Genomic DNA, 57095 nt, shown 5'->3' with positions numbered 1-57095 from the left:
TCCGGAAGCCGATGCTGAATGCGCGCTTGTTGGTTCTGTCTCCGGTCATCGGAGCTGTTGCAGCCTCCCCTCAGTATTTTCGCACGATCGGCTTCGCTGCGGCTGGCGTAGGCGCAGCCGGCGAGACCGAGAAGGTGACCCAGGTCGACCAGCTCTTGGGGCGGTTCTCGACCTCCAGATCCTTGTATCCCCTGACGTTGAGATAGCCCTGATAGCCGTCGGACATAGGAATCATGAAGCCGATCTGCGGACCAATGCCGACCGCCTGCCCCCTGAAGCCGCCGAGCTTGGCGCCGGGACCGCTGTCGCCGGTAAGCTGCTGGAAAAAATAGCCGGCGATGCCGATATGGACGTTCTTGCTGACGAACTGCGAAGCCGCCCGGTCAACATGGAAGTCGATGCCATTCTGGTACTGAAGCGCGCCGTTTCGTCTTGCAGCGCAGGACGCCGCGCGGTCCGAATTTCTCCAGAGAGCCGGGATCGCGCGGATAGAAGCGTTTCTCGGGGTCTTCCTCGGCGTTCAGGTGGTAGAGATTGCCGCAGAACTCGTCGAAGCCGTGGACGGTCGGCAGATATTCGTTGCGATCACCGAGATGGTTCTTGCCGAACTGGGCCGTGGCGTAGCCGATCGGTTTCAGCAATCCGGCAATGGTAACGTCCCGAGCCTGGAGGCCAACGGCTGAACCGGGGATGCCGACCTTCGATAGTCCCGTGCGCAACGTGCATTGTCCGGTAATGAACGACGATCGCCCGGCCGTACAGCTTTGCTCGGCATAATAGTTGGTGAACATCATGCCTTCCTTGGCGATGCGGTCGATGTTCGGAGTGCGATAGCCCATCACGCCGAAGGAATAGGCGGAGACGTTGGTCTGGCCGATGTCGTCGCCGAAGATCACGAGGATGTTCGGTTTGCGGCCGGACGCCGGCAAAGGCGCCGCACCCGCCGCCTTCTGCGCCTGAGCCAGGGCTTCGGAGGTCAGCGTCGCCGCGGCGACGATGGAGGATGTTGCCAACAGAAGATGTCTGCGATCGATCGATTTGTCAGCCCGCGACTGGTTGTTGTTATTCTCCAATTCGCTGCTCATGCGATACTCCCTATGTTGCAGCAGGTCCCTCTCGTTCGCGTTGAGCGGCAGGGGGCATTCGCACCACGCACCTGAATCCGACATGGCTCGTCGAGGTATCGATCGGCTCGGCGTGCCGCGCCGCGGGGCGGTAGCGGCGGCAATAATTGGGAGCGCACAGATGCGAGCCGCCTTTCAAGACTTTGCGCGGAATGCGTATGGTTGGTTGACATGGATCACAGCTCGCCTCCTCGCGGCCTCCGCGGGGATTGCTCGGAATGCAGCACGCTTTTGCGGCGTCGGCCTGATGCTTTGCCGACCACCAGTCTGACGTCCACTCCCAGACATTGCCGATCATGTCGTGGAGGCCGTAGCCGTTCGGAGGGAACGCCATGACCGGCGAGGTACGCTCGAACCCATCCTCGCCGAGATTCTGGACAGGAAAGTTGCCCTGCCAGATATTGGCCATGTGCTTTCCGCCCGGCATCAGCGCATCGCCCCAGGCGAACTCCTCGGCCTCCAGGCCGCCGCGCGCGGCGAATTCCCATTCGGCTTCCGTCGGCAGATCCTTGCCAGCCCAGCGCGCATAGGCAGCCGCATCGCTGTAGGAGACGTGCACGACCGGATGGTCGTCGAGGCCCTTGATGTTGCTGCCGGGGCCGTAAGGATGACGCCAATTGGCGCCGCGCATGAAGCTCCACCATTGGCCCCAGTCGGTGAGATCGGTGATGCGCGGCAGCGGGGAGAACACCAGTGATCCCGCGTAGAGCATCTCCTTCAGCGCGCCGGGATAGTCCCTGGGGTCCGGAACGATCTGCGCTTCGGTGACATGGCCGGTCGCGTTGACGAATTGCTTGAACTGCCGGTTGGTGACGGAGGTGCGGTCGATCCAGAAGCCATCGACGGAGACGCGATGGCTCGGCGCCTCCTCGGGATAATGGTGGTCAGATCCCATGCGGAAGGTCCCGCCCGGAATGAAGACCATCTCGCCGGTCTTCACATCATCCGGCAGCCACTCGCAATGACCCGAGTCCGCCCGCAGCATGGTGGAAACTCCGATACGCGCATTCGCTACGGCGCGGACTTCAGCGGACTTCGACGACAGCACACTGCCCGGCACGTTGGACGCATTGTCTGGTCCCCCTCTTCTTGGTGCTCAGGGCTGGAGATGAAGATGCAGCGTCGCGTCAACATCTCTTCCCTATTGCGCGCGGGTTTTTCTTCAGCACGCGGCAAAACGCCTGCCGCGTGCGCTCCGCATCCGCAGAGCGCTTTCAACCCGTATCGCTGAGGTTGCAAACGGTATACGAAGATTGGACGGCTGTGATGTGCAGTTTGTGCCAGCACGCCGTGCCGATCGGTGAGACTTAACGACACATGTCGCAAATCCCCCAACCCGCAGCGTTATCCGGCGCATACCTCACATCAAATTCGGCGACGATTTGCCTCAAAACGCGAGGTTGGATCGCCACATCCACCTCGCGTTGTGGTGGTATTTCGTTGCTGACTGCCGCATATTTGTCGCGCTTGAGTAACAAGGTACAGCCATGGGGCAATTCCTTCTGGTTGATTCGCGTAAGCTCGACGGCTTCGAAGGCCTTCATCAGGCCGTTCACGGCTCGCACGTCGACGTCACGCAGCTCGGGCGCGGGCGGTTGCGCGGATCGTTGTCGCATGTCGGCATCGGCGATTTCTCGCTCAGCATCGGCACTTTCAACGTCGGCATGCGCACGCAGCGCGTCTCCAGCGACGACAAGCTGATCATCGGCATGCTGCTCGCGGCCGAGGAGCGCGTCGCCCACTGGTCGTTCGACATGCAGCTCAACGACGTGCTCGTCATTCCGCCGCTGCTCGAGCATGACGGAGTTTTTCACGGCGCGTCCGCTTACGCCGCCATGCGCTTCGACCTCGGCGAGGTCACCTCCCTGTTCGGCGGCGAAGCGAGGCTGAGCGATCCCGACACCTGGCGCAGCCGTGGCCATTACCGGGCGGATCGAGCAACCGGCGCCATCGCGACCCACCGTCTGGTCGGAGTCATGTCACATCTCCGCGCTCATAAGGATGGATTGACGCCATCGACTGCGGAATACTGGAAGCGAGCGATCGTCGAATGCATGGCGATCAACGTCATGTCGTCCTTGCCCCCCGACGACTCCGGCTGGCTTCCTTCGGCGAGACGACTCATCCGCAGGGTTGAGGAGCACCTTGACGAGGCTGACATGCGCCCGGTCCACGTTTCCGAGATCTGCGCCGCGACGGGAGTGTCACGCCGTACTCTTCATCGCGCCTTCCACGAGGTCTTCGGGGTGGGCCCCGTCACCTTTCTGCGGCAAAAGCGCCTGTGTGCTGTGCATTCCATTCTGCGCGCAAGCGCTCCAGGCTTGACGACGATTGCAGCGGTAGCGATGGGGCAAGGCTTCTACGAACTGGGGCGCTTTTCGCAGTATTATTTCGCGATGTTTGGAGAGCACCCGTCGCAGACGCTGGGAGGCGGAACAGGCTTTTGCCAGATTCCGGAACCGTCGGGCCGCGCACCCTCGCGATCGTGAGCCGCCTGAACTCGAAAATGTCGTTCACTTCGTCGCGTCGATCCAGATCCCCGGCTCGGAATGGTCGCGGATGTGGGTGACGAGAAAGTCGGAAAAGACCCTGATCTTGGCGGGCAGCCTGACGCGGTTCTGATAGGCGATGTTCATGGTGAGCAGCGGCAGCTCCCAGCCCATCAGCACCGGCACCAGCCGGCCGGCCGCGATATCATTCTGCACGATGTAAATCGGCTGGATCAGGATGCCGAGCCCTGCGCGCGCTGCGCCGCAGATGATCTGGCCGTCATTGCTGTCGAGCGTCGGCGCGATCCGGACGGTCTGCGTCGTGCTGCCCTGGCTCAGCCGCAGTGAATAGGGATCGTTGGCAAGATTGTAGATCAGCATGTTGTGGCGCGCGAGATCGGCGGGGTGCTCCGGGTGACCATGCTTCTCCAGATATGACGGAGCCGCCGCGAGCACGCGGTGCATCTGGCCGATGCGGCGAACGATGATGTTGGAATCCGGCTCCTGCTCGCGGGTGCGGATCGCAACGTCGATGCCAGCTTCGATGAAGTCCAGATAGCGGTTGGCGCTGATGATCTGCACGCTGAGATCAGGATAGAGCGCACGGAACGCCGGCAGCATCGGCGCGAGATAGATCATCGCGAAGGACAGCGAGCTCGTCACCCGCAGCATGCCCTTCGGCGACAGCGCGCGGTCGGAGACGGCGTCCTCGGCTTCGGCCAGCTCGTTCAGAAGCGTGCTGCAACGCTGCAACAGCTCCTGCCCTGCCTCGGTCAGCCATTGCCGGCGCGTGTTGCGCTCGATCAGCCGGACCGCAAGCCGCTCCTCCAGTGCGCTGAGGTGACGGCTGGCAGCCGCGTTCGACATCCGCAGGATTTCGGCGGCCTTGGACAGACTGCCGAGCTCGGCGGTTTTGGCGAAGACTTCGAGTTGGAGCAGCCGGTCCATTTTTGCATAAATCGGAAAAGAGACTTACAAAGTTTGGCCTTTATTTCCGATTTCTGCAAGGCAAAATAGCCTCAACAAAGCACAATGACAGGCGAGGAAATCAGGAAATGTCGGGCGCGATCAGGCACATCGTGATGTGGCGGCTGCGCGGGGAGACACCCGAGGAGCGGTCCGCTGCCCGGGTCAAGGTCAAAACCCTGTTCGAGGGGCTGCGCGGCCGGATCGACGGCCTAACTCATATCGAAGTCGGCGTCGATGTCAGCGATGTCGACTACGCTTGCGACGTGGTGCTTTTCTCGGAGTTCACCGACCACGCCTCGCTCCAGGCCTACGCCACCCACCCCGAACATTTGCGCGTCCGCGAGGCGCTGGGCGACTTGCGGATCGGGCGCTTCCAGGTCGATTATCCCATCAAAGAGACCGGCACATGATCGGTTCGTTCACCTTTGAAAACCTGCCCTGCCGCGTGGTGTTCGGCAGCGGAACGCTGGCGTCGGCCAAAGCCGAGATCGAGCGACTCGGCGGCAAGCGCGCGCTGGTGCTGACCACGCCGCAGCAAGAGGCGCAGGGCAAGAGCCTCGGTGCAGCGCTTGGCCCGCTCTATGCCGGCATTTTTCCCGGCGCGACCGTGCACACACCGGTCGAGGTCACGGAACGAGCACTCGTGGCGATGAAGGCGTGCGAAGCCGATTGCGTCGTCTCGCTCGGCGGCGGCTCGACCACCGGCCTCGGCAAAGCGCTCGCCTTGCGCACCGGCGTCAACCAGCTCTGCATCCCCACCACCTACGCCGGCTCGGAGATGACGCCAATCGTCGGCCAGACCGAGAACGGATTGAAGACTACGGTGCGCGATGCCGCCGTGCTGCCGGAAACGGTGATCTACGATGTCGACCTCACCTTGACGCTGCCGGCGAGCCTGGCTGCGACATCCGGCATCAACGCGATCGCGCATGCGGTCGAGGCCCTCTACGCGCGCGACACCAATCCCGTGACCTCGCTGATGGCGGAAGAAGGCATCCGCGCATTGGCGCGCGCCCTGCCCGCCATCGCGGCGAAAAGCGACGACCGAGAGGCCCGCACCGAAGCGCTCTACGGTGCCTGGCTCTGCGGCGTCTGCCTCGGTACCGTCGGCATGGCGCTGCATCACAAGCTCTGCCACACGCTCGGCGGCACTTTTGATCTGCCGCATGCCGAGACGCATACCATCGTGCTCCCGCATGCGCTGGCCTACAATTCACCAGCCGTGCCCGATGCGATGGCACGCATCTCGCGTGCAATCGGCGCCGCCGACGCGTCGCAGGGACTTTTCGAACTTGCGAAGCGGCTAGGCGCGAAAACGGCGTTACGCGATGTCGGCATGCCCGAAGGCGGTATCGACAAGGCGGCTGATCTCGCCGTCACCAATGCCTATTGGAATCCGCGCCCCCTGGAGCGCAATGCCATCCGCGATTTGATCGCGCGCGCCTGGGCCGGCGAGCCGCCGGTCGCCATCAAAGCGGCGGCGTAAAGCGATGCGGCGCACGCTGATCAAATCCGCCACGATCATCAGCATGGATGACGCGACCGGCGATCTCGGCAGCGGCGATTTGCTGGTTGAGGGCAATCGCATCGTCGACGTCCGTTCATCGATCGACCTCGGCAGCGGCGCGGCCGAGGTCGTCGAGGGAAAGGGCCGCATCGTCATTCCCGGCCTGATCAACGCGCACATGCACACCTGGCAGACGGGCTTGCGCGGCTATGCGGCGAACTGGACGCTGCTCGAATATTTCCGCCGCATGCATGCCGGCCTCGCCACCGTATTCCGGCCCGACGACATCTACATTGCGACCCTTGTCGGCGCGCTGAACCAGATCAATTGCGGCACCACCACGCTGGTCGACTGGTGCCACAACAATCCGACGCCCGATCATACCGACGCCGCCGTGCGCGGCCTGATCGAGAGCGGCATCCGCGCCGCCTTCTTCCACGGCTCGCCAAAACCCGAGCCGAAGCCCGGCGAGGCGCATTTCTCGGAGATTCCGCATCCTCGCCACGAAATCGAGCGGCTGCTGGCAGGTCCCCTCGCCGACCGCGACGGCCTCGTCACACTCGGGCTTGCGATCTTAGGTCCGCATTATTCGACGCTTGACGTCGCCATGCATGATTTCCGCCTGGCGCGGGAGTTGAACCTGATCGCCTCGATGCACCAGGGCGGCGGCCCGGCCAAAACACCCGGCGGCTGGGAGCAATTGATCGAAGCCGGCCTCGTCGGCGCCGGCATCAACATCGTCCATGGCAACGATCTGCCTGACAATCTGCTCGACCGTCTCGTCGATCTCGGCGTGTCCTTCTCCGTCACGCCCGAGAACGAGATGATCCAGGGCCATGGCTTTCCAATCACGGGACGTCTGCTCAAGCGCGGCGTGCGGCCGACCATCGGCATTGATCTCGAATCCGTACTGGCCGGCGATCTCCTGTCCGTCGCCCGCGTCGCGCTCTCGATGCAGCGGACGCTCGACAATGCGGAGTCGCGTCAAGTGAGCGGCACCATTCCGGCGACGACCACCATCCCCGTGCGCGAGGCGCTGCGCTGGATCACGACGGAAGGCGCCCGCATGCTCGGCCGCGAGCATCAGATCGGCTCGCTGACGCCCGGCAAACTCGCGGACCTCGTCGTCATCAACGCGTCCGACCTCAACCTCGTCCCGGTGCACGATCCCGTCGCGACCGTCGTGATGCAGACGAGCCTCACCAACATCGAGTCCGTCATGATCGGCGGCGTCTGGAAGAAAAGGAACGGCCGGCTGCTTGTCGAGGGGCTGGAGACGAAGAAAGAGCTGCTGGCGCAATCCGGCCGGCGGCTGGTGCAGGACATAGAACGACAGGGACGCGCCGCCTAGGCATCCCAGGGACAACAACAATGACAGACACTCCAAAAAACGTCGCCTTCATCGGGATCGGCAAGATGGGCCTGCCGATGTCGGTGCTCGTCGCCAAGGCCGGCTACGCTGTTACGGCGTTCGACCAAAATGCGGCGCGGATCAGCGAGGCACGCGCACAAGGCATTTCGATTGCCGCTTCACCGGTCGAAGCCGTGAGCGGAAAGGCCGCCGTCGTTACGTCCTTGCCCGATGACACCGCCTTGCGCGGCGCGTTGCTCGGCTCGACCGGCCTAATCGCAGCAATAGCGCCCGAAGCCGTTCTGATCGAAACCAGCACTGTGAGCGTCGAGGCCTCCACCGAAGTCGCGATCGCCGCGCAGGCGCGCGGCATCGCCTATCTGCGTTCGCCGGTCTCCGGCAACGCCAGCATCGTTCACACCGGCGCGCTGACCTGCTTCGTCTCGGGACCGAAGGACGCCTTCGACAATGCAAAACCGCTGTTCGCTGCCTTCACCCGCGCCCAGACCTATCTCGGGCCCGCCGAGGAAGCGCGCTACGCAAAGCTCTCGGTCAATCTGATGATCGCGGTGTCGGCCGCGATGATGGCGGAGAGCCTGGCGCTGGCGCGAAAGGGCGGCATCGCCTGGCAGGACATTCTGAAAGTGCTCGACGACAGTGCGGTGGCTTCCCCGATGGTGAAGTACAAGACCGCGCCGCTGCGAACCCGCGATTTCGAGTCGACTTTCTCCTGCAAGCAGATGGCCAAGGATCTTGACCTCATCCTGGATGCCGGCCACGCCGTCGGCGTGCCGCTTCAGCTCGCCGCCCAAGTCCGCGAAACCTATGGATCGCTGGTCGCGCAAGGCGACGGCGACACCGACTTCATCGCGACCGTCAAGCACCTGGAACGGCTGTCCGGGCTTGGCGAGCCAAAACTCTGATCGGCGGAGGCACGGATGCGTAACTTCAACGAAAATACGATCACGGATGCGGTATTGGAGCGGATCGCGGGCGCGACCGATCCCCGGATCAAAGAGGTCAGTGAAGCGCTGGTGCGCCACCTTCATGCCTTCGTCCGTGAAGTGCGGCCGACCCAGAAGGAATGGGAATTCGGCATCGATTTCCTGACCCGCACCGGGCACATGTGCGACGACAACCGCCAGGAGTTCATCCTGCTGTCCGACACGCTCGGCGTCTCCATGCTGGTCGATGCGATCAACCATCCGGTGCCGGAAGGCGCGACCGAGACCACCGTGCTGGGGCCTTTCTTCGTACAGGCGTCGCCCGAGAAAGAGAACGGCGCAGACATCTCCGGTCCGATGGAGGGCGACCCGATGCTCGTCACCGGCTCGGTCTCCACCGTCGATGGACGTCCGCTCGCGGGTGCGGTCGTCGATGTCTGGCACTCCGACGATGACGGCTATTACGACGTGCAGCAGCTTGACAAGATCGGTGATCTCGCGATGCGCGCGCGCTTCCACACCGACCAGAATGGCCGCTTCAATTTCTGGTCGATCAAGCCGGCCGCATACCCGATCCCACATGACGGCCCGGTCGGCGACATGCTGGAGGTCCAGGGCCGCCACCCCTGGCGCCCGGCGCATGTGCACTTCATGATCTCGGCGCCCGGATTCGAGCAGCTGGTGACCCACGTGTTCGTCGCCGGCGACAAATATCTCGACTCTGACGTGGTGTTCGGCGTCAAGGACAGCCTGATCCGTGAATTCGTCCGGCATCCGGCCGGCCGTGCGCCGGATGGTCGCATGGTGGAGAGCGAGTATTTTCACCTCAATTACGATTTCGGCCTGAAGCAGGTCGCGAGCAACGCAAAGGCCGCCTAAGCTAAAGCGGCGACTGACCAGACAAGAGTCCGCCAACAGGGAGCAGACGGGAGCCGAGGATGGGACCGCGCGTCAACACGAGCATATTGGCCGAACGCCTCACGGGCATGATCGGCCCGCGCGCGAGCGTTGCGCGTGGCGTGCTCGATCAGCATGGGCAGAGCGAGTCCCATTATCGCAATTTGCCGCCTGACATCGTCGTCTTCCCCGAGACGACGCAGGAAGTCGTCGAGATCGTCAAACTGTGCGCGAGCGCGGACATGCCGATCGTTCCGTTCGGCGCCGGCACCTCGCTCGAAGGCAATGCAGCCGCAGTCGCAGGCGGCGTCTGTTTCGACTTCGCGCGCATGAACAAGGTGTTGACGGTGCACGACAGCGACATGGACGTCGTCGTGCAACCCGGCATCACGCGAAAGCAGCTCAACGCCGAGCTGCGCGGGACCGGCCTGTTCTTTCCGATTGATCCCGGCGCAGATGCCTCGATCGGCGGAATGACGTCCACGCGCGCCTCCGGCACCATGGCGGTGCGCTACGGCACCATGAAGGACAATGTCATGGCGCTGGAAGTGGTGCTCGCCGACGGCCGCGTGATCCGCACCGCGAAGCGCGCGCGCAAGTCAGCGGCCGGTTATGACTTGACGCGGATGTTCGTCGGTGCGGAAGGCACGCTCGGACTCATCACCGAGATCACGCTGAAGGTGCATCCGGTGCCGCAAGCCATTTCAGCCGCGGTCTGTAGCTTCGACACCCTGCAGGATGCCGTCGACACCGCGATCTCCGTGATCCAGTCCGCGATCCCGGTGGCGCGCATCGAGCTGCTCGACGACGTCATGATGCGCGGCATCAATGCCTACGCCAAGCTCGGCTACCGCGAAGCGCCCACCCTGTTCTTCGAATTCCACGGCTCGGAGACCTCAGTCGCTGAGCAGGCTGAAGCCGTGCAGGCGATCGCCGCCGACCATGGCGCCCACGGTTTTGCCTGGGCCAAGACACCGGAGGACCGCAGCCGGCTCTGGCACGCCCGCGACAACACGCTTTATGCGGGCCTCGGCCTCCGGCCCGGCGCACGGGCCGTGATCACCGATGTCTGCGTGCCGATCTCGCGGCTGGCGGAATGCCTGACCGAGACGCGGCGCGACGCCGACGAGCACGGCTTTATCGCGCCGATCGTCGGCCATGTCGGCGACGGCAATTTCCACATGCTGATTCTGATCGATCCCGCAAAGCCCGAGGAAGCCGAGGGCGCCAAGGCGCTGCAGGCCCGCATGGTCGCCCGCGCCATTGCCATGGAGGGCACCTGCACCGGCGAGCACGGCATCGGGCTCGGCAAGATCGATTATCTCGCCGACGAGCTCGGCGAGGCCGTTGATGTGATGCGGTCGGTCAAGACCGCCCTCGATCCTAATGGCCTGATGAACCCCGGCAAGATCTTTGCGAGCGGAGCCAAGGTATGAGCGACGCGCTCCCAGTCGAGGTCACCTCCCCCACGCCGCTGCTGGAGCTGCGCGGCATCAGCAAGGAGTTTCCCGGCGTCAAGGCGCTAGATGACGTGTCCTTTGCCATCTATCCCGGCGAAGTCCACATGCTGCTGGGCGAGAACGGCGCAGGCAAGTCGAGCCTGATGAAAGTGTTGTGCGGCGCCTACCGCGCCGATGCCGGCGAGTTCTATTACAAAGGCGAGAAGGTCGCGATCTCTTCGACCGCGGATGCGCAGAAACTCGGCATTGCCGTCATCTTCCAGGAATTCTCGCTGGTCCCCTATCTCGACATCGCCCAGAATATCTTCCTCGGCCGCGAGCCGAAGGGCCGCATTCCCGGCACCATCGCCCGCAGCAAAATCCTGGCCGACGCGAAGCACGTGCTCGATACTATCGGCTTCGACATCGATCCCTCCACCACGGTCGACAAGCTCGGCGTGGCGCAGCAACAGATGGTCGAGATCGCGAAGGCGATCAGCCAGAACGCGCGCATCCTCGTGATGGACGAGCCGACCGCGGCGCTATCCGACCGCGAGACCGAGTTGCTATTCGCGCTGATCGCGCGTCTCAAGGCCGACGGCGTGTCCATCGTCTATATCTCGCACCGCATGGCCGAGGTGTTCGCGCTCGGCGACCGTATCACCGTGCTGCGCGACGGCCGCCGCATCGACGGCGTTCGCCCTGCCGATGTCACGCCGGACCAGCTCGTCCGCATGATGGTCGGCCGCAATGTCGACATGACCTATCCGCGCAATTTTGCCGACAAGCCCGGCGAGCTGCTGCTCGAGGTCAAGGGCCTGACCGCGTCAACGGGTATCTCCGACATCAACATCGAGGTGCGCCGGGGCGAGATCGTTGGCCTCTGCGGCCTGGTCGGCTCGGGCCGCAGCGAGGTCGCGCGCGCCATTTTCGGCGCCGATCCGACGAGCTCCGGCGAGATCATCTTCGACGGCAAGAGCATGTCCGGCGAGCCTGATCTCGCCGCCCGCCGCGGCATCGCACTGATCCCCGAGAGCCGCAAGAGCGAAGGCCTTGCCTTGCTGCGTTCGGTCAGCGACAATCTGGTGGTATCGGCGCTGAAAAAGCTATTCCCGAGCGGCCTGTTCGATCAGCGCGGGGCACAACGCACCTCGGATGCCCTCATTCGGCAGTTGCGCATTGCGACGCCCAGCGCGCGCCAGACCGTCGGCCTGCTCTCGGGCGGCAACCAGCAGAAGGTCGTGATCGGCAAATGGCTGGCCGCGGGCTCGAAGCTCTTCATCTTTGACGAGCCTACGCGCGGCATCGATATCGGCGCCAAGTCCGAGATTTTTGCACTGATCGACCGTCTGGTGGCGGAAGGCGCCGCGGCGCTGATGATCTCGTCCGAGCAGGTCGAGATCTGCCACGTCTGCGACCGCGCCTATGTGATGCGCGAGGGGCGCATCGCCGGGCATTTGACCCGCAACGAACTGACCGAGGAGAACATCGTGCGACTGGGGATGCATCATGCGTGAGGCCGCGGTCGTCTCTCAACCCAATCCGCTGCAACGGATTCCCGGCGTTGCCATCGTGCTGGTGCTGCTGATCGCCCTGTTCAGCGCGATCGCGCCCGGCTTCCTGTCGGTCGCCAACCTCTCCAACGTGCTGGTGCAGTCCACCATCCTGACCATGCTCGCGCTGCCCATGACGCTGATCATCATGACCGAGGGGCTGGATCTCTCGATGGGCGCGGTGCTGACGCTGACCTCGCTCTGCGTCGCCATCGTATCGCTCGCGACCCACTCGATGCTGCTGGGCCTGGGCGCCGGTCTGCTGGTCGGCGCGGCGTTCGGCATCGCCAACGGCTGGCTGGTCGCGATCCTGGGCATCCCGCCCTTCGTCGCGACGCTCGGGACGCTCGGCATGGCGCAAGGCCTGTCGCTGATCGTCAGCGACGGCCAGAGCGTGGTCGGCATCCCCCACAGCGTGCGCGACATCTATTCGTCGACGCTGCTCGGCATTCCCGTGCCGATCGTGATGGCGCTGGTGACCTACGCGGCCTTCCACGGCCTGCTCTATCACACCCGCTTCGGCACCTACATTTTCGCGCTCGGCGGCAATCGCGAGGCGCTGCGCTACGCGGGGCTGTCGCCGAACAAGCTGCTAATCGCGGTTTATGCGCTCGGCGGCGCCATGGCCGGCATCGCTGGCCTCTTGATGACCGCGCGGATGAATTCCGGCCACCCCACCGCAGGCCTTGGACTCGAATTCGATGCTATCGCCGCCGTCGCGGTCGGCGGCACCTCGTTCGAGCGCGGCAATGGCTGGCTGCTTGGCACATTGCTCGGCGTGATCGCGGTCGGCGTACTGCGCAATGGGCTCAACTTGATCTCGATGCCATCGTCGGTGCAGGTCGCAAGCGTCGGAATTCTCGTCATCGTCGCGCTGTTCCTCGACGGCCTGCGGAGCCGCGCATGACCGACATCTCCAAAGACGCCATGATGCCGCCCCGCTCGTTCCTGTCGCAGGACGCGATCCAGATGTTTTATCGCCTGCTCGCAGCGCTGCTGATCTGCGCCGTGCTCGCCGTGCTCAGCGATTCCTTCCTGAGCCTCGGCAACATCCTCAATGTGCTCCGGCAGGCGAGCCTGACCTTCTTCATCGCCTCCGGCCTGACGCTGGTGGTGCTGACCGCCGGCCTCGATCTCTCCGTCGGTGCCAATGTCGCACTGTCCGCCTGTATCGCCGGCACCGTGATCCACAAGACCGGTTCGCCGGCGCTCGGCATCCTCACCGGCCTTGCCTGCGGCGGCATCGTCGGCCTCCTCAACGGCGTGATGGTTACTGCCCTCCGCATTCCCTCCTTCATCGCCACCTATGGCATGCTCTGGGTGCTGAACGGCCTCACCTATTGGTACATGGCGGGCGAGACCCTTCACGGCTTCCCGGCCGGCTTCCGCCAGATCGGCAGCGGCTATCTGTTCGGCCTGCCCATTCCGGTCTATCTGCTGCTGGTGTTCCTCGGCATAGGGACACTGTTCGCGCAGCGGACGATCTGGGGCCAGGAGATCTATGCGATCGGCGCTAATCCGGTCGCGGCTCGCCTCTCCGGCATTCCGGTCGCGCGGCGATTGCTGCTGGTCTACGCGGTGTCAGGCACCATGGCGGGGCTCGCCTCGATCATCTTCCTGTCGCGGCTCAACTCGGCCGAAGCCGACATCGGCGAAAGCCTGACGCTGCCTGCGATTGCGGCGGTGCTGATCGGCGGCACTTCGCTGTTCGGCGGCGTCGGCACCGTGTTCGGCACCTTCATCGGCGCGCTGATCCTGACGCTGGTGCTGAACGGCATGAATTTGCTCTCGGTCAGCGCCAACTGGCAGCCGCTGGTGACAGGCATCATCGTCATTCTCGCGGTCTGGCTCGACATGAAGACCCGCCGCCGCGCGCAATGAGCACTTAGAAGTCCAACAAGCAAAATGAGGGATGGAGGCAACATGAAACAGAAACTGGGTTATTTGGCACTACCGCTATTGGTGGCGGCCGCGTTCACCGAGGCGCGTGCCGACGGCGAGACCATCGCCGTCTTCACCAAGAACCAAACCAATCCGTTCTTCCAGACGGTGCGGGTCGGTGCCGACAACATGGCGAAGACGCTGAACGCGAAGACGCTGCAGTACATCCCGACCAAGCCGGACTCGATCCCCGAGCAGCTCAGCCAGATCGAGGACGTCGTGGTGAAGAAGCCGAGCGCGATCGTCTTCACGCCGGTTGACTACAAGGCGATGGTACCGGGCGTCGAGAAGATCAACGAAGCCAAGATCCCCGTCGTCAACATCACCGACCGTTCCGCCGGTGGAAAGTTCCTCTCCTTCGTCGGCGCGGACGATTACAGCCTTGGACTGGAGACCGCGCGCTTCATGCTCAAGACGCTGGGTGGCAAGGGCAACATCGTCATCATCGAGGGCGTCAAGGGCTCGCTGACCAATGTCGACCGCGTCCGCGGCTTCAACGACGCGCTGAAGGAGAATGCTGGCGCCAAGCTGCTGGCTTCGCAGCCCGGCAACTACCAGCGGCTTCAGGCGCTCCAGGTCATGGAAAACCTGATGCAGTCGAATTCGCAGATCGACGGCGTGCTCGCCGCCAACGACGCCATGGCGGTCGGCGCGATCGAGGCACTCGACGGCGCCAATCGCAAGGCCCAGGTGATCGGCATCAACGGCACCAAGGAGGCCATCGACGCGATCAAGTCCGGCAAGCTGCTCGCGAGCGGCGACTACAACGGATTTGCCCAAGGCTGCCTCGGCACCATGATGGCGATCCGGTCCTTGCGTAACCAGCCTGTCATCAGCGAGATCGTGCTGAAGCCGACCGTCATCACCAAGGACAACTACCAGCCGTTCGACGTGCCGCTGGAACAGCGTACCTGTCCGACCTTCGAGGAGGCCAGCAAGCTCGGCGCCAAGTAAATCAGTCCATCTCGACAAACACGGACGGCCGCCTCGCGGCCGTCCCAAGAACGAAGCCAAGAATACGGAGACCACCATGCTGTTCGCCATTCACGCCCTCGACCGCGCCGGCGCATTGCCGACCCGGCTCGCCAATTATGACGCCCACAAGGCTTTCCTCAGTGACACCTCGCGCTTCGGCGTCAAGATCGTGATGTCGGGCCCGCTCGTCTCCGACGATGGCCAGACCATGATCGGCAGCCTGTTCCTGATCGAGGCACCCGGCCGCAGCGAAGTCGAGGCCTTCAATCATGCAGACCCATTTGCCGAAGCCGGCATCTGGGAAAAGGTCACGATCACGGGCTTCCTGCGACGCCAGGGTTGAGGGTGACCAAACAAAAAATGCGAAACAACCCCATGCACAGTAGAATGGGGTTGTTCTTGCTTGCGAATTTGCGGCGTCGATCGCTTCGACACGTCGGGCAAAACAGGAGCAGAGTGCAACCATCGCTCGATCGTCACACTGCGCCCCGCCGTCTTGCGCCCTTGTAGGAAAGCCGCACGCATGGCTTTCGCGATCTCCCTCCTGGCAGCGGCAATACGTTCGTCTAAAACTGCACGCCGCGCGTCAGGGCACCGTCGACGACGAGGTTGGTGCCCGTGATGAAGCTGGCGGCACGGCTGGCGAGGAAGACGACGGCGTTGGCCATTTCCTGCGGCGTGCCCATCCGCCCGGTCGGATTGAGCGCCAGCGCGGTCTTGTAAAGCTCGGGGTTGTTGTCCTTGATCATGTTCCAGACGCCGCCGTCGAAATAGGTGTTGCCCGGCGACACCGAGTTGGCGCGGATGTTCTTCGCCGCGATCTGGTTGGCGAGCCCCTGTGTGTAATGGATGATCGCCGCCTTGAACGTGCCGTAGGGACCGGCCGCAAAATCGACCTCGCGCCCGGAGACGCTCGATATGGTGACAATCGCGCCGGCGGAACTCTTCTCGAGATAAGGCATGGCCGCGTTCACCAGCCGGACCGTGCCCATCATGTCGGTCGAAAATTCCTTCTCCCAGCTCTCGTCATCCTGCCCGATCGCCAGCGCACTGACATTGGCGACGACGACGTCGATGCCGCCGAGCTTTGCCGCCATGTCGCCGACCCATGCCTTCAGCACGGCTGCGTCAGCGACGTCGACCGCACCGCCATAGGCCGCGACGCCCTTGGCCTTGAGCGCGGCGACCGTGCTCTCGACCTCGGGCAGATTGCGCGCGCAGACGCCGACATCGGCGCCTTCGGCGGCAAATGTCTCGGCGATCGCACGGCCGATGCCCTTGGTGCTTCCTGTGACAAGAACTTTCGCGCCCTTGAGTCCCAGATCCATGGCCGGTTTCCTTTTCTTGGTTCAGTAGTTGCTCGCGGCCGCCTTGATCAATCCACGATAGCTGTGCGGCATGCGCATCGACACCAGATCCTTTCGCCGCACCACGTTGGTCGGATAGACGCTGTCGAGATTGGTGGTGTCGACCAGCGCGGTGGCAAGGCCCGTGCCGCCGGCCACGATCGCCTCCCGCCGCGGAAACTCGAACGTGTCGGGTCCGAATACGCCGCTCAGCCCGGGATAGAAGCGGTCCGGATCGACGACATTGGCGAAGGCGAAAAACAGGTTGTTCTCGCCCGCGCGAACACGAAAATGATGCCAGTGATGCGGATCTGGGCCGGTCGGAATCGGCTTTGGCTGCCCGACTTCGGTGCCCGCATGCGACGAACTGAAGCGCCCTTTGATCGCGGCGGGGCACGCGATGAGATCGCAGCCGTGCAACGCCAGCACCCTTCCCGCTTCAGGAAAAGACGCATCGTGGCCGATCAACAGCCCAATGCGGCCAATCGGCGTATCGACCACGGTCCATTCGTCTCCCGCCGTGGCCCAGCCGCGCTCGTCGGCGGAGAGATGTGTCTTGCGATAGACCGAGATGGCTCCATCGGGCGCGATGAGGCAGGCGCTGTTGTAGACCAGATCGCCGTCGCGCTCGGCGAGACCGCAGACAAGATAGAGGTCGAGCTCCCTTGCCAGCATGCCAAGGCTGTCCGTCGCCCGACCCGGTATCGGTTGGGCGGATGTCGAGGGATCGGAAAGTCCCGTCATCGCCAGCTCCGGAAAGACGACGAGCTCCGCGCCTTCGGCTTTCGCCTTGCCTGCGAGTGCTGCGATCTCTCCGAGATTGCGGCTGATGTCATCGGCCGGCGCAAATTGCGCGACTGAGACCCGCGACGTCTTTCCAGCCGGCCAGGGCTCGTGACCGTAAAGGCCGAAGAAGTCGCGCGGATTCCAGCTGAACGTGTCGGTGAGAAGTTCCGGATAGAGCTCCGGTCGGCGCTGCGCGAACACAGTCTCCCCGAGCACACGGCGCGCACGTGCGGCTTCGAGATCGATCTCCGACATCAGGACGCCGTCGCCCTTGTCGAGCACAGCGATCACCTGCCCGTCCGGTGCGATCACACAGCTGCCGCCGCTGAACTGCACGGTGCGTTCAAGCCCCCAGCGGTTGCTCTCGATGACGTAGCAGCCGTTCTCGAAGGCGCGGCTGATCCAGTATGGCGCCGGCGTGCGCTCCGCCAGCCAGTTCGAGATGTGACAGATGACGTCCGCACCGCCGAGCGCCATCAGCCGCGCGGTCTCCACGAAATGGATGTCCATGCAGATCAGCAGCGCGATCCGCCCGATCGGCGTCTCGAACACCTGGTTGTGCAAATCGCCCGCCGCCGCCCATTTCGGCTCGGAGATGTAGGGATGGGTCTTGCGGTGACGGCCGACGATGCCGTCGGGCCCGATCAGGACGGCCGTGTTGAAATAGATGCCGTCCTCGTCGACCTCCGGCATGCCGACGACGATGTAGCAGTCCTGCCTGCGCGCCAGCGCCGCAAAGCGGTTCGTGGTCGGACCCGGGATCGTCTCGACAAAGGGGGCGACCTCGGCGCGGTCGAACCAGCAATAGCCGGTCGTTCCCATCTCCGGCGTGACGATGAGCCTTGCACCGGCCGCCGCCGCCTGCTCGCAGAGCTCGAGCAGGCGTGCGATGTTGCGCTCCTTCTCGAACATGGTGGGCTCGAACTGGACGGCGGCGACCTTGTGGGTGGTGGACATGATCCGGCCGACCTCAAACCAGATAGGATTTCTTGATGGAGGCGCCGAGCGTATATTTGGGATCGACCATGTTGCCGAGCCGGACACGCCCCGCCTGGGTCAGCAGCATATAGGCATCGATCTCCTCAAAACCGTAGTCGGCTGCCATCCAGCGGCAGAGCTCACGATAGGCGATGCGGGCCGCATCCTCCATCGGCCGCGCCGAGCCGATGGTCATGATGAAATCCCTGGTCTCGAGCCGCGGCCAGGAGATGGTCCAGTTCTTGATGAGGTCGATCTGCACCGTGGTCACGGTCGGATGCTCGATGGCGACGCCACAGAGCTCACCATCCCCCTGCGCAGCGTGGCAGTCGCCGAGATAGAGCAGCGCGCCCTTGGTGTTAACAGGCAAATAGACGACGGCACCGACGCCGACATCGGGCAAATCCATGTTCCCGCCGTAATAGTCGGGGACCAGCGAGGAGATCGCCTCGATCTCCGGCGACGTGCCGATCGTGCCGATAAAGGGCTCATACGGCAACGTGATCTTGTCGTTCCACTTCGTACCGGTCTTAGCGTCGACTACGAGCTTCTTCACACGCTCCGGCAACGCCGGATTGAGCAGCGCGGTCTGGCCGGTCGAGACCAGGCCACCGAAGTCAGGCATGACCACGGTGGTGCCGCACGGCTGCGGCCCGCGCGGCACGATGCTCTCGATATAGACCGCAAGCGTATCGCCTTTCTCCGCGCCATTGACATGGATGGGCCCGTTCTGCGGATTGAGGAACGGGAAGTTGAGGATTTTTGACGGGCTATCGGTCTCATGCTTGATCGCGCCCTCGAACGCGTCGTGCGTCTCGGCCGAGACGACCGCACCGGGATCGACGGTCAGCACCGGCCCCACATAGGGACCGTAGACATAATGGTACTTGCCCTGCTCGCTCTCCGTGATGGTGTACTCCTTGCCACGCTCGCCCTTGGCGACGCCTTTGCGTGCCATGATGGAATCGTTTTGCCAGGCCATTGCTGTTCTCCTTGGTTGGGCGTCGTTTTTTCTAGACTGCCAGATGGCGGCGCATCTCCGCCTCGTCGTCGAGCGCGGAGCGGTCGAGACTTGCGACGATGCGCCCCTTGTCCATGACGTAGCAGCGCTGTGCCATGGCGCGGATCATGTCGAGATTCTGCTCGACGAGGATGATGGTCACGCCGGTCCTGCGGTTGAGCGCGACCATGTTGCGCGCAATGTCCTGAACGATGTTGGGCTGGATGCCCTCCGAGGGCTCGTCGAGCAGGATGAGATTGGGATCGGCAATGAGGACGCGACCGATCGCGAGTTGCTGCTGCTGGCCTCCAGACATGGTGCCGGCGCGCTGGTGCCAGCGTTCTTCGAGGATCGGAAAGGCCTCGACGATCCTGCGGCGGCCTGCCTCGGGAATGCCGCCGCCCTTGATCGCGGCGCCGACCGCGACGTTCTCGCCGACGGTCAGGCGTGGAAACACGTCGCGCCCCTGCGGCACATAGCCCATGCCGAGCCGCGCGCGCTTGTACGCCGGTAGCGAATCCACCGCCTCGCCGCGATAGACGATCGAGCCGCTCATTGCCGGCACCAGCCCGATCAGGCTCTTCATCAGCGTCGACTTGCCGACGCCGTTGCGCCCGATCACGGCGACGATCTCGCCTTCCCGCACCTCGATCTCGAGGCCTTGGAGCACCGGCTTGCCGCCATAGCCGGCGCGCAGGGCCAGCGTTGCGAGGATGACTTCCTTACGCGCCATATCAAGCATGGGCCTGCCCCAGATAGATCGCCGCAACGCGCTCGTCGGCCACGATCTCGTCGATCGAGCCCTGCGCGAAGACCTGGCCGAGATGCAGCACCGTGACGCGCTGGGCGACCTGGCGCACGAACGCCATGTCATGCTCGATCGCCAGCACCGTCATGCCATCGGCATTGAGCCGCTGCACCATCTCGCCGGTCATGTGGGTTTCCTCGGGCGACATGCCGGCGGTCGGCTCGTCCAGCAAGAGAAGGCGCGGCTTCAGGCTGATCGCCATGCCGATCTCCAGCCATTGCTTCTGGCCGTGGCTGAGATTGCCTGCCGTCTGCGCCTGTTCGGATTCCAGTCCGAGGAAGGTGAGCAGCCGGCCAATCTCGGCTTCGAGCTCGGCGCCACGATGCCGGCTTTGCAAGGCGATCTCGAGGTTCTGGCGGACGGACAGGCCCTTGAAGACGCCGGGCACCTGGAATTTGACCGACAAGCCGCGGTGAATCCGCGCAAAGGACTTCAGCGCCGTGATGTTCTCCCCGGCGAAGAGGATATCGCCGCTTCCCGGATGATGCTCGCCGAGGATCAGGCGGAACAGCGTGCTCTTGCCGGCGCCGTTCGGGCCGATCAGGCAATGAATCTCGCCGGGCTCGAGCGTGAGGTTTACGGCGTTGGTGACGTGCAGGCCGCCAAAATGCTTGTTCAGCTCGCGCAGCTCCAGCAGCGACATCAGCCGGCCCTCTGCGTGAAGCGGGCCGCGAGGCGGCCGAGCCAGTGCATCACCCCGAGCACGAGCCCGTTGGGCGCGATCAGGACGGTGAGCACGAGCAGCACGCCCATGAAGACGAGCGCATACTGGCTGCCATAGATCGTCAGCGCCTGGAACGCGGCCAGCACCACCAGCGTGCCGACCACCGTCGAAGTCAGATCGCTGCGGCCGCCGACCGCGACCCAGATCAGCGGTAGCGCCGCCGCCGTCATGCCCATGCTGGACGGCGTGATATACTGCCCCCACGCCGTATAGAGCACGCCGGATATGCCGGCGAGTGCGGCGCCGATGACGAAGGTGATGAGCTGGTACTTGCGAATGTCGTAACCCAGCATCTCCGCCCGCTCAGGGTTTTCTCGGATCGCGACAATGACGTTGCCGAACGACGAGTTCATCAGGATGCGCAAGGCGAGATAGACGACCACCAGAAGCCCGAGGACGAAGTAGTAGAGCCCGACATCGGCGAACAGCACGATCGGCTCGCCCGGCCACGGGATGGTCAAAGGCGGCATCGCGCTCATGCCGTTGAAGCCGTTGAGCCTTGCGCTGCCGATGTGCCACTCCGGCCCCGCGGTCTGTGCCATGAAGCGCTCCAGCATCAAGGTCACGGCGAGCGTGACGATGCCGAGGAAGACGCCGGCGATGCGGCCGAAGAACATGAAATAGCCGAGCAGCACCGCGAACAGCGCTGCGATCCCTACTGCAATCACCAGCGCCACCAGCGTGAAGCCATAGGCCGAGCCGAAATTGAGGGTGAGGACGCCGTAGCCGTAGCCCGCGATCCCGAAGAACGCGGTCTGGCCGAACGACAGCGAGCCGCCATAGCCCCAGATGATGCAGAGGCTGAGCGCGATGAACACCCAGACGAAGAAGTAAACGGTGTTGCCGACCGTGTAGCCGTCACTGAACAGCGGGTATGCGAGTGCCACGGCGAGCACGACGGCGAAAAGGCCCCAGAAGCCCGGACCGCGGCCAACGGTCTGCGGGCCTTCGAGACGGCGGAACAACGAAAGGAAACCGGTCACGACGCCATCACTCCGTCAGGTGCGCTCGCGCAGCACGAAGCCGGAGATGCCTTTCGGCAAAACCCGGACCACGATGATGACGGCGACCAACAGGCCGATCTGGCCGAACAACTGTCCCTGCCACGACGTCATCACCGATTTCACGATCGCGAGCACGCCGCCCGCCGGCGCCGTGCCGAGGAAGACGTCCGCGCCGCCGATCACGACCGTGACGAAGGCCTCCATGATGAAGGTCGCGCCCATGGTCGGCACCAGCGTCATTGTCGGTGCATAGAGGCCGCCGGCAAGTCCGGCGAGCCCGGCGCCGCAGGCGAAGGTGAGGCTGTAGATCAGGCGCGTATCGACGCCGAGGGCGGCCGCCATATGCGGCACCTGGATGGTCGCCCGCGCCAGCACGCCGAAGCGGGTCCAGTTGAACAGCGCATAGAGCGCGGCGAGCACGCCGAGCGCCGAACAGAACAGCACGATGCGGTAGATCGAATAGGAGTAGTCGCCGACCTGGAAGCTGCCGAATGGGGTACCGACGCCCGCCATGGTCGAGCCGACCATGATCAGCGTGCCCTGCGTAGCGATCAGGCTGAGCCCCCAGGTCGCGACGATGGTGTCGAGCGGCCGGTCATAGAGATGGCGGATGACCGCGAGCTCCACCAGCACACCGACCAGTGCCGACACAACGGTGCCCGCCAAAATGCCCAGCGGCAGCGGCAAACCCGCGTGCACGGTCGCGGCGGTGACATAGGCGCCGCACATGATGAACTCGCCATGGGCGAGATTGATCACGCCCATCATGCCGAAGATCACCGCAAGCCCGCAGGCCGAGAGCACCAGGAACGCGAAGGCGTCGCCGAATTGATAGAGCGCCGAAAACACGTGGGTCGCGATGTCCATGAACCAACCAATATGTGGGAAGAAACTACCGTCGCAGGTGTCCGTGATCGTCCCGGCGCGCCGGCAACGCCGGGGGCGTGCCTGGGAGCGCCGGGGCGATCAACCGCCGGTTCAGGGGTTCGGCGGGGGATTCGATGGCGTGTACTGCGCCATCGGATCTTTCTTGGTGAGATCGCAGCCGGCTTCACCCAGCCAGTACGGCTTGATGTCCTCCCAGGTCTTCGGGAACGAGATCGCGTGATCGGCACCGACCTTGGCGAGATAGATCGTGTGTGACATGTGCTGGCTCTTCGGGTCGATGCAGACCTTGCCTTCCGGTGCATCCATGCAGACATCGCCCATCGCGATCACCTTGCGGATGTCCTCGCGCTTGGTCGACTTCGCCCGCTCCACCATCTGCTTGTAGAGATAGACGGCAAGATAGGAGTTTTCCGCCTCCTGGTTGACATAGGGCTCGCTCGGGAATTTCGCCTTGAACTTGGCGTAGAATTCCTTGCTCTTCGGCGAGTCGATCTCCTCAATGTAATTGGTGGTGACGTACATGTCCTTCAGGCTCGGCGGCTTGAAGCGCTTGTGCTCGTAGCCCTGGCCGACGTTGACCGAGGAGGCCATCGGCAGGTTGACGTTGGCGGAGGCCGCCTGCTCGTAGTAGGAGGCCTGTGCGGTGCCGACCAGCAGCGTGACCACGAAGTCGGGCTTGGCTTTCTGGATGTTCTGGATGCTCTGCGAAAACTGCGACACGCCGAGCGGGATGAACTCCTCGCCGGCCATCTTGCCACCGTTCTCCTTGACGATCTTGCGCACCCATTCCGCCGAGATCTGGCCGAAATTGTAGTCGGCGGCGAGCGTGTAGACGTTTTTGCCGTACTTCTCCATCATGTAGGGAATGAGCGTGGAGAACTGCTGCTCCGGCACCGCGCCTGTCACGATCATGTGGCCGTCGCAGACGCCGCCTTCGTACTGGTTGTTGTAGAAGGCAAAGCCGTTGAACTGGTCGACGATCGGACGGTACGCCTCGCGCGAGGCCGAGGAGAAGCCTGCGAACACCACGTCGACCTTGTCACGCTGGAGCACGCGGCGCATGAACTCCTGGTAACGGGTGTTGTCGGACTGCGTGTCGTAAGCAACGAGCTCCAGCGGCCGGCCCATGATGCCGCCAGCTTTGTTAATTTCGTCAGTGGCGAGCTGGATGGCGTGGACCTTGCCGATCGTGGCCGCGGCGAAATCACCGGACTGATCCTCCAGCACGCCGAGCTTGATCGGGTTTTCCGCCGCGAGCGCCTGATGTGATCCGAAGACAAGCGTCCCCGTGAGGGCTGCGGCGCGCAGCCCCCGCAATACAGACTTGGTCATTTGGCTTCTCCTAGATGGCCTGCTTGTTGCCGCCTTGCAGCGTGATGCCGGTCGTGCGGCCGGACGTATCGGGCGGCTTCGCCCGCTTGCTCAGAAACTCCTCGCAATAGAGTTCCATGTTCTGCCGCGCGCGCATGCTTTCGCGACGGAGCTGGGAATAGGCCTCCTCCTCGTCGAGGCCGCCCTGCTGCATCAGCAGGATCACGGCCCGGATCACCGCGCGACGGCCGCGACGGCGCTCCTCGAGGTCCTGCAGGCGCTCGCTCATTTCGGCGCGCAGCATGAACTGGTTGATGCCCATGAAGAGAGATGTGTAGACCGCGCCTCCATGCACCGGCTTGCGCAGGAACGAGGTCGCGCCGAGGTTGACGAGGGCCTTCAGCCGGCTTGGCGCCTCGACGCCGACAAGGCCGATCACCGGCACCGGCGGCAGATGCGAGGCCGGGTTGAGCTCGATCGCGACGGCGCCTTCGAGATCGCCGTCGACGAACAGGATGTCACGGTCGGCCTGGAGGCTCGCCACGTCGATCTGTGCGCGACCATCGATGATCTCAGGATATTCGGTGGAAACGCCGAGCTTGGCGAGCGTCGTTTCGAGCGCGCTCTCCCATCCACCACGCCGGGTGACGACGATGGCGCGGCCGCCCTTGAAGTTCTGTAGCAGTCGAGAGCTCATGATTGCACCACTTTCAACAGCGGAGAGCGCATTGCGCTGGCAAAGCGCGGCGACGACTGGACGAGATAGGGATCCGGCGCGATCGGCTCGCGGGATTCCAGCAGCACTTCGAATTGTCCGTTGGCAGAGGAGCGGCCGATCCGTGGCGTAAGCCAGGCGTGAAAGGTTTGCCGGTCGATACGAACCTCGCCTTGCGGCGCCCGCAGCCGTTGGTCCGCCACGGCGGCGCGCACCGTGCGCGCGTCGTCGGTCCCGGCCTGCGACAAGGCCGCCGCGAGCAGCTTGACGGCGATGTAAGACGACTCTGCGTCGGCCGACGAGACCGGTCCGTCAGGAAATGATTGCATGTAGGCATCGACGAAGGCGGCGTTTTCCGGCGAATTCAAGGACGAGAAATAGACGCTCGAGGACAGATGCCCGTCGACGGCGTCGGGGCCAATCTCCGGCAATTCCGGTTCCGAGAGCGTGCAACTGGCAACGGGAATTTCGGCGGCCTGATCGATGCCACGCGCCCGGCAGGCGGCTCGGAACGCGCGGAAGAACGCGTAGGCGCTGGTACCGATCAGATTGTTGAAGACGAAGTCCGGGCGCTGGTCGATGATGGCCGCAATGACCTGGTCGACCTCGGTATCGCCGACCGAGAGATAGCGCTCGGCGAGCACGGTGCCGCCACGCGCAATCAGCGCCTCGCGGAAGATGCGGTTGTTCTCCCAGGCCCAGATGTAGTTGGAGCCGACGCAGAAGGCGCGCGATCCGACGCGGGATGCCAGGTAATCGACCAGCGGCAGCACGTGCTGGTTTGGCGCAGCGCCAGTGTAGATGACGTTATCGGAGCTCTCGAAGCCTTCGTAATGCGAGGGATACCACAACAGCCCATCGAACTTCTCGAAGCACGGGATCACCTCCTTGCGACTCGACGAGGTGTAGCAGCCGACCACCTGCCGGATGCCGGAGCCGAGCAATTCGAGACTGAGCGAACGATAGCGCGCGAGGTCGCCCGATGGATTGACCACGACCGGCTCCAGCTCGATGTCGGGACTGCCGGCATTGACCTCCTGAAACGCGAGCAGCGCGCCATTGAGGATCGAGCGCGCGACGACGCTGTAGGAGCCCGTCGTCGAGAACATCACACCGATCCGATAATGCTTCCGCGTCATCACTCGATCCAAAAACAAAAAAGCACCCGCCGGCTGTCAAGCCGAGGGCGCTTTCGCCGCCAACCAAACACGCGCTTCCGCGTGGCGTTGGAAATGGTTTGAACTTGTTCGCGTTGACGGGCTGCCTTGCCCGACGCTTGCGTGTTACGGTCGTTGAGATCGAATGCGATGTCAAGCGCGTTGTTGCAGCGGAAATTGCCGCAATTCATATCGGCCTGTAGCAAATATGTGCAGCGCACGCGGCGTGCTCTGTTTCGCATGCGCCCCGGTCACTCAGTCTGCGACCGCGTCCTCGGCCGCCGGGTCTTGCGCGCGGTCCGGCATCGGTCCGTTACCCGCCAATGCACGAATCCAGCGGCGATACTCCACACCGAGAAGATCGCTTCTCAGGTGGATCTCGTCCTTGGGATGAAGCGGCAAAGTCTTCGGGCGTTGCGACTCGACGATCACGCGGTCCTGCTCGTACACCTTGTCCATGCGCGTCACGATCTGCTCGACGGCGATGTCCAGGCCGAAATTGACGGCGGCGGTCAGATGCAGCACGCAGTTTTCGAGATCGACCGGCGTGACGGCCAGGAATGTGCAGAAGCGCTCGACGTCGCCGGTCTTCTTGTTGAAATAGGCCGTCGTGGGGCGGAAGCAGTAATAATGATACCGCGCGGTGATGGGAATGCCGCGATGATCGCCGTGGGGCTGAAACAAGGTGATCTCGCTGGTACGCAGGCCTTCATCCGTCAACACGACATCGTAATCCACGAGCTCGTCGGGATCATCGGGATTGCCATTGAGGTTGGCGTGCACGAACGGAAAGTGCGCGGGGTCGAGAAAATTCTCCACGGCACGAAGGGCGTTTGCGTTGTAGTGGTACGGTCCCGCCTGGACCTTGCGATAGGTCGCATCCTCCCAAACGGGAAACGGAGGAACAGCGGCGACCGGATTGCCCATACAGACCCAGATGTATCCATAGCGCTCGACCGCGTGATGGCGGAATGCCGCGGCCCGGCTCGTCGGCCGGGTCGTCGGATGGGCCGGGTAGCGGCGGCACGCACCATCACTGCCATATTCCCAGCCGTGGTAGGGGCAGACGACGCAACCATCCTTCACCCAGCCGAGCGACAAGCGCGCCCCGCGATGACGGCAATAGTCCTTCCACGCGTGAACCTCGCCATCGTGGCGCCACAGGATGATGTCCTCGCCAAGCAGGCGCGCCGACACGATGGCGTCTTCCGCGACCTCCGCACTCCGGCGGACCACGTGCCATTCGTTGACGATGGCGCGATAATCGGCTCTCTCGGTATCCCAGGTTGACGCGATCACCATGACCTCACCTCACTCGCCATTGGAGCGACCCAGTACAACCTTTGGATGTTTAAACGTCAACCGGATTGTCGGGATTGCGCGACTTCGCGTGAGATTTGGAGGATACGACGTCCGGCGTCGGCACGATGGCCCGGACGTTCGACCTACGCCGGCTGTAGCACGAGCCGGTCGCCTGCCTTCGCGATGACGCTCCAGTCGTACAGCATCGGAACCAGTTTTGCGGCGGCCCATGCAGCATGCTGATCGGCGTAATGCGGGCTCGCGGGGTGTCCCGACGCGCCGTGAAACACGATCCAGGAGCAATTATCCCAGTTGCCGACATCAAAGACGTAGCGTGCGACCGCGCCATAGGCTGCGGTCAAGCCGGACGACGCCCAATAGCACCCGTTGGCCATGACCGTGTCGTTATCGCCGCCGACGGCGCGCCCCCGCGGTTCGAGCTGCGAGACCGCTTGCGGGAACGCCGCCGATAACGGATGCGCCATGCGGACATGATGCAGCTCCGACCATGTCTTGCCGTCGTCGATCTCCGCTGCACGCGCGAGCGCCGTTACCAACGCACGATCCCAATCCCAGCCGCCGAGGAGCGCGGGATCGTCGTTGCGCAGCAATGACGGCAGCACCCACCAGATCTGATTGAGCGGCACCACGCCCGGTGCAACCTGGCTGACCGGATCGCGCGTCACCGCGCTTAAGCCCGACCGTTCGAGAACGATACGCGCCAGCTCGCGGCGCGTCCGTGCGTAGGCCGCAGCCGCCTTTGAGCCGGCCGCCATGCTTGCGTCCCAGCCGGCGATGAGATCACGCAGCGCGGCGGCCGGTCCTTCGATCGCCGGGAGACGGCCCAGGCGAGCGATAAATTCGCGCGCCGTAAAACTGTGCGTGTCGGCATGAATGCTGCCCATGTCCTCGACAGTCGCGGCGGCAAGTCCAGCGAGCCGCTCGGCGATCCGCCGTGCGCGGTACGGCGGATGACAGTCCGTGCAGAGATAGTCCGGGCGGTCATCGGTGGCGACGCGATTGTTCGCGGTGACCAGGATGCCATCAGGCGGATCGAAAGCGCGCGGCATGCCTTCCCAGGGAATCGCGCCCTGCCATTCATAGTCTCCGGTCCAGCCGGGCACCGGCAGCCAGCCGTTCAGTCGCGGGCGGCGTGGCACAACGGCGCGCACGAGATTTCCGATCTTCCCCGCGGTATCGGCTGCGACGAGATTGTGATCGATCAGGCCCCAGCCGCGCGTGGCCTCATAGAGCGTATCGACATTGGTGGCGCGCAGCATCGGCAGCAGGCAATCGAACGACAGATCAAGCTCGGCGAATTGCACCGACCGCAACGTCAACGCCGCTCCCTTGTGCGGATCGCCCGCAATCACCGGCCCGTGGTGGGTGGCGACGACCTCGATGTCGACGTCAGGCCCGCCGCGCACCGCGATGCGTTCATGACGGATGCTCGCCTCGCGCCATTCGTCCCGGAACAGGTAGCGAGAGGCGTCTCCGGGCTTGAATTTCTCGACATAGACATCGTGGATATCGACAAAGGCGTGGGTCACGCAGAACGCGACATGGCCGTTGTGGGCGAAGTGGGGGAAGGCAGGCACGCCGGGCACGGAAAGACCGATGGCGTCGAACGCATCGCAAGCCAGATGGAACTGCGAATACAGGCTCGGCATTTCGAAGGCCCGGTGGGGATCGCCGGCCAGCAGCGGCCGGCCGGTCGCCGTTCGCGACGGTCCGACGGCCCAATTGTTGCTGCCGCCATCGGTGGCTTCCGGCCCGGCGAGCGCGGCCAGCGCCTCGATGGCCGGCGCCAGATCTTCCAGCGCGGCGATCCATCGTTTGCCTTCGGCGCCTGCCGGCGTTGCCAGCAGATCCTGGCCGCCATCGTCGTAACGCAGCTTGGCGACATGGTCCGGCCCGATCGCGCGCAGCGCCGCCGCGCGCCACAGCTTGAACCAGACCGAGCCCATCAGATAACCGCGCTGCCGCATGACGAGGATGCAGTGCCACGGCTCCCAGCGTTCGACCTCGCCGCCGACCAGGCTGTATTCGAACGGCAGCGGCGCCCCCTGCGCCAGGAATGCATTCACTCCGCCGGCATAGGCCTCGAGCATCGCGCGCGCTTCGGTCGACAAGCCCGCGAAGTCACGCTGCGACGCGCCCGCGACGTCGAGCCGTCGCGCCAACGTGTCGGCCGCGATGCCCACACGGCCCTCCCATTCCGCCCAGCGGCCGAGCATGCGCCGGCGCGCGGCATCCATCTGCCAGAGCCGATCCTGGGCGTGGACATAGCCTTGGGCGAAGAAGGCATCCGCCGTTCCGCGCGCGCGGACATGTGGAATGCCCCAGGCATCGCGATGGACGTCGACGTCGGCCTCGAGGCCGCGCAGCGTAGCCACGCCGCTGGTTTGAGGCAGGCGTGATTGATCATCTTCGGCAGCGTTTGGCACGCTCTTCTCCATTGTCAGGTTGATACGCGAGACCTCGTCATCCGATCCGTCTCATACCGACGGCCGGCGATCCGCCCAGGGCTGAACCCGCTCCAGGATGGCGCCGAGACGCAAGACATCGCTGTCCCTCCACCAGCGGCCGACGATCTGCAAGCCGGTCGGCAATCCATCCGCGCCAAAACCGTTCGGCACCGACAGTGCCGGATTGCCGCTCTGGTTGAACGGATAGACGAAAGCGTTCCAGCCGCGGTTGAACAGCGCATCGACGGTCTTGCCGGCCTCTGCGGGAATCGCGGTGGTGGGCAAGGTCGGCGACACCAGGAAGTCGTAGCTTTCCAGCAGCTTCTGCACACCACGATAAAGTCGCGAGCGCGCAACCTGCGCCTTGCGAAACTCGACCATATTGGCGCGGCTGCCGGCCGCGATCCATTCCACCAGCACCGGGTCCATGCGGTCGCGCCATTTCTCCAGATGATGGCCGAAATAGACGTTCAGATTGGCGAGATACATCAGCCGCGCGGGGCCGGCGATCCAGTCCATGCCGGCGCCCGCCTCCTCCACCTCGGCGCCAAACGCTGCGAGGGCTGCTAGCGAAGCCTTGGTATTGGCCGCAACATCCGCGCTGCAGTCGCTCATGGCAGACAGATATCCGATCCGCACGCCGGACAGATCCTCGGAGATCAGGCTCGGCGGCAGCGCTCCGTGAGCGGGCGCACCGAGCGACCACGGATCAAGCGTCGATGGACCGGCAAGGCTATCCATCATCAATGCGGCATCGGCAACGGTGCGTGTCAGCGGACCGGCGGCGGCATAGTTGAAAAACGAGTCGGAGGTCTGCTCATAAGGCACCGCGCCCGTGGTCGGCTTCAATCCGACAACGCCGCAGGCTGCGGCCGGAATGCGGATCGATCCCGCGCCGTCGGTGCCAAGGCCCAGCGGTCCGAGTCCGGCGGCTACCGCGGCGGCGGCACCACCGCTCGATCCACCGGCGGTGCGTTCGAGATTCCAGGGATTACGCGTGACGCCGAAGCTTGGTCCGTCGGTGTGGCCCTTGTGGCCGAACTCAGGCGTCGTGGATTTACCCACCATGATCGCGCCCGCGTGCTTCAGGCGTGTCACCAGGATGTCGTCCTGCGAGGGAATGTTGTCGGCAAGAATGGCCGATCCGTGTGCGGTCCGTACCCCTTTGGTGGAAAAGAGATCCTTGATGTTGATCGGGATGCCGTGCAGCGGCCCGAGTTCTTTGCCTGACATCACAGCCTGCTCGGCGGCACGCGCTTCCGCCCGCGCGGCATCGGCGGTGATCGTCGCGTAGGCGTTGACCGTTGGCTGAGTCTTCTCGATCGAAGCCAACACAGCATCCACATACTCGATCGGAGACAAAGCGCGCTTGCGAATCAGGCGCGCGGCCGCCGTGGCCGGCATGAACAGAAGATCGCGATCAGTCATCCAAAACTCCATCAATTGAGGCGGTGTCAGCCATCAGGCAGGTGTTTCATGAAGGTGGCAGGCGGCGAGATGCCCGGGCGCTATCTCGCGCAGTTTCGGCTTTTCGATCCGACAGCGCTCGAGCGCGAACGGGCAGCGGGGGTGAAACGTGCAGCCGGGCACGGTGTCGATCTGGCTTGGCAGCTCGCCGGTGATGACCGCAGCGCGCGCCCGGTTCGACGTAATTCGGGGGACGGCCGCGAGCAGCGCTTGGGTGTAGGGATGCCGCGGCGAGGTGTAGAGTTCGCGCTTGGGCGCGAGCTCGACGATGCCTCCGGCATACATCACCGCCACGCGCGTCGAAATGCTGCGGACGACCGCGAGGTCATGGGCGATGAAGAGATAGCTGAGGCCGAGACGCTCCTGAAGATCGAGCAGCAGATTGACGATCTGCGCCTGCATCGACACGTCGAGCGACGAGACCGGCTCGTCGCAAATGACGAAATCCGGCTTCAACGCCAGTGCGCGCGCGATACCAATGCGCTGGCGCTGGCCGCCGGAAAACTCGTGGGGAAACCGATCGCCGCACGAGCGCGGCAAGCCGACCATCTCCAGCAGCTCACGGACGCGATCGTCGCGGGCGATGCGCGACCACCCGCCCGTGACGTCGAGCGGCTCGGCGATCGCATCCTGCGCGCGCATGCGCGGATTGAGCGAATTCTGCGGGTCCTGAAACACGAATTGGAGGCGCCGGCGCACCGCGGCTGGCGTCACCCTGCCGCGAACCGACGAAATCTCCTGCCCGAACAGATTGATCGACCCGCTGGTCGCCGCTTCGAGCCCCACCAGGATCCGCCCGGTGGTGGATTTTCCCGAACCGGACTCGCCGACGAGGCCGAGCGTTTCGCCCTGCCTGACATCGAAGCTGACGCCATCGACCGCGCGCAACGCAGCGCCCCGTGCCACAAAGGTCTTCACCAGGTCGCGCACGACGACGATGGGGGCCGCGCTCATGAGATCCCTCCCGCGGCAATGCGCGGCGGACAGCGCGCGAGATGACCGGCACCGGCGTCGACCAGAGACGGTGGCTTCTCCAGGCAGGATTGGACCGCCTCGCGACAGCGCGGACTGAACCGGCATCCCGTGATCGACATCGACGGATCGGGAATGCTGCCGGGAATGGTGGTCAGCCGGTGCACATCTTCATCGAGATTGGGCACGGCCCGGATCAGGCCTTCCGTGTAGGGATGCATCGGCCGCTCGAACAATGCCGGGACGGACGCGGTTTCGACGACACGTCCGGCATACATGACGACCACGCGCTGGGCGAATTCCGCGACCACGCCGAGATCGTGGGTGATCAGAATCACCGACATGCCGATCTCACGCTGCAACTCGCGCAGCAGTTCGAGGATCTGCGATTGGATGGTCACATCAAGCGCGGTGGTCGGCTCATCCGCAATCAAGAGCCTGGGGCGGCATGCCACCGCGATGGCAATCATGACGCGCTGGCGCATGCCGCCGGATAGCCGGTGCGGATAGTCGTCGATGCGGCGCGACGCGTCGGAGATCCGCACCATGTCCAGGAGCTCGATGGCCTTGCGCCGGGCGGCCTGGACGGAGAGCCCCTGATGCTGGCGCAACGGCTCCATGATCTGGTCGGCAATGGTCAGGACCGGATTGAGCGACGACATCGGATCCTGGAAGATCATCGCGATCTCCCCGCCGCGAACCTGGCGAAGCCGGCGCTGCGGCAGCGTCAGCAGGTCACGGTCGCCATAGCGGATCGCGCCCGATGCATAGCGGGTGTTGGCGGGGCTGTGCAGTTTGAGGATCGAGAGCGCGCTGACGCTCTTGCCGCTGCCGGACTCGCCGACGATGCCGAGGCATTCGCCGGCGCCGACCGCGAAGTCCACGCCTTCGACCGCGTTCACCCAGCCAGCGTCACCGCGGAACTGGACCGTGAGGTTCTCGACGCTGAGAAGGGGTTGCTCCGCCATTCAGGTCTCGATCTTCAGTCGCGGATCGAGCACGTCGCGCAAGCCGTCACCCAGCAAGTTCATGCCGAGCGCGGCAAGGCTGACAGCGAGGCCCGGAAACAGCATCACCCACCACGCCTCGACCGAATAGTCCCGCCCTTCAGCGATGATATTGCCCCAGCTCGGGGCCGGTGGCGGCGGCCCGATGCCGAGGAAGCTGAGCGCGGCTTCGGCGAGGATCGCGTAGGCGAAGATGAAGGTGAGCTGGACGATCAACGGTCCGAGGCAATTGGGCAGCACGTGCTTGACGATGATGTGCAAATCGCCGGCGCCGCTCACCCGCGCAGCCTGCAAATATTCCATCTCGCGAATGACCAGAACGGAAGCGCGCACGATGCGCGCCGTGCGCGGCACGTAGGCGACCGACAGCGCCACCACGATGCTGCTGGCCTGCGCGCCGAGCGCGGCGCCGATACCGATGGCGAGCAGGATCGCCGGGAATGCCATCAGCGCGTCCATCAACCGCATGACATAGGGATCGAGCGCACGGAAATATCCCGCCGTCACCCCGATTGCGGCGCCGAACACACCCGAGATCAGCGCCACGGAAAGCCCGATCGACAACGACAGCCGGCCGCCATAGAGCACGCGCGTGAGGATATCCCGTCCGTACTGGTCAGAGCCGAACGGGAATCGCGCGGACGGCGGCTTGAAGCGCGAACGAATGCTCATCGCGGTGGGATCGATGCCGGTCAGCATCGGTCCAATGATCGCGCACAGCACGAGGATGGCCACGAGCACCAGCCCGATCTTGAACGAGCGGTGCGCGGCGAGCTTGCGCAGCACGCGAAACCGCCGGCGCTCCGCCAGCATCTGGGTCGGCGCTGCGGCGAGCACGACCTCAGTCATAGCGCACCCGCGGATCGACGAGGGTGTAGATGATATCGACGGCGACGTTGATCAGCACGAAGGCGAAGCCGAACAGCAGCATGGTGCCCTGGATCAGCGGGTAGTCGCGGGCCATGATCCCCTGCACCACCAGCCGGCCGATGCCCGGCAGCGCAAACACCTGCTCGACCACGACCGAGCCGCCGATCAACAGGCTGAGGATGATGCCGCCGACCGTCACGACCGCAACCAGCGCGTTGCGGAAGCCGTGCTTGCCGACCGTCCGCCACTCGCTGACGCCCTTGGCGCGCGCGGTGCGAATGAAGTCCTGATCGAGCACGTCGAGCATCGCCGAGCGCGTCATGCGCGCCAGAAAGCCGATCTGGAACAGGCTGAGCACCATGGCCGGCTGGATCAGCGAGGCGAACCAGGGGCCGGGTCCCGCCGTCAGCAACGGCGCATAACCCGAGGACGGCACCCAGCCAAGCGTCACGCTGAACAGGATGACCGACAAGATTGCGATCCAGAAGCTAGGGACTGACACCCCGATCAAGGCGATCATCATGACCCCGGCATCGATCCAGCTGCTGCGGAAATAAGCGGCGAGGATGCCGAGCGTGATGCCGAGCGGCAGGGTGATGGCGAGTGACAGTGCTGCCAGCGAGAGCGTCACCGGCAGGCGCTCCGCGACCGCCGAGAGCACAGTCTGGTTCAGCACCAGCGAGCTGCCGAACTTGCCTTGGGCGAGATTGAGAAACCAGGACAGCAATTGCTGCCAGATCGGCTGGTCAAGGCCGAGCTCGCGGCGGATCCGCTCGACCGCCGCAGGCGTGGCGTCTGCGCCGGCGATCACCACCGCCGGATCGCCCGGCAACAGATGCATCAGGATGAAGGACAGCACCGCGACCAGCAGCAGGACCGGTATGGATTGCATGAGACGGACGGTGATCGCGCGAAACATGAGATACCCGATATGAGGCTTGTGTCCCTGCCCTGCCCGCTGTTCTGTCGACGACGCTACTTTAGCCACACATCCCAGAAATGAACGATGTAATAAGGCTCGAAGTTCGCGACCTTGGCGGCGTTGAAGCTTCGCATCGTGCCCATGTCGGCGATCTTGATCATGTAGGCTTGCTCCAGCACGCGCTTCTCGATGTCGGCCCAGGCTTCGACGCGCTGTTTCGGATCGAGCGAGGCATAGAATTTGTCATAGGCCGCATCGAGAACCTGGTCGTCCTTCACATGCGGGAAGGTGTAGATCATCACCTTCCATTGCTGCGGCCCGAGCAGCGGATTCGAGCAATAACCCGTGGTGGAGACATTCCAGACACCGGTGCCGCGCTGCATGTTGCTGGCGTTGGTGGTCCAGTCGACGATGTCGACCGCGACGTTCATGCCGGCATCCTTCATCTGCTCGGACAGAACGAGGATGGCGTCGCGGAAATTCGGATAGTTCGAGTTGGTTTGAAGTACGATCTTCTCGCCGTTGTATCCGGCCTGCTTCAGTAGTGCCTTGGCCTTGGCCGGATTGCGCTGGTCGTAATAGGGCTTCATGGCGTCACCCTGGTAATAGGGGCTCGACGCATAGACCAGCGAATGACCGGGCCGCGAGATCTGTCCCATCGCGCCGGTAATGTCCTCGACATTGACCACCGCCTCGATCGCCTGGCGAATGAGCGGATTGCTTGTCAGCGCAGCCTGCGTATTCACCACGAACACCTGCATGCAGTAGGGAAAGATCTGTTGCGTCGTGATGTTCGACTGGCCTTCGAAGCGCTTGGCGAGATCGCGAGGAACATCGCCGATGACGTCGGCATTGCCGGTCTGCAATGCGGCAACGCGGGCATTCGCCTCAGGCACGAAATTGTAGCGGACCTGGTCGAGATAGGCGGTGCGGCGCCCGGCCAGCCCATCCGGCCCCGGCGCGCTGTCATCGGGCACATAAGCGTCGAAGCGCTTGATGACGAGGTGACTGTCCTTGACCCATTCGCCCAGCATGAAAGGGCCGGTTCCGACGATGTCGATCTCGCGCGCGGCCTTGTCCTTCTGTTCGGCCGGCAGGATCTCGAACGGATAGACCGGCGACTTCAACACATCGACGAACACCGCATTCGCCTTCTTCAGGCGGATCACGAAGCTGTACGGATCGGGCGCGTCGAAGGCGTCGACGTCAGCGAGCACGGAAGCATTGGGGCTGACCTTGCGATAGCGCTCGAACGACGCCAGCACGTCGGCCGAACTCATCTCCTTGCCGTTGTGAAACTTGACACCCTTGCGCAGCGTGAAGGTGAAGACCGTGGCGTCGGCGTTGGTTTCGATCTTCGAAGCCAGAACAGGCCTGGCATTGTAGTTGCCGTCGATCGCGACCAGCGGCTCGAAGATGTGGTGGATGACTTCGAGCTCGACGAGGCTCGATGCGACATGGGGATCGAGCGTGCCGGGTCCCGACAGATAGGCGTAGACGAGACTGCCGCCACGGCGTGGTTCTGCGGCATGAATCGGGTTCGCGGGTGCAACGAGGAAGGCGATCGCCGAGCCGATCATGGCGATCGAACGGACTATGGAAGCAACGCTTGTCATCACAACTGCCTTCCTGCTGGGCTCGTGCATTCGCCGTGGCTCACGGCTTCATTGGGCTGCCTTCGCGGGGTGACGCCGATCGACCGATGCGGCGACCTGCCTGAGGGCACCGTCCGTCGCCTCGAGGACGCGATCGATGTCCGCGACCTGATGCGCCGCCGACAGAAACATGTTGTGCCAGGGATGCATGTAGACGCCACGCTGCAGCGCCTCCAGCACGAAGCGATGGCCGAGCGTGAAATCCTGGTCGTCGTCGAACATGATCAGCGGCATCTGGACGGGCCCGGTTTGCCGCAACGGCAGATCATGGGCGCGCGCCTGCTGCTCCAGACCCTCGCGCAGGCGGCGGCCCATGGCTTCCATCGTTGCGATCGCACCGGTCGCACGAAGCTTCTTGATGGTGGCGATCGCGGCCGCCATCGGCACTGCCGAGCACCAGAACGAGCCGGTGACATAGACCTGCTGTGCGGCTTCGCGAAAGCGATCGTTGCCGGTCACCGCGGCGAGCGGATGACCGTTGGCGATCGCCTTGCTCCAGCCGCACAGATCAGGCCGCACACCGTAAGGCTCCCAGCTGCCACCGATATGAAGACGAAAGCCCGCCCGGACGTCGTCGAGAACCAGCGCCGCGCCGGCCGCATCGCAAATCCGCCGCATCGCCTGCGCGAATGCTGGTGTCGGCGCCTCCTGTGGGCGCTTCACGTCGTGACGAAATGCGGTCACCAGTACCGCTGCGAGGTCGCGGCCGGCCTCATCGGCGGCGCGCTCGAGGCTCGCGATGTCATTGTAGTCATAATGCAGGATGTGGGCGCGATCCTCCGCGGTGACGCCGGCCAGCGAGGGCGTGCACCAGGGCGCGGCGCCGTGATAGGAGCCCCTGGCCACCAGCACCTTGCGCCGCTGCGTCCCGGCACGCGCGATGGTCACGCAAGCCGTCATCGCGTCGCTGCCGTTCTTGGCGAACAGCACCCAGTCGGCGTGCGGAATGGTCTCGACCACGAGCTCTGCGAGTTCAACCTGGCATGCGGCCGGCCCCGTCATCAGGTCGCCACGGCCGCGCTGCTCCGCGGCTGCGGCCTCTACATCTGGATCGCCATAACCCAGCACCATCGGCCCGTAGCCGCACATCAGGTCGATATATTCGGTGCCCTGGACATCCCAGAGCCGGCAACCGCGCGCGCTGCGAAAGAATTGCGGATAGCCCGGAGGCAACCGCGCGACATTCATGTGTCCCCACATGCCGCCGGGGATGACCTTGCGGGCCCGCGCCCGCAGCGCCTCGTCCGGAGCAAGGGAGCCGGGTGTCGCGTGAGGTGCCATCGGATGTCCCCTCGTTTCGGATCGGCCGCGCTGTTGCGCCAGCATTCCAATATATGATATATCATATCTACGGAAGCGTCTCACGACCTTTAGTCTTGCAAGGACGGCCTGCGGACGTGCATGGCGTGCATAGATACCGGTCGCTCTGATTCACCTGGAAGCAGCCCCCTCGATGCCCAACGACACCGTCGGTCTGGTCAGCCGCGATAATCTGACGGCCCGCGTGTTCCAGGAGCTGCGGCTCGCGCTGATGGAGGGACGCTTTCGTCCCGGCCATCGCTTCAAGATCCGCGATCTCGCTGAAACGATGGGCGTTTCAGAAACACCGATCCGCGAAGCCTTGATGCAGCTGGTGCGCGCGCGCGTGCTCAGCATGCAGGCGAGCCGCTGGATTGAGGTCGCACATCTCAGCGCATCGCAGTATCAGGAACTGCGAAGCATCCGGATCCTGCTCGAGGGACTGGCCGCAGAGCGCGCGACCAGCCGGATCTCCAAGGCCGACATCGCCAACCTCAAGAAATATCATCAGGCGCTGGTGTCGGCGGAACGCGGCGGGCGCTGGCGCGAAGCCGTGCAGGTGAACTGGCAATTCCACCATACGCTCTACAAGGCAGCCGACGCGCCGGAACTCCTCGAAATGATCGAAACGATCTGGCTGCGCAATGGCCCCATGCTCAACATGCTGTATCCGCATGCGACCCCGACCTATCCGGGGCGACACCAGCATCTGAACGTGATCGACGGTCTGGTGGCGAAAGATCCCGAAGCCGTCAAAAAATCAATTCAGGCCGACCTGCTGGAGGGCGGCGCCAGATTGCTGCAACTGCTTCGGGACATTGAAGCCGGCACCGCGCCGACCACCATCGATGCCGCGGTGAGGTAGCAGCCCAAGGGAGGCCCTCAAAGGCGCGTCCCCGTCAACGGGGAACGACGGCAGTCGCTTCGATCTCGACCCGCGCGGCCGGCTCGACAAGACGTACGACCTGGACCAGCGCCATGCTGGGGTAGTGGACGCCGATGACATCGCGATAGGCTTTGCCAAGCGCTTTCAGATTGGAAACGTATTCGTCCATGTCGACGACATACCAGGTCAGGCGCACGAGATGTTGGGGTCCCGCACCGCCCTCCGCCAGGATCGCGACGATGTTCTCGAGCGCCTGCCGGACCTGTGCGACAAACCCGTCAGCAAATCGGCCGGCAACGTCCCAGCCGACGACGCCCCCCGTCACGACGAGGCGCCCTTCGGCCATGATGCCGTTCGCATAACCCTTCGGCTGCGGCCAGCCGCTGGGCTGAAGCACCCGCAGACCATTGGTCGCGACAGGCAGCTCTTCTTGTTTCATTGTGCCAAAACTCTCTGCAATCAGCGCGGCTTCAACAGATCACGCGCCACGATCAGCTTCTGGACCTCGGTCGCACCCTCGTAGATGCGGAGCGCCCGGATTTCGCGATAGAGGCTTTCGACGATCTCGCCCTTGCGCACCCCGCGACCACCGAACATCTGCACGGCGCGGTCGATGACGCGCTGTGCGGTCTCGGTCGCGGTCAGCTTCGCCATCGCGGCCTCGCGCGTGGTCGGAAGCTTCTGGACATCGCGACGCCAGGCCGCGCGATAGGTCAGGAGTGCCGCGGCGTCGGTCTCTGTCGCCATGTCGCCGAGTGCGGCCTGGGTCAATTGGAGATCGCCCAAGGTCGCCCCGAACATGTGCCGGCTCTTCGCATGCCACAACGCCTCGTCGAGCGCACGCCGAGCAAAGCCGAGGGCTGCCGCGGCGACCGACGCCCGGAAGATGTCCAGCGTCTGCATCGCGAGCTTGAATCCGCCGCCGGGCGCGCCGAGGCGACGGCCCGCCGGGATCCGGCAATTCGTGAAGCGCAACGTCGCCAGCGGATGCGGGGCAACGACATCGATGCGCTCGGCAATGCTGAAGCCGGGATCATCGGGAAAGACGACGAAGGCCGAGATGCCGCGGGCGCCCGGCGCCTCGCCCGTTCGCGCAAACAGCGTGTAGACGTCGGCGATGCCGCCGTTCGAGATCCATGTCTTCTCACCGTCGATGACGTAGTCGCCGCCGTCGGCCCGTGCCGCGCAGGACATCGCCGCGACGTCCGATCCTGCTTCCTTCTCGGACAGCGCGAAGGCCGCAAGCCATTCGCCGGAGCGAACCTTCGGCAGCACGGCCTTGCGCAGCTCCGCTGAGCCGCCGAGCGCGATCGCGCCGGAGCCGAGCCCCTGCATGGCGAAAGCGAAATCGGCGAGGCCGTCGGCATAGGCCAGCGACTCCCGTGACAGGCAGATCGAGCGGGAATCGATCGTCGTCGCATCGCCGTCGGGCGCTGCGACCGCGCAATCGAGTACCCCCGCCTCGCCCATCGCGCGCACCAGCTTGCGGCAGGCATCGTCGACATCATTGTGATCGATCTTGTCGAGGGCGCCCGACTGGACGAAGCGGTCAAGCGCCTCGCCGATTGCCTGATGACGCGGCTCGAAGAACGGCCAGTCGAGCCATTCGCGCCGGATGATCTTTGCAACGGAGCTCATCAAATCCCTCCTCCGCTCACTGCGCGGCCGCAGCCGCGGCGCGCGCCAGATTGGTTTCGTATTGCCCCTTGGCGGAGACATATTGCTTCGGCCAGCTGACCGCGGTGATGCCGATGCGCGCGGCCTCGTGCAGCGTCCAGGCGGGGTCGGCAAGATGGGGCCGCGCAATGGCGCAGAGGTCGGCACGGCCGGCGGCGAGGATCGAGTTGGCGTGATCGGCCTCGGAGATCGCGCCGACCGCGATGGTCTCGATGCCGACCTCGTTGCGGATGCGATCGGCGAACGGCGTCTGGAACAGGCGTCCATAGATCGGCCGCTCCTCCTTCCAGACCTGCCCCGACGAGCAGTCGATGACGTCGGCACCGGCCTCCTTGAACATCGCCGCGAAGATCGCCGCATCGGCGGGCGTGTTACCGCCCTCGGTCCAGTCGTGGCAGGACAGGCGCACCGACATCGGCCGATCCGACGGCCACGCTGCGCGGACCGCTCTGAACACCTCCAGCGGAAAGCGCGCACGGTTCTCGTGGCTGCCACCGTACTCGTCGGTCCGCCGGTTGGTCAGCGGCGAGAGGAAGCTCGACAGCAGATAGCCGTGCGCACAATGAAGTTCGAGCCACTCGACGCCCGCCTCGGCCGCGCGGCGCGTTGCGGCGACGAAATCATCCCGCACACGGTCCATGTCGCCGCGGTCCATCGCACGCGGCACCTGGCTGTGCGGCAGATAGGGCAATGCCGAGGCCGAAATCAGCGGCCAATTGCCTGTCTCGAGCGGCTGATCAATGCCTTCCCATGCAAGCCTGGTCGATCCCTTCCGCCCGGCATGGCCGAGCTGGATGCCGACCTTGGCGTGTCCGAGGCTGTGGATCAAATCGACCAGCCGGCGCCACTGTGCCGCTTGCGCATCGTTCCAGAGCCCGAGGCAGCCCGGCGTGATCCGCGCGTCCGGCGAGACGCAGGTCATCTCGGCGAAGATCAGCGCGGCGCCCCCCATGGCGCGTGCGCCGAGATGGGCGATGTGGAAGTCGTCGATAAGCCCGTCCTGCGCCGAATACATCGCCATCGGCGAGACCATGATGCGGTTCGCTAGGCTTAGGCCGCGCACACGGTGCGGCGTCAGCATCGGCGGCGGCACCCGCTCGCCGTCCTTGACCGCGATCCCCGAACGAGCCGCGAACCAGCGCTCAAAACCCTCCAGCCAGGCGCGATCGCGCAGGCGCAAATTCTCGTGGCTGATGCGCTGCGAGCGCGTCAGCATCGAATAGAAGAATTGCGGCGGCTCCAGCGTGTCGGCATAGCGGTGGCCGACCACCTCGAACCATTCCATGGCATTGCGCGCGGCGTTCTGGATGCGCGCGACATCGACCCGGCGCACGTCCTCGTAGGCTTCCAGCACGGCACCGATGTTGTCGCCGCCGTGACCGTGACGGTCGAACTGGTTGGCAAGCTCGATGGCGTCGTCCAGCGCGAGCTTGGTGCCCGAGCCGATCGCGAAATGCGCGGTGTGCGCGGCATCCCCCATCAGCACGACATGGGAGCGGCCGTTGAACACGCTCCATTTGCCGCAGATCAGCCGGCTGAAATTGAGCCAGGCCGAGCCGCGCAGATGGCGGGCATTGGTCAGGAGCTTTGCGCCGTCGAGCGTCTCGGCAAAGATCTTCTCGCAGAACGCGATCGATCCTTGCTGGTCGAGATCACCCAGCCCGTGGGAATTGTAGGCCTCTTCCGTGGTCTCGACGATGAAGGTCGAAGTCTCCGCATCGAACTTGTAGATGTGCGCCTGGAACCAGCCGTGCTCGGTCTTCTGAAAATCAAACGTGAAGGCATCGAACGCCTTCTTGGTGCCAAGCCAGATGAAGCGGTTCGGCCGGATCACCATGTCGGGCTGGAACTGCTCGGCATAGCGGGCGCGGATCCTGGAATTGACGCCGTCGCAGGCAACGATCAAATCGGCGTCGGGAAATTCGAGATCGGACTCTACGTCGCGCTCGAACACGAGCTCGACCCCGAGCGCCTCGCAGCGCCGTTGCAGGATGTTCAGCAGGTGCTTGCGGCCGATGCCGATGAAGCCGTGACCGGTCGTGCGCTGGCGCGTTCCCTTGAAGACGAGCTCGATATCGTCCCAGTGATTGAAGGCGTCCTCGATCTCGGTCGCACTTTCGGGATCGGCAAGGCGCATCGCCTGCATCATCGCGTCCGAGAACACGACGCCCCAGCCGAACGTATCGTAGGGCTTGTTGCGCTCGACGACGGTGATGCTGTGCTCCGGGTGCCGGCGCTTCATCAGCAGGCCCAGATAAAGACCGGCCGGGCCGCCGCCGATACAGACTATGCGCATGATCCCTCGCTTTCGCGCGTCGCGCTGTGTGTGCCGAGCCTGCAAACCGCTGAGAATGCCGGCCCGCAAATTATTTTAAGCATAAAATATTTCGAGCGCGCAAGGATTGTCAAGGCGCTTGTCGGAGGCTTTTGAGATCGCCACCGCGTATTGCTACAATCTTGCGTCTGGCCGCAGATTTATCGCAGGGCCACCCCGGTTCGGCCGGGACGCCGCCAAGCCTTGAATTTACTTTTGGCACGAACTATCTTGCCTGATGTTTCACGACGCCGTCCGCTATCGACAGGCGAGACGCTCCCCAGGAGATTCGATTTGGCACTCGCGAAGGAGTCCCCGCCTGTTTCGTCCAAGAATGGGGCCGATCAGGAGGCCGAGTACAGGGCTCAAACACGGCTTTGGCTCCGGCTACTGGCCTGCACGACCCTGATCGAGGGTGAGCTGCGCCGCCGGTTTCGCGAGGAATTCGATTTCACCATGCCCCGCTTCGACGTGCTGGCCCAGCTCGACCGCGAGCCGAGCGGACTGGTGCTGGGAGAGCTGCCCAAGCGCCTGATGGTATCCGCCGGGAACCTGACGCCGATCGTGGACCGCCTGGTCGAGGACGGTTATATCACTCGCACGCCCTCAACCTTGGATCGCCGCGTCCAGATCGTCTGCATGACGGTCGAGGGCCGAAAGACCTTCAGGCGCATGGCGAAGAGCCATGGCTCGTGGCTGGCGGAGCTGCTGGCGGAATTCCCCGCTGACAAGCTCGACGGATTGATTGGCAAACTGGACGAGCTGAAGGGCGTCGTCAGGGATTCGCTGGAGAAGCCATAGTGCCGGGCGCTAAAGCCGCCGCACCTTGATTCCGGCCACCTCGCGGTCCCATATATCCGCCGTCATGCCGGCGTCGCGCAGCACGCCCTTCTTGATCTTGCCATTTTCCGTCAGCGGCATCTCTTTCACGATCCGCACGTAGCGGGGAATGGCGAAATAAGCGATCTTGCCTTCGCAGTGACGGACGATGTCGATCGGCGCAAGCGATTGGCCGGGCTCCAGCAGGATCGCGGCGGCAACCTCGTCCTCGCCCAATTCGGAAGGCAGCGGATAGATCGCGCAGGCGGCAACCGCGGGATGGGACTGGATCGCCTGCTCCACCTCCCATGAAGAGACATTCTCGCCGCGCCTGCGGATCGAATCCTTCATGCGATCGATGAAGCGATAATGCCCGTCGGGATCGCGGACCACGCGATCGCCGGAGTGGAACCAGAGGTTTCGCCAGGCCTCGACCGTCTTCTCCGGCATGCCGAAATAGCCGGTCGCGAATGCAAAGGGCTTGCTGGCGCGCAGCAGCAGCTCTCCGGCCTGCCCAACGGGAAGCTCGGCATCATCCGCATCGACGATGCGGGCTTCGATGCCGTCAGCGAGATATCCCATCGTCCCGGGGCGGTCCGACGGAATCGCGCCGGCGAACACGAAATTGGTCTCCGTCGATCCGTAGCCGTCAACCAAGGGCACGCCGAACCGCTCGAAAAACGGCGCGTGGATCTGCGGCAGCACGCCGCCACCGAGCGCGACGCGAAGCCGATGCGATCGGTCATCCCCAGTCTGCGGCTGCGCCAGCAGCATCGATGCCATAGCGCCGAGCAGATAGCCGACGGTCGCATTGTGCCGTCGCGCGGCAGCCCAGAAGGCGGAAGCCGAGAATTTGGGCTCGAGCACGTAAGTGCATCCGTTCAGGATGGCCTGATAAAATGCATTCAACGCGTTGGTGTGGAACAGCGGCAGCGTCGTGAACAGCACGTCACCTTCACGAATGCCCAACGCCCGCGCCGAATAGATGCCCCACCAGAACAGTTGTGCCTGCGGACAGCATACGCCCTTGGCCGGGCCGGTGGTGCCGGAGGTGTAGAGAATGGCCACGGTGTCGCCGGGCCGCACGAGGCCGGCGGCCGCCTGGTCCCCGAGAGCGGGGAGCGGAACTGGTGAAATCTTCGCGCTGCCAGTCCCGGCAGCCGTTCCGATCATCCAGGCCCGCGAAGGAAGCTCGACATCTGCCTCGACAGTGTCGATTGCGGCAAGGAACGGCGCTTCGACGACGAGGAGAGAGGGCCGCGAATTGCGGAAGATGTGGGAGAGCTGGAAACCGCGCAGCGCCGTGTTGATCGGCACCACGATCGCACCGAGCCACGCACATCCGAGATAGACCTGAAGAAACTCGGGCCGATTGGAGCACATCAGGGCGACCCGGTCGCCGGGCTTGATTCCGGCGTCGACAAGCGTCTGCGCCGATGCGGCGGCGATCGCCGCAGTCTGCGTGTAAGTCCAGCACGTTTCTCCCGAGACAAGCAGGACACGATCGCGATAGCGCTCGGCCTGCCGCATCAGGATGGTGGAGAGAATCCGGTCAGACGGCGGAAACCGCTCGACCGCGCGGGCCCAGCCCGGCGCCGCAGCTTCCTCCCCGGCCCCCGGTATCGCGCCTAGCTTCACCAAAGCCGCCTCGCTCACGGCAGCAGCTTGTACTTGCCGTCCTCGATCTGCACCAGAATGCGCGCACGAGCGTCGACGCCGTGCCGATCCGCCGGCGTGTAGGTGTAGATGCCTTGTGTCCCCACCACGTCCTTGGTCGCGAACAGCGCCTCGCGTAGCGCGGTGCGGAATTCCGGCGTCCCCGGCCTGGCGCCTGTCGCCATCGCGCGCTTGGCCGCGTCGACAAACACCAGCCAGCCGTCAAAGGAGTATGACGCGAACGAATCTGTCGGCGCCTCGCCATTCGCCTTCTCGAAGGCAGCGCGGAAATCCAGCGACACCTTCTGGATCGGATTGCTGGCCGCAAGCTGCTCGGCCGCGGTCACCGGCCCGGTCGGGCAGATGATGCCGTTGGCGGCCTTGCCGGCAAGACGCAGAAAATCGGCGCTGATGAGTCCATGATTGCCGTAGAGCGGCCCCTTGTATCCGCGTTCGGACAGGGCAATGACCGGCAACGCGCCGGGCGTGCCGGTGCCGCCGAGCATGATGGCGTCGGGGCGCGTCGCGAGCGCGCGCAGCACCTGCGCAGTCACCGAGGAATCCGATCGCGCATATCGTTCGTTCGCGATGACCTTGATGTCGGCCGCCTTCGCGCTCTGCTCGAGCGAGGTGTACATGAGGTCGCCGAACGCATCGGAGAAGCCGATGAAGGCCACGGTCTTCAGCCCGTGCGCCTTCATGTGATCGACGATGCCCTGGACGAGCAGCGGTGTCGGCTGCGGCGTCTGCACGACCCAGGGGCCGCCATCGCCCGCCGGCACCGGCGCGATCGGGGATACCGCGATCATCGGGATCTTCATCTCGATCGCCGCGGTCGCCATCGCCAGCGTCTGGGGTGCACCTGAGGTGCCGATGAGGATATCGACTTTCTCTTGCTCGACGAGCTTGCGCGCATTGCGCGCCGACGCCGTCGGATCGGAGCCGTCGTCGAGCTGAATGATGCGGAGCTTTTCACCGCCGACCTCGCCGACATAGGCCTGGCCCGCCGCGATCCCCTTTCCGTTCGGGATCCCGATCGACGACACCGGCCCGCTGAGGCCGGTGACGAAGCCGACGAGAATCTCCGCCTGCGTAATCTGCGGCGCGGCAATGAGCAGCACGGTGGAAGCCAGCAGGCTCTTCATCAAGTTCATGGCACCTGTCTTTCGTAAGCGGTTTCTTCTGTTGTCTCGTTCGGCAAGCGCCATGCCTTGTCAGTTCGACCCAACCAGCGCGATGACCCGGAGCGGACTGCCGGAACCGTTCTGGATTTTCAGGGGTGAAGCCACGATGACGGCGCCGGTGGCCGGCAGCTGGTCGAGGTTGCAAAGGCATTGCAGGCCGTAGCGGCCCGCACCATGCAGGAAGTGATGCGCGGGATAAGGCGGCTCGAAATGTCCGGCCTGGCCGGCATCGGTGCCGATGGTCTCGGTGCCGAAGCCGATGATGCCGCGCTCCTCCACCAGCCACTTCATGACCGCGGGGTTCGGCCCCGGCGTGTGCGCGCCGTCATCCCTCAGGTTGGAATAGTCGCGCCAGCCCTTCTTGGACCAATCGGTCCGCAGCAGGACCCAGTGACGCGCGGGAATGCGTCCATGTTTCGCTTCCCAGGTCTCGACGATCGGCACCGTCAACACGAAGTCGGGATCCTGCGCGGCCTCGGCGGAGCAGTCGATGACGCAGGACGGCGCGATCATGTCCTTGGCCGGCATCGTGTCGACGGCATTGTTCGGCAGGTTCTTGCCGGTGAACCAGTGGATCGGCGCGTCGAAATGCGTGCCGGTGTGTTCGCCGAACGTCACGTTGTTCCAGTACCAGGCCGGGCCGCGACCATCATATCGCGAGATTTCCTGGATACGGACCGGCGCGGCCTGGCCGAATTCCGGCGGCAGCACAATGACCGGAAAATCCGGACTGAGCGTGAAGGTCAGATCGACGACGCGCACCGCGCCGGACGAAATCGCACCGGCCAGCTCCAGGAGATTCTTGCTTTGCATAGTCACGTCCTCCGGCTTGGTTGAAATCCGCCCCTCACTTGTCGAGCTCGCGCTCGAGCGCTTTCGGATTGGCCGCGAGACGCTGCCGGATTTCCTCAGCGACGTCCCCAACATACATCTCTTCGAGCCCGCCCCTGAGCCCCGACACGATCGCCTGTGCGATCGCGCGCGGCGCGACCTTCGGCGGCGGCACGGTCTGAAACCATTCGGTGTCGACCGGCCCCGTGAAAAGGTTCATGACCTTGATGCCGCCCGGCCGCAGCTCCGCGCGAAGGCAGTGCGACAGCGACAGGCATGCGGCCTGCGAGGCCGAGTAGGCGCCGAAGGCCGGCCAGTTCGCAAGGGCGTAGACCGACAGGATGTTGACCCATGCGACGCTGTTGTTGATGCCGTCGGCGCCGCGCATCCGCATCGCGGGCCCGAAGGCCTGCGCGAGATTGATGAAGCCGAGATAGGCCTGATCGATCTCGTCCCGCGCGATGCTCGTCCCCTTGCGATCGAGCAGGCCGCCGGTTCGCACATACTCCGTCGTGTTGACGAGGATATCCACCTTGCCACCGATGTCGGCGGCAAGATCGGCGGCAGATTTTTCATCGGCCGCATCGAGCGTGACGACCTCAACGCCCTCCTGCCGGCGCAACTGATCCTCACCGGCAAACGGTCGCCATGGTTCGGCAACGCCAACGAACACGGTCTTCACGCCCGCGGCCTTCAACGCCACGACGGCTTCCTGACCGATCACGCTGCGGCCGTTGGTGACGAGCACCCGCCTGAATTTCGGGTCGGCCGTCATTTCCCGCCACTGCCTGTCGTCTGCCATGTTGGGCGTCTCCCCCTCGGGTCGGGCAAAGGCCACCGCCTGACCGCTCTTGTCGAGTTGAAGCGACATGCGGACGGGCGCGCCCTCGGCACAGTCGGCATGGAGATGCGCGACGATCGTCGGGCCGCAGTCCATCTTGACGAGGCCGATCCGCCACGGCGCCCGTTCGCGGAAATAGACGTCGCTCGGCACGCGTGCCGTCGTCTCGGCGAGAAGCGTGCCCAGCCGCGGCGCGTCCGCAAACGCGAGCGCAGGCGACAGGCAGGACGGACAAGCCTCCCGCGCCGGATAAGCGAAAGCGCCGCAGGCCTCACAGCGCTGGAGCATGAAGCGCCCCTCGGCAGCGGCGCGCGTAAAACCGTGCGATGTCCGGCTGCGTGGCCTCGGGGGCGATGCCGGAAGCCGCGTCCGCAGCAGCGGATTCTTGCGACGGGGCGGCTTGATCGGATCGATCATCGTGAAGGCCCTGCAAAGATCGCGGCACCCGAGGCTAGACCGCGATCGTAATTGATCATACCAAATCCGGAAGCCAAGCCGAGGCGCGCATTGCTGACCTGCGTGGGGCCCGCGGTTCCCAGCACCTGCCGCAGCCCCTCGACGAGACCAAGATAGGCGCCGGCTGCGCCGGCCTGGCCGACGGAGAGCTGCCCACCGGAAGTATTGTGCGGGAAGTCGCCGTCGATGGTGAGATCATGCGCGCGGACGAATTCAGCGCCCTCACCTTTCTTGCAAAAGCCGAGATCTTCAAACTGCATCATCGTGATGACGGGATAATCATCGTAGGTCTGGACGACGTCGAGATCGTCGGGCTTGACGCCGGCCATGGCATAGAGCTCGCCGACGTCCATCGCCCAGCCGCCGCGCACCTGCATCGGGTCGTCGGCAAAGGCGTTGTGCCGCTCGATCGTCGACAGCAGTCGCGCCGCAGGCAGGCCGAGTGATGCGGCGGTCTCCTCGCGCATCACCAGAAAGGCTTCGGCGCCCGCGCAAGGCATCACGCAATCAAAGAGGTGGATCGGATCGGAAATCGGTCGGGCCGCCAGATACTGCTCGAGCGTCAACGGCGCCTTCATCAGGGCATGCGGATTGCGCAACGCATTGGCACGTTGGGCCACCGCGATCCGGCCGACGTCCTCGCGCGTCACGCCGAAGGTCCGCATGTAGTTGCGCGCGATCAACGCGAAGCTCGCATTGGCGCCGCCTGCGCCGTAGGGATAGACGGCATCCTGGTTGAAGCGCGAGAAATTCTCGAGCGTCAGGCGGAAGGAATCGACATGATTGGTGTCGCCCGCCACGCAGGCGACGATGTCGGCGTCGCGGGCCTGGACCGCACGCGCGGCCTTTCGCAAACCTGCGATAGCGCTGGCGCCACCGAGTGGAATCGTGTCGAGCCAGCGGACGCAAAGACCAAAGTGCTGCGTCAGCCCGATGCCGCTGTCGGTGCCCATGGTGAAGCTCGAGACACAGAGACCGTCAATATCGGACGCCTTGATGCCGGCCTGGGCCACGAGCGCGCCGAGCGCGCGACCGATCCACCATTGCGCGCTCTCAATGGAATAGCGCACATAGGGAATCGTGACAGGAGCCGCGATCACGATGCCCTCGTATGGTGTGCGCTGGGATTTCATCACCGGTCGCGCGCCTCAGGTCACCGTCAACCTGACGTCGATATTGCCGCGTGTCGCGTTCGAATAGGGACAACGCTCATGGGCGCCGGCGACGATTTCCTCGGCGACGGCTTTCTCGACCCCGGGCAGATTGACCTTCAACTCGACGGCCAGCGCATAGCCGACGGGGACCGGCCCCATCGCGACCTTCGCCGTCACCGACGGCTCGGCGGACGGCACGATCTTCCGCGTGCGCGCCACCAGCTTGACCGCGCCGAGAAAGCACGCGGCATAGCCGGCCGCAAAGAGCTGCTCCGGATTGGTCCCCTCGCCGCCGGGACCGCCCATCGATTTCGGCACGGACAGCGAGACTGATAGCAAGCCGTCCACGCTAGCGGCCTTGCCGTCGCGGCCACCAATGGCCGTCACCTCGGTCTCGTACAGGATCTTCTCGGGCGTCATCATCTCTCGGTCTCCAAAGTTCGACGCTGCGCCCTAGCGCTTGTTGCGGGCGAGCATTGCGCGAAAATCGCTGCGCGCGAGCTCACTGGCGCGACTGAAGCTGGGCCCGCGGCTGGGCTCGGTGCCGTTGAGGCGCCTGAGCTGCACCCACATCTCGGCGCTCTTGAGCGCAACGGCCGCGCAATTGACGACAGGTGCGTGCCCGACCTTCAGACCATGCTCCCGTCCAATCAAGAGACCGGGAAGCACGCCGGCGGGTATCACGACATCAGCGCCGCGCTCTATCAGCGGCAGCGCGCAGGCGACGAAATCGCTGATCATGCGGGCCTGAGCCGCCTCGTTGCCTGCGAACGCATCGGCGAAATCCTCGGGCTTGCAGCCCATGCCGGTCACGTGAACGACGCGATCACCGAGGCCGTAGCGTTCGGCCTGCTCGAAATGCCAAACTTCGAAAACCGGATCGAGCGTGACGAGACCGAGGCGCCGGCCGAGCTGCGATGCCGCTAGCAGCGTCGCCTCGCCGGTCCCGATCACGGGAATGGCGAGCGCCGAGCGAAGCTCGTAGAGGCCGGGATCCTGGAAATGTCCCATGACGAAAGCGTCGAACCCGGCCTCCTCGGCTGCGATGCCATTGTCGATGGCCTGCACCGCGCAGCGCAGTTCGGCGAGCCGCCCGAACTCGCGGTCCGGCGGCGAAATCCCTTCGACATGCACCGTCGTGCCGGGCGCCGCGATCGTGTTGAGGTATTCGGACAGCCGCGCCATGTAGGGCGCATTCACGCTCGCATCAACGAAGCTCTGCCAGAAGATGCGCATCGTCCTTCTCCCCGAGCGGTCCATGGGAGGACCGGCCGTCGGCTGCCACGATATATTTCAACCATAAACTAATTGAGCCGTCAAATGTGCACGGCAGCACCGGCCGGCGGCGCTCTCGCAACGCGGCGCCAACGCTCTTTCAGTGGGACAAAGAGACCAAGGAAATGGCGAAGTCTGATGGAATTGTATGCAACAACATTTTTTTCTGACGGCGCCGTGACACGTGTTGACGGCGCCGCCGGGAATACTTTAGGCTTTAAGTAATCCTCCATCGGTCGCGGCCGATGGCCAAGACAATGATGTTGCAGGGCACCGATTTTGAGAAACTCAATCGCGTGGACAGTCGTCGGGCTTGAACAGCCCGCAGCAGCATCGCCGGTCTCGCATCGCGGCTCCGGCAATCACTTCCCATCACATCGAGAGGCGCCCGCCGGTTTTCACCGATGGGCCCGCGATTTGAGCGGCACGCGTCGCCATGGTTGCTGACGCCCGGCCGAGCGAACTCTTTTCGGCCGCGCCCGGCATTTGGCGCTGCAGCAATGCTTTCAGTCGGTTTGTCGTACCCAGCATCAACGGAGGAGAACGCATGCGAAAGACTCTGAGTTTCCTCGCACTTGCCGCCAGCGTCCTGGCCGCGCCGGCCGCGCAGGCCGACATCACCATCGGCTTCGTCACCTCGCTCAGCGGCAACGGCTCCTCGATCGGCATCCCCTATGGCCGGGGCATCAACGCCGCCTATGAATACAAGAAGACGATCAATGGCGAGACCATCCGCCTGATCCAGCTCGACGACGGCTCCGATCCGTCGGCAGCGACCCGCAACGCCCGCAAGCTCGTGGAAGAGGAGAAGGTGGATCTGTTGATCGGGACCGCCACGGCGCCGTCGACCATCGCGATGGCGGCTGTCGCGAGCGAGTTGAAGGTGCCGATGATCGCGGTGTCGCCGATCGGCAAGCTTCCTGAAACGCCCGAGCAATGGGTGGTCTCGGTGCCGCAGCCGGCCTCCCTCCTCGTCAAGATCATCGCCGACCGCATGAAGCGCGACGGCATGAAGAACATCGGCTATATCGGCTTTACCGACGCCTGGGGCGACCTCGTCTATAACGGCGCCAAGGCGGCTGAAGCGGCCGGCGACATCAAGATCCAGACCAACGAACGCTACGCCCGTACCGACACCTCGGTGACCGCGCAGATTCTCAAGGTGATGGCCGCGCGGCCCGACGCCGTGCTGGACGGCGGTTCGGGCACGCAGGGCGCGCTGCCGCTGCTCAGCCTCGCCGAGCGCGGCTTCAAGGGAAACACCTACGGCACCGTGGCGCTGGTCAATCCGGACTTCGTCAATGTCGGCGGCAAGGCGGCCGATGGCATCCAGGTTTCCGCAGGCCCCGTGATCGTGGCCGAGCAGCTTCCCGACGAGCACTTCGCCAAGAAGATCGCGCTGGATTTTCGCGCGGTCTACCAGAAGACTCACAACATCCCGACCACCGACGGTTTCTCGGCCTACTCCTTCGACGCTTGGCTGATCTTCGCCAACGCAGCCGAGCGCGCGCTGAAGACCGCAAAGCCGGGCACGGCCGAATTCCGCACGGCGCTCCGCGACGCGATCCTCAGCACCAAGGAGCTGCCGGGCGTGCATGCCGTCTACAATTTCAAGCCGGGCGCCGTGACCGGCGTCGACGAGCGTTCACTCGTCGTGGTGCGCCTCACCGGCGGCGGCTGGAAGTACGCACCGTAAGCGCAGACGATCAGAACGGGGGGACGGCGTCTCAATGACGAGCGACATCGCGGCCATCCTTGCGATCGATGGAATCGCCACCGGTGCAGTCTATGCGCTGGTGGCGATCGGAACCGTCCTCATCTTCACAGTGACGCGGGTCATCTTCATTCCCTTTGGCGACATCGCCGCATTCACCGCGTTGACGCTGGCAGCGCTCGACGCCAAGCGCTTTCCGGGCACCGGCGCGCTCGTCGTCATCCTGGCCTGCCTTGCGACCCTGATCGAAATCGTCTCGCTCCTGCGTGCAGGCGAGCTTCGCATCCTGCCGCGCGCACTTCTCTTCTATTTCGTGCTTCCCATCGCCGTAGTCGGCGCCGCCTGGCTCACCATGCGTGTCGATCCGCCCCTTGCCGTCCGGCTCGTGCTGGCCTTGATGCTGATCACTCCCATTTCTCCTCTGCTTGACCGGATCGTGTTCCGCCCGATCGCCGACGGCACCGTGCTGCTGCTGCTGACGGTCTCCGTCGCCTTGCACTTCGCGCTGGTCGGCCTCGGCCTCCTGTTCTTCGGACCCGAGGGCGTCAGAACCGAACCGCTGACGTCGCTCTCGACCGAGTTCGCGGGCGTGCTGATCTCGGGTCAGACCATGCTGATCGTGATCGCGGCGCTCGTCTTCAGCGGGCTTCTTTACCTCTTCTTCGACTTCACGCTGGTCGGCAAATCGCTGCGCGCCACCGCCGTCAATCGCACCGGATCGCGGCTGATGGGCATCCGGCCGGCGCGCGCCGGCACCATCGCCTATCTGCTGGGATCGCTGATGGCCGGCGTCTCCGGCATCCTGATCGCGCCGGTCAACACGGTGTTCTACGATTCCGGCTTCCTGATCGGCCTCAAGGCGTTCGTCGGCGCCATCGTCGGCGGCCTGACCAGCTATCCCGGTGCTGCGATCGGCGCCGTCGGGGTCGGCATCCTCGAAAGCTTCGCGTCGTTCGAGAGCAGTGCGCTGAAGGACGTCATCGTGTTCTCGCTGCTGATACCGGTCCTGATCTGGCGATCCCTCGCCTCGTTGCATTCCGAGGAGGAGATCGAGGAATGACGCGCGTCCATGTTCAGCTCGCGGCGCTGGCCGCGGTGGTGTGCCTTGCGGCTGCGCCCTTCGTGCTCAGCCCGTTCAGCATCACGCTGATGAACTACATCGGCATCTATTCGCTCGTCGCCATCGGCCTTGCGCTCCTCACCGGCGTCGGCGGCATCGTGTCGTTCGGACAGGCGGCCTTCGTTGGCGTCGCCGCCTATGCGACGGCCTGGGTCTCGGCCCTCAACGGCTATTCGCCCTGGCTGGGTCTCCTGTTTGGCGTGGCGCTGACCTGCGGCGTAGCCGCGATCCTCGGCGTCGTCACCCTGCGGCTTCAGGGCCATTTCCTCTCGCTCTCGACGGTCGCCTGGGGCCTCGCCATCGGCTTCCTGTTCGGCAATGTCGAGGGGCTCGGCCGCTTCAACGGCATCTCCTCGATCCCGCCGATCAGCATCGGCTCGTTCGCGCTGGTCTCGAGTGCCCAGATCTATTTCCTGATCTGGGGCATCGTCGCCGTGATCCTGTTCCTCGGCTACAACCTGATGGACTCCAGGCTCGGCCGCGCCATGCGGGCGCTGCGCGGCGGCAACACGCTGGTCGAGAGCCTGGGCATCAACGCCTTCAAGGTCAAGCTCGTGACCTTCGTGATCGCGGCGTTCCTCGCCTCGCTCTCGGGATGGCTCTACGCGCATATGAGCCGCTTCATCAGCCCGGGCCCGTTCGATGCCGGCATGGGCATCGAATATCTGATGATGTCGATGGTGGGCGGCGCCGGCAGTCTTCTTGGCGGCGTCGTGGGAGCTGCCATCGTCACGCTGCTCAAGAACAGCGTGCAGGACTATCTGCCGCTGATCGCCAAGGGCGCCTCGGGGCAGCTCGAGATCGTCGCCTTCTCCGCGCTGTTCATCCTGTTCCTGCAATGGGCGCGGCAAGGCATCGTGCCCTTCGTCGCCCGCTATTTGCCGAAGATCCAGCGCGAGCGGCCGCAGCCGGCGCCACCCCTGCCCCGCCGCGCACAGCCGACGCCGGGCGAGCTGCTTTTGAAAGTCGACGGCGCCGAACGCCGCTTCGGCGGGCTCATCGCGGTGAACAAGGTCAGCTTCGAGGTGCGGTCGGGCGAGATCCTCGCCGTCATCGGCCCCAACGGCGCCGGCAAGAGCACGATGTTCAACTGCCTGACCGGCGCGCTCAGGGTCAACAAGGGCGAGATCGTCTTCGGTGGACGGCCGATCACACGCGATGCGCAATCGCGCATCGCCAAAGCGGGAATCGCGCGGACCTTCCAGCATGTGAAGCTCAGGCCGCGCATGAGCCTTTTGGAAAACGTGATGCTCGGCACCTACGCCCGCACCGGCGCGGGCCTGTTGGCCGGTGCGTTCCGTCTCAACCAGCGCGAGGAAGCCAGTGCCCGGCACGAGGCCTTGACGCAGCTCGAACGCGTCGGGCTCGGCGACAAGCCGTTCGAGCTCGCCGGCAATCTGCCGCTCGGCAACCAGCGCATCCTGGAGATCGCGCGCGCCCTCGCCGCGGATCCGACGCTGCTGGTGCTCGACGAGCCGGCCGCGGGCCTGCGCCGCCAGGAGAAGCTGCGGCTTGCCGAGCTGCTGCGCTCGCTGCGCGCGGACCATCTGACCATCCTGATTGTCGAGCACGACATGGAGTTTGTGATGTCGCTGGTCGATCGCATCGTCGTGCTCGATTTCGGCTCAAAGCTCTGCGAGGGCGCGCCAGCGGCGATCCGCAGCGACGCGCGCGTCCAAGAGGCCTATCTCGGAGGCGTCGCGTGAGCGAGATGTTTTCCATGACGGACGTGACGGTCTGCTACGACAATGTCGAAGCGGTGCGCAACGTCTCGCTGTCGGTCGAGGAAGGCCAGATCGTCACCGTCATCGGCCCGAACGGCGCCGGCAAGACAACGCTGCTGATGGCCGCGATCGGACTGCTCGCCTCGCGCGGTCGCATGGTCTTCCAGGGCGGCGATATCGGAAAAATGTCGGTCGAGGACCGCGTCGAGCGCCGCCTCTGCCTCGTCCCGGAAAAGCGCGAGCTGTTTTCGGACATGTCGGTCGCCGACAATTTGCTGCTCGGCTCCTACAGCCTGCGCGACCGCTCGGGCGTGCAGACAACACTCGACGAAGTCTACGACCGCTTTCCGCGCCTGAAGGAGCGGCAGCGGCAAGCGGCTGGCACGCTCTCCGGCGGCGAGCGCCAGATGCTCGCGCTCGGGCGCGCGCTGATGGCCAAGCCAAAACTGCTGATGCTGGACGAGCCCAGCCTCGGTCTCGCACCACTGATCGTGCGCGAGATCTTTCGCACCATCGCCTCTTTGCGCGACCTCGGCGTCTCCATTCTGCTGGTCGAGCAGAATGCCCGCGCCGCGCTGGAGACCGCCGACTACGGCTATGTGCTGGAGACCGGCGAGGTCGTGCAATCAGGTCCCGCCAAGGACCTCATCCACGATCCCCGGCTGATCACCGCCTATCTCGGCGGACACTAAAAACATCGAAAACAACCCCATGCACAGTAGCCGGTGACAACGATATCAAGGGCTTAACATCGACGCTGCGGATTTTACGAAATCCAATGCACCGTCGGGCAAAACAGTGGCATGATGCCATCATCGCGCCGTGTGGGACTCGCATAGCCCCGGGGTGCTCTGGTCCAAGGCGTGGACTCAAAGGCAGATGTCGGCTTCTGACGGCCGAGCGGAAGTCTCAAGGTGAGCCAGGGCACTATGCTCGTGATCCAAGGCGCGAGCCTTGGCCAGCTAAGGCTAGTAGCATGGTCCGTAGGGGGCATACCCGCAGCGCGGCCTGGCAACCACCGCTCCCCCTACGACCGCTCCGCCCACGACCGCTCGCCGTGTGGTTCGACGTGCAACGCCAGCGACACTCACGGGGGTCAACGGTCGCCCCACGCGCGCCTGCGCGCTGTCAACGGACAGTGAGAGGCCGTTATTTTCTGACCACCCAACTGAACCGGAAACCCCACACGCGACAACAGCGGCAACCAACAAAGCTCGTTTCAGGCCGATTTGTCCCATAACAATCTCCTTCCCTGTTAGGGAAACGACTGTCCCCGACCGCCCCCGCGAATACTTGATCTATGTCAACGTTCCCTCATGCGAGAGCATGCAGTCCGGCGCCGTCCGTTGAGGAACCGAGCCGAAGGCGCCTCCCGCTCTGGCCGTTTGAGACATGCCGAACCTCCGAGCGAACTTCGGCTGTGAGGAGTAAATAATTACGGTTACAGTGCTGGACTGCACCCCTGAAGTGAGACACGATAATTACAGTGACAGTGGGGTTGTCACGATGCGTTACCGCGCGTTGTTTTGCGCGAACGCGGTTTCGAACTCAAGAGGCGACTGGTATCCGAGCGCCG

Annotated in this window: 52 protein-coding genes and 1 pseudogene (1 of these 53 running past the window's edge); 18 read left to right on the top strand and 35 right to left on the bottom strand. The window is 64.3% G+C overall.

The window, feature by feature from the left end; all coding sequences use genetic code 11:
- The 5 genes and pseudogenes from B5V03_RS00400 to B5V03_RS41260 form a co-directional block, all read right to left on the bottom strand.
- Nucleotides 1–49 carry the 5' end (the start) of an adenylate/guanylate cyclase domain-containing protein gene (locus B5V03_RS00400; protein ID WP_129267316.1) on the bottom strand. It extends 2057 nt beyond the left edge of the window, so the window shows 49 of its 2106 coding nt (coding positions 1–49); its start codon is at nt 47–49; its stop codon lies off the left edge, out of view.
- A 21-nt stretch (nt 50–70) separates the two neighbouring features.
- A complete protein-coding gene (locus B5V03_RS00395) occupies nt 71–400 on the bottom strand; it encodes a transporter (protein ID WP_245502145.1) in 330 nt (109 codons plus the stop codon).
- A gap of 34 nt (nt 401–434) precedes the next feature.
- A pseudogene (locus B5V03_RS00390) lies at nt 435–1085 on the bottom strand (sulfatase-like hydrolase/transferase); the annotation flags it as partial.
- A gap of 10 nt (nt 1086–1095) precedes the next feature.
- On the bottom strand, nt 1096–2109 hold the full coding sequence (locus B5V03_RS00385; protein WP_129267315.1) for a formylglycine-generating enzyme family protein: 1014 nt from the start codon (nt 2107–2109) through the stop codon (nt 1096–1098).
- A gap of 322 nt (nt 2110–2431) precedes the next feature.
- The gene (locus B5V03_RS41260) at nt 2432–2668 is read right to left on the bottom strand and encodes a hypothetical protein (protein ID WP_164987695.1); all 237 of its coding nucleotides are present in this window, start codon (nt 2666–2668) and stop codon (nt 2432–2434) included.
- Between B5V03_RS41260 and B5V03_RS00380 the strand changes: the two genes are divergently transcribed.
- A complete protein-coding gene (locus B5V03_RS00380; protein ID WP_129267314.1) occupies nt 2612–3613 on the top strand; it encodes a helix-turn-helix domain-containing protein in 1002 nt (333 codons plus the stop codon). The two genes, B5V03_RS41260 and B5V03_RS00380, sit on opposite strands and share 57 nt — an antisense overlap.
- A gap of 24 nt (nt 3614–3637) precedes the next feature.
- Here B5V03_RS00380 and B5V03_RS00375 read toward each other — a convergent pair whose 3' ends face one another.
- A complete protein-coding gene (locus B5V03_RS00375; RefSeq protein WP_129267313.1) occupies nt 3638–4561 on the bottom strand; it encodes a LysR family transcriptional regulator in 924 nt (307 codons plus the stop codon).
- A gap of 107 nt (nt 4562–4668) precedes the next feature.
- On the opposite strand from B5V03_RS00375, the gene B5V03_RS00370 reads away from it, so the two are divergent.
- The 11 genes from B5V03_RS00370 to B5V03_RS00320 all read left to right on the top strand — a co-directional run bounded on the left by B5V03_RS00370 (nt 4669) and on the right by B5V03_RS00320 (nt 15532).
- A complete protein-coding gene (locus B5V03_RS00370; protein ID WP_129267312.1) occupies nt 4669–4992 on the top strand; it encodes a Dabb family protein in 324 nt (107 codons plus the stop codon).
- The gene (locus B5V03_RS00365; protein ID WP_129267311.1) at nt 4989–6068 is read left to right on the top strand and encodes a maleylacetate reductase; all 1080 of its coding nucleotides are present in this window, start codon (nt 4989–4991) and stop codon (nt 6066–6068) included. Before B5V03_RS00370 ends, B5V03_RS00365 begins: the two co-directional genes overlap by 4 nt.
- Nucleotides 6069–6072: 4 nt before the next feature.
- Nucleotides 6073–7440 (top strand): amidohydrolase family protein, encoded by a 1368-nt coding sequence (locus B5V03_RS00360; protein WP_129267310.1) that lies wholly within the window; start codon nt 6073–6075, stop codon nt 7438–7440.
- Between the two features lie 20 nt (nt 7441–7460).
- Nucleotides 7461–8363, top strand: coding sequence for an NAD(P)-dependent oxidoreductase (locus B5V03_RS00355; protein WP_129267309.1), 903 nt, complete (start codon nt 7461–7463; stop codon nt 8361–8363).
- Between the two features lie 15 nt (nt 8364–8378).
- Entirely contained in the window at nt 8379–9263 is an 885-nt protein-coding gene (locus tag B5V03_RS00350) for an intradiol ring-cleavage dioxygenase (protein WP_129267308.1), read from the top strand.
- 59 nt (nt 9264–9322) lie between these two features.
- Nucleotides 9323–10717 carry an FAD-linked oxidase C-terminal domain-containing protein gene (locus B5V03_RS00345; RefSeq protein ID WP_129267307.1) on the top strand — a complete coding sequence of 465 codons (1395 nt, stop codon included), beginning with the start codon at nt 9323–9325 and terminating at the stop codon, nt 10715–10717.
- Entirely contained in the window at nt 10714–12237 is a 1524-nt protein-coding gene (locus tag B5V03_RS00340) for a sugar ABC transporter ATP-binding protein (RefSeq protein WP_129267306.1), read from the top strand. The genes B5V03_RS00345 and B5V03_RS00340 overlap by 4 nt, the downstream gene beginning before the upstream one ends.
- Nucleotides 12230–13180, top strand: coding sequence for an ABC transporter permease (locus B5V03_RS00335; RefSeq protein WP_129267305.1), 951 nt, complete (start codon nt 12230–12232; stop codon nt 13178–13180). The genes B5V03_RS00340 and B5V03_RS00335 overlap by 8 nt, the downstream gene beginning before the upstream one ends.
- A complete protein-coding gene (locus tag B5V03_RS00330) occupies nt 13177–14154 on the top strand; it encodes an ABC transporter permease (RefSeq protein WP_129267304.1) in 978 nt (325 codons plus the stop codon). The genes B5V03_RS00335 and B5V03_RS00330 overlap by 4 nt, the downstream gene beginning before the upstream one ends.
- A gap of 42 nt (nt 14155–14196) precedes the next feature.
- Entirely contained in the window at nt 14197–15168 is a 972-nt protein-coding gene (locus tag B5V03_RS00325) for a sugar ABC transporter substrate-binding protein (protein ID WP_164987701.1), read from the top strand.
- Between the two features lie 76 nt (nt 15169–15244).
- Nucleotides 15245–15532 (top strand): YciI family protein, encoded by a 288-nt coding sequence (locus B5V03_RS00320; protein ID WP_129267302.1) that lies wholly within the window; start codon nt 15245–15247, stop codon nt 15530–15532.
- Nucleotides 15533–15755: 223 nt separating this feature from the next.
- Here the strand turns inward: B5V03_RS00320 and B5V03_RS00315 are convergent, their stop codons facing one another.
- The 19 genes from B5V03_RS00315 to B5V03_RS00225 form a co-directional block, all read right to left on the bottom strand.
- The gene (locus B5V03_RS00315; RefSeq protein ID WP_129267301.1) at nt 15756–16517 is read right to left on the bottom strand and encodes an SDR family NAD(P)-dependent oxidoreductase; all 762 of its coding nucleotides are present in this window, start codon (nt 16515–16517) and stop codon (nt 15756–15758) included.
- Between the two features lie 21 nt (nt 16518–16538).
- Nucleotides 16539–18278 (bottom strand): nitrilase-related carbon-nitrogen hydrolase, encoded by a 1740-nt coding sequence (locus B5V03_RS00310; RefSeq protein ID WP_129267300.1) that lies wholly within the window; start codon nt 18276–18278, stop codon nt 16539–16541.
- 13 nt (nt 18279–18291) lie between these two features.
- The gene (locus B5V03_RS00305; RefSeq protein WP_129267299.1) at nt 18292–19281 is read right to left on the bottom strand and encodes an acetamidase/formamidase family protein; all 990 of its coding nucleotides are present in this window, start codon (nt 19279–19281) and stop codon (nt 18292–18294) included.
- 31 nt (nt 19282–19312) lie between these two features.
- Nucleotides 19313–20032: an ABC transporter ATP-binding protein gene (locus tag B5V03_RS00300; protein ID WP_129267654.1), complete on the bottom strand. Its 720-nt coding sequence runs from the start codon at nt 20030–20032 to the stop codon at nt 19313–19315.
- A gap of 1 nt (nt 20033) precedes the next feature.
- Nucleotides 20034–20750, bottom strand: a complete 717-nt coding sequence (locus tag B5V03_RS00295; RefSeq protein WP_129267298.1) for an ABC transporter ATP-binding protein — start codon at nt 20748–20750, stop codon at nt 20034–20036.
- A complete protein-coding gene (locus B5V03_RS00290; RefSeq protein ID WP_129267297.1) occupies nt 20750–21814 on the bottom strand; it encodes a branched-chain amino acid ABC transporter permease in 1065 nt (354 codons plus the stop codon). Before B5V03_RS00290 ends, B5V03_RS00295 begins: the two co-directional genes overlap by 1 nt.
- A 15-nt stretch (nt 21815–21829) precedes the next feature.
- Entirely contained in the window at nt 21830–22702 is an 873-nt protein-coding gene (locus B5V03_RS00285) for an ABC transporter permease subunit (RefSeq protein ID WP_129267296.1), read from the bottom strand.
- Between the two features lie 111 nt (nt 22703–22813).
- Nucleotides 22814–24055, bottom strand: coding sequence for an urea ABC transporter substrate-binding protein (locus tag B5V03_RS00280; RefSeq protein WP_129267295.1), 1242 nt, complete (start codon nt 24053–24055; stop codon nt 22814–22816).
- Between the two features lie 10 nt (nt 24056–24065).
- Nucleotides 24066–24731 carry an ANTAR domain-containing response regulator gene (locus B5V03_RS00275; protein ID WP_129267294.1) on the bottom strand — a complete coding sequence of 222 codons (666 nt, stop codon included), beginning with the start codon at nt 24729–24731 and terminating at the stop codon, nt 24066–24068.
- The gene (locus tag B5V03_RS00270) at nt 24728–25888 is read right to left on the bottom strand and encodes a transporter substrate-binding domain-containing protein (protein WP_129267293.1); all 1161 of its coding nucleotides are present in this window, start codon (nt 25886–25888) and stop codon (nt 24728–24730) included. Before B5V03_RS00270 ends, B5V03_RS00275 begins: the two co-directional genes overlap by 4 nt.
- Before the next feature lie 273 nt (nt 25889–26161).
- Complete coding sequence (locus B5V03_RS00265) at nt 26162–27208, bottom strand: aromatic ring-hydroxylating oxygenase subunit alpha (protein ID WP_129267292.1); 1047 nt, start codon at nt 27206–27208, stop codon at nt 26162–26164.
- Between the two features lie 143 nt (nt 27209–27351).
- Entirely contained in the window at nt 27352–29655 is a 2304-nt protein-coding gene (locus B5V03_RS00260) for a penicillin acylase family protein (protein WP_245502116.1), read from the bottom strand.
- Between the two features lie 51 nt (nt 29656–29706).
- The gene (locus tag B5V03_RS00255; RefSeq protein WP_129267290.1) at nt 29707–31104 is read right to left on the bottom strand and encodes an amidase; all 1398 of its coding nucleotides are present in this window, start codon (nt 31102–31104) and stop codon (nt 29707–29709) included.
- Nucleotides 31105–31137: 33 nt separating this feature from the next.
- Nucleotides 31138–32097, bottom strand: a complete 960-nt coding sequence (locus B5V03_RS00250; protein WP_129267289.1) for an ABC transporter ATP-binding protein — start codon at nt 32095–32097, stop codon at nt 31138–31140.
- Nucleotides 32094–33083, bottom strand: coding sequence for an ABC transporter ATP-binding protein (locus B5V03_RS00245; protein WP_129267288.1), 990 nt, complete (start codon nt 33081–33083; stop codon nt 32094–32096). The genes B5V03_RS00250 and B5V03_RS00245 overlap by 4 nt, the downstream gene beginning before the upstream one ends.
- Nucleotides 33084–33971 carry an ABC transporter permease gene (locus B5V03_RS00240; protein WP_129267287.1) on the bottom strand — a complete coding sequence of 296 codons (888 nt, stop codon included), beginning with the start codon at nt 33969–33971 and terminating at the stop codon, nt 33084–33086.
- A complete protein-coding gene (locus tag B5V03_RS00235) occupies nt 33964–34911 on the bottom strand; it encodes an ABC transporter permease (protein ID WP_129267286.1) in 948 nt (315 codons plus the stop codon). Before B5V03_RS00235 ends, B5V03_RS00240 begins: the two co-directional genes overlap by 8 nt.
- A gap of 56 nt (nt 34912–34967) precedes the next feature.
- Nucleotides 34968–36494 carry an ABC transporter substrate-binding protein gene (locus tag B5V03_RS00230; RefSeq protein WP_433995323.1) on the bottom strand — a complete coding sequence of 509 codons (1527 nt, stop codon included), beginning with the start codon at nt 36492–36494 and terminating at the stop codon, nt 34968–34970.
- 84 nt (nt 36495–36578) lie between these two features.
- On the bottom strand, nt 36579–37850 hold the full coding sequence (locus B5V03_RS00225; protein ID WP_129267284.1) for an aminotransferase class III-fold pyridoxal phosphate-dependent enzyme: 1272 nt from the start codon (nt 37848–37850) through the stop codon (nt 36579–36581).
- A gap of 172 nt (nt 37851–38022) precedes the next feature.
- On the opposite strand from B5V03_RS00225, the gene B5V03_RS00220 reads away from it, so the two are divergent.
- Nucleotides 38023–38733, top strand: coding sequence for a GntR family transcriptional regulator (locus tag B5V03_RS00220; protein ID WP_129267283.1), 711 nt, complete (start codon nt 38023–38025; stop codon nt 38731–38733).
- 34 nt (nt 38734–38767) lie between these two features.
- On the opposite strand, the gene B5V03_RS00215 is transcribed toward B5V03_RS00220, so the two are convergent.
- The 3 genes from B5V03_RS00215 to B5V03_RS00205 are packed head-to-tail and all read right to left on the bottom strand — an operon-like array spanning nt 38768 to nt 42727.
- Complete coding sequence (locus tag B5V03_RS00215; RefSeq protein WP_129267282.1) at nt 38768–39193, bottom strand: RidA family protein; 426 nt, start codon at nt 39191–39193, stop codon at nt 38768–38770.
- A gap of 20 nt (nt 39194–39213) precedes the next feature.
- On the bottom strand, nt 39214–40392 hold the full coding sequence (locus tag B5V03_RS00210) for an acyl-CoA dehydrogenase family protein (protein WP_129267281.1): 1179 nt from the start codon (nt 40390–40392) through the stop codon (nt 39214–39216).
- A 16-nt stretch (nt 40393–40408) separates the two neighbouring features.
- Nucleotides 40409–42727: a bifunctional salicylyl-CoA 5-hydroxylase/oxidoreductase gene (locus B5V03_RS00205; protein ID WP_129267280.1), complete on the bottom strand. Its 2319-nt coding sequence runs from the start codon at nt 42725–42727 to the stop codon at nt 40409–40411.
- 312 nt (nt 42728–43039) lie between these two features.
- Between B5V03_RS00205 and B5V03_RS00200 the strand changes: the two genes are divergently transcribed.
- Nucleotides 43040–43546, top strand: coding sequence for a MarR family winged helix-turn-helix transcriptional regulator (locus tag B5V03_RS00200; RefSeq protein ID WP_129267279.1), 507 nt, complete (start codon nt 43040–43042; stop codon nt 43544–43546).
- A gap of 9 nt (nt 43547–43555) precedes the next feature.
- Here B5V03_RS00200 and B5V03_RS00195 read toward each other — a convergent pair whose 3' ends face one another.
- The 7 genes from B5V03_RS00195 to B5V03_RS00165 are packed head-to-tail and all read right to left on the bottom strand — an operon-like array spanning nt 43556 to nt 50922.
- Complete coding sequence (locus tag B5V03_RS00195; RefSeq protein WP_129267278.1) at nt 43556–45220, bottom strand: ATP-dependent acyl-CoA ligase; 1665 nt, start codon at nt 45218–45220, stop codon at nt 43556–43558.
- Nucleotides 45217–46374 carry an ABC transporter substrate-binding protein gene (locus B5V03_RS00190; RefSeq protein WP_164987700.1) on the bottom strand — a complete coding sequence of 386 codons (1158 nt, stop codon included), beginning with the start codon at nt 46372–46374 and terminating at the stop codon, nt 45217–45219. Before B5V03_RS00190 ends, B5V03_RS00195 begins: the two co-directional genes overlap by 4 nt.
- A gap of 60 nt (nt 46375–46434) precedes the next feature.
- Nucleotides 46435–47217, bottom strand: coding sequence for a cyclase family protein (locus B5V03_RS00185; protein WP_164987699.1), 783 nt, complete (start codon nt 47215–47217; stop codon nt 46435–46437).
- A 34-nt stretch (nt 47218–47251) separates the two neighbouring features.
- Nucleotides 47252–48493 carry an SDR family NAD(P)-dependent oxidoreductase gene (locus tag B5V03_RS00180; RefSeq protein ID WP_129267275.1) on the bottom strand — a complete coding sequence of 414 codons (1242 nt, stop codon included), beginning with the start codon at nt 48491–48493 and terminating at the stop codon, nt 47252–47254.
- Nucleotides 48490–49668, bottom strand: coding sequence for a thiolase family protein (locus B5V03_RS00175; protein WP_129267274.1), 1179 nt, complete (start codon nt 49666–49668; stop codon nt 48490–48492). The genes B5V03_RS00180 and B5V03_RS00175 overlap by 4 nt, the downstream gene beginning before the upstream one ends.
- 12 nt (nt 49669–49680) lie before the next feature.
- Nucleotides 49681–50109 (bottom strand): organic hydroperoxide resistance protein, encoded by a 429-nt coding sequence (locus B5V03_RS00170; RefSeq protein ID WP_129267273.1) that lies wholly within the window; start codon nt 50107–50109, stop codon nt 49681–49683.
- Nucleotides 50110–50139: 30 nt separating this feature from the next.
- Nucleotides 50140–50922 carry an aspartate/glutamate racemase family protein gene (locus B5V03_RS00165; RefSeq protein WP_129267272.1) on the bottom strand — a complete coding sequence of 261 codons (783 nt, stop codon included), beginning with the start codon at nt 50920–50922 and terminating at the stop codon, nt 50140–50142.
- A 586-nt stretch (nt 50923–51508) separates the two neighbouring features.
- Between B5V03_RS00165 and B5V03_RS00160 the strand changes: the two genes are divergently transcribed.
- From B5V03_RS00160 to B5V03_RS00145, 4 genes are read left to right on the top strand one after another with little or no spacing between them, the layout of a single operon-like run.
- Nucleotides 51509–52657 carry an ABC transporter substrate-binding protein gene (locus B5V03_RS00160; protein ID WP_129267271.1) on the top strand — a complete coding sequence of 383 codons (1149 nt, stop codon included), beginning with the start codon at nt 51509–51511 and terminating at the stop codon, nt 52655–52657.
- A 34-nt stretch (nt 52658–52691) separates the two neighbouring features.
- Nucleotides 52692–53735, top strand: coding sequence for a branched-chain amino acid ABC transporter permease (locus B5V03_RS00155; protein WP_129267270.1), 1044 nt, complete (start codon nt 52692–52694; stop codon nt 53733–53735).
- Nucleotides 53732–55501, top strand: a complete 1770-nt coding sequence (locus B5V03_RS00150; RefSeq protein WP_129267269.1) for a branched-chain amino acid ABC transporter ATP-binding protein/permease — start codon at nt 53732–53734, stop codon at nt 55499–55501. Before B5V03_RS00155 ends, B5V03_RS00150 begins: the two co-directional genes overlap by 4 nt.
- Nucleotides 55498–56211, top strand: coding sequence for an ABC transporter ATP-binding protein (locus B5V03_RS00145; protein ID WP_129267268.1), 714 nt, complete (start codon nt 55498–55500; stop codon nt 56209–56211). Before B5V03_RS00150 ends, B5V03_RS00145 begins: the two co-directional genes overlap by 4 nt.
- Nucleotides 56212–57095: the final 884 nt, after the last annotated feature.

This window comes from Bradyrhizobium betae (assembly GCF_004123905.1).
Classification (GTDB): Bacteria; Pseudomonadota; Alphaproteobacteria; order Rhizobiales; family Xanthobacteraceae; genus Bradyrhizobium; species Bradyrhizobium betae_A.
This window is presented reverse-complemented; position numbering and strand designations above follow the sequence as displayed.

What these genes read in the sequence shown, in the direction of transcription:
- B5V03_RS00385 (WP_129267315.1), bottom strand. Translation starts at nt 2,109, where the DNA reads ATGCTGCGGGCGGACTCGGGTCATTGCGAGTGGCTGCCGGATGATGTG.
- B5V03_RS00380 (WP_129267314.1), top strand. Translation starts at nt 2,612, where the DNA reads ATGGGGCAATTCCTTCTGGTTGATTCGCGTAAGCTCGACGGCTTCGAA.
- B5V03_RS41260 (WP_164987695.1), bottom strand. Translation starts at nt 2,668, where the DNA reads ATGAAGGCCTTCGAAGCCGTCGAGCTTACGCGAATCAACCAGAAGGAA.
- B5V03_RS00375 (WP_129267313.1), bottom strand. Translation starts at nt 4,561, where the DNA reads ATGGACCGGCTGCTCCAACTCGAAGTCTTCGCCAAAACCGCCGAGCTC.
- B5V03_RS00370 (WP_129267312.1), top strand. Translation starts at nt 4,669, where the DNA reads ATGTCGGGCGCGATCAGGCACATCGTGATGTGGCGGCTGCGCGGGGAG.
- B5V03_RS00365 (WP_129267311.1), top strand. Translation starts at nt 4,989, where the DNA reads ATGATCGGTTCGTTCACCTTTGAAAACCTGCCCTGCCGCGTGGTGTTC.
- B5V03_RS00360 (WP_129267310.1), top strand. Translation starts at nt 6,073, where the DNA reads ATGCGGCGCACGCTGATCAAATCCGCCACGATCATCAGCATGGATGAC.
- B5V03_RS00355 (WP_129267309.1), top strand. Translation starts at nt 7,461, where the DNA reads ATGACAGACACTCCAAAAAACGTCGCCTTCATCGGGATCGGCAAGATG.
- B5V03_RS00350 (WP_129267308.1), top strand. Translation starts at nt 8,379, where the DNA reads ATGCGTAACTTCAACGAAAATACGATCACGGATGCGGTATTGGAGCGG.
- B5V03_RS00345 (WP_129267307.1), top strand. Translation starts at nt 9,323, where the DNA reads ATGGGACCGCGCGTCAACACGAGCATATTGGCCGAACGCCTCACGGGC.
- B5V03_RS00340 (WP_129267306.1), top strand. Translation starts at nt 10,714, where the DNA reads ATGAGCGACGCGCTCCCAGTCGAGGTCACCTCCCCCACGCCGCTGCTG.
- B5V03_RS00335 (WP_129267305.1), top strand. Translation starts at nt 12,230, where the DNA reads ATGCGTGAGGCCGCGGTCGTCTCTCAACCCAATCCGCTGCAACGGATT.
- B5V03_RS00330 (WP_129267304.1), top strand. Translation starts at nt 13,177, where the DNA reads ATGACCGACATCTCCAAAGACGCCATGATGCCGCCCCGCTCGTTCCTG.
- B5V03_RS00325 (WP_164987701.1), top strand. Translation starts at nt 14,197, where the DNA reads ATGAAACAGAAACTGGGTTATTTGGCACTACCGCTATTGGTGGCGGCC.
- B5V03_RS00320 (WP_129267302.1), top strand. Translation starts at nt 15,245, where the DNA reads ATGCTGTTCGCCATTCACGCCCTCGACCGCGCCGGCGCATTGCCGACC.
- B5V03_RS00315 (WP_129267301.1), bottom strand. Translation starts at nt 16,517, where the DNA reads ATGGATCTGGGACTCAAGGGCGCGAAAGTTCTTGTCACAGGAAGCACC.
- B5V03_RS00310 (WP_129267300.1), bottom strand. Translation starts at nt 18,278, where the DNA reads ATGTCCACCACCCACAAGGTCGCCGCCGTCCAGTTCGAGCCCACCATG.
- B5V03_RS00305 (WP_129267299.1), bottom strand. Translation starts at nt 19,281, where the DNA reads ATGGCCTGGCAAAACGATTCCATCATGGCACGCAAAGGCGTCGCCAAG.
- B5V03_RS00300 (WP_129267654.1), bottom strand. Translation starts at nt 20,032, where the DNA reads ATGGCGCGTAAGGAAGTCATCCTCGCAACGCTGGCCCTGCGCGCCGGC.
- B5V03_RS00295 (WP_129267298.1), bottom strand. Translation starts at nt 20,750, where the DNA reads ATGTCGCTGCTGGAGCTGCGCGAGCTGAACAAGCATTTTGGCGGCCTG.
- B5V03_RS00285 (WP_129267296.1), bottom strand. Translation starts at nt 22,702, where the DNA reads ATGGACATCGCGACCCACGTGTTTTCGGCGCTCTATCAATTCGGCGAC.
- B5V03_RS00280 (WP_129267295.1), bottom strand. Translation starts at nt 24,055, where the DNA reads ATGACCAAGTCTGTATTGCGGGGGCTGCGCGCCGCAGCCCTCACGGGG.
- B5V03_RS00275 (WP_129267294.1), bottom strand. Translation starts at nt 24,731, where the DNA reads ATGAGCTCTCGACTGCTACAGAACTTCAAGGGCGGCCGCGCCATCGTC.
- B5V03_RS00270 (WP_129267293.1), bottom strand. Translation starts at nt 25,888, where the DNA reads ATGACGCGGAAGCATTATCGGATCGGTGTGATGTTCTCGACGACGGGC.
- B5V03_RS00265 (WP_129267292.1), bottom strand. Translation starts at nt 27,208, where the DNA reads ATGGTGATCGCGTCAACCTGGGATACCGAGAGAGCCGATTATCGCGCC.
- B5V03_RS00255 (WP_129267290.1), bottom strand. Translation starts at nt 31,104, where the DNA reads ATGACTGATCGCGATCTTCTGTTCATGCCGGCCACGGCGGCCGCGCGC.
- B5V03_RS00250 (WP_129267289.1), bottom strand. Translation starts at nt 32,097, where the DNA reads ATGAGCGCGGCCCCCATCGTCGTCGTGCGCGACCTGGTGAAGACCTTT.
- B5V03_RS00245 (WP_129267288.1), bottom strand. Translation starts at nt 33,083, where the DNA reads ATGGCGGAGCAACCCCTTCTCAGCGTCGAGAACCTCACGGTCCAGTTC.
- B5V03_RS00240 (WP_129267287.1), bottom strand. Translation starts at nt 33,971, where the DNA reads ATGACTGAGGTCGTGCTCGCCGCAGCGCCGACCCAGATGCTGGCGGAG.
- B5V03_RS00235 (WP_129267286.1), bottom strand. Translation starts at nt 34,911, where the DNA reads ATGTTTCGCGCGATCACCGTCCGTCTCATGCAATCCATACCGGTCCTG.
- B5V03_RS00230 (WP_433995323.1), bottom strand. Translation starts at nt 36,494, where the DNA reads ATGATCGGCTCGGCGATCGCCTTCCTCGTTGCACCCGCGAACCCGATT.
- B5V03_RS00225 (WP_129267284.1), bottom strand. Translation starts at nt 37,850, where the DNA reads ATGGCACCTCACGCGACACCCGGCTCCCTTGCTCCGGACGAGGCGCTG.
- B5V03_RS00220 (WP_129267283.1), top strand. Translation starts at nt 38,023, where the DNA reads ATGCCCAACGACACCGTCGGTCTGGTCAGCCGCGATAATCTGACGGCC.
- B5V03_RS00215 (WP_129267282.1), bottom strand. Translation starts at nt 39,193, where the DNA reads ATGAAACAAGAAGAGCTGCCTGTCGCGACCAATGGTCTGCGGGTGCTT.
- B5V03_RS00210 (WP_129267281.1), bottom strand. Translation starts at nt 40,392, where the DNA reads ATGAGCTCCGTTGCAAAGATCATCCGGCGCGAATGGCTCGACTGGCCG.
- B5V03_RS00205 (WP_129267280.1), bottom strand. Translation starts at nt 42,727, where the DNA reads ATGCGCATAGTCTGTATCGGCGGCGGCCCGGCCGGTCTTTATCTGGGC.
- B5V03_RS00190 (WP_164987700.1), bottom strand. Translation starts at nt 46,374, where the DNA reads ATGAACTTGATGAAGAGCCTGCTGGCTTCCACCGTGCTGCTCATTGCC.
- B5V03_RS00185 (WP_164987699.1), bottom strand. Translation starts at nt 47,217, where the DNA reads ATGCAAAGCAAGAATCTCCTGGAGCTGGCCGGTGCGATTTCGTCCGGC.
- B5V03_RS00180 (WP_129267275.1), bottom strand. Translation starts at nt 48,493, where the DNA reads ATGATCGATCCGATCAAGCCGCCCCGTCGCAAGAATCCGCTGCTGCGG.
- B5V03_RS00170 (WP_129267273.1), bottom strand. Translation starts at nt 50,109, where the DNA reads ATGATGACGCCCGAGAAGATCCTGTACGAGACCGAGGTGACGGCCATT.
- B5V03_RS00165 (WP_129267272.1), bottom strand. Translation starts at nt 50,922, where the DNA reads ATGCGCATCTTCTGGCAGAGCTTCGTTGATGCGAGCGTGAATGCGCCC.
- B5V03_RS00160 (WP_129267271.1), top strand. Translation starts at nt 51,509, where the DNA reads ATGCGAAAGACTCTGAGTTTCCTCGCACTTGCCGCCAGCGTCCTGGCC.
- B5V03_RS00155 (WP_129267270.1), top strand. Translation starts at nt 52,692, where the DNA reads ATGACGAGCGACATCGCGGCCATCCTTGCGATCGATGGAATCGCCACC.
- B5V03_RS00150 (WP_129267269.1), top strand. Translation starts at nt 53,732, where the DNA reads ATGACGCGCGTCCATGTTCAGCTCGCGGCGCTGGCCGCGGTGGTGTGC.